Origin of the sequence: Mycobacterium sp. 1423905.2 (genome assembly GCF_001673155.1) — a bacterium.
GTDB lineage: Bacteria > Actinomycetota > Actinomycetes > Mycobacteriales > Mycobacteriaceae > Mycobacterium.
Genome location: NZ_LZLE01000105.1, coordinates 1 through 44,920, shown reverse-complemented (window position 1 = coordinate 44,920; position 44,920 = coordinate 1). Strand labels below are relative to the sequence as shown.

General features: G+C 67.5%; 40 protein-coding genes, 3 pseudogenes and 1 riboswitch. Of the genes and pseudogenes, 17 read left to right on the top strand and 26 right to left on the bottom strand.

Translation table 11 applies throughout. The annotated features are described in order from the left end of the window. From A9W95_RS28360 to A9W95_RS05815, 4 genes and pseudogenes are all read right to left on the bottom strand, one after another. Positions 1 to 105 (bottom strand): annotated as a pseudogene (locus A9W95_RS28360) (hypothetical protein); the annotation flags it as partial. Positions 106 to 150: 45 nt separating this feature from the next. Then, positions 151 to 885 carry a class I SAM-dependent methyltransferase gene (locus tag A9W95_RS05825; RefSeq protein ID WP_067409654.1) on the bottom strand — a complete coding sequence of 245 codons (735 nt, stop codon included), beginning with the start codon at positions 883 to 885 and terminating at the stop codon, positions 151 to 153. Then, complete coding sequence (locus A9W95_RS05820; protein WP_067409647.1) at positions 882 to 2,015, bottom strand: homoserine O-acetyltransferase; 1,134 nt, start codon at positions 2,013 to 2,015, stop codon at positions 882 to 884. The genes A9W95_RS05825 and A9W95_RS05820 overlap by 4 nt, the downstream gene beginning before the upstream one ends. An 11-nt stretch (positions 2,016 to 2,026) precedes the next feature. After that, a complete protein-coding gene (locus tag A9W95_RS05815) occupies positions 2,027 to 3,391 on the bottom strand; it encodes a bifunctional o-acetylhomoserine/o-acetylserine sulfhydrylase (RefSeq protein WP_067409646.1) in 1,365 nt (454 codons plus the stop codon). 40 nt (positions 3,392 to 3,431) lie between these two features. After that, a riboswitch (SAM riboswitch) is annotated at positions 3,432 to 3,551 on the bottom strand. Between the two features lie 102 nt (positions 3,552 to 3,653). Here A9W95_RS05815 and A9W95_RS05810 point away from each other — a divergent pair. Next, positions 3,654 to 4,886 (top strand): NADP-dependent isocitrate dehydrogenase, encoded by a 1,233-nt coding sequence (locus A9W95_RS05810; RefSeq protein ID WP_067409645.1) that lies wholly within the window; start codon positions 3,654 to 3,656, stop codon positions 4,884 to 4,886. Here the strand turns inward: A9W95_RS05810 and A9W95_RS05805 are convergent, their stop codons facing one another. Next, on the bottom strand, positions 4,887 to 5,687 hold the full coding sequence (locus A9W95_RS05805) for an alpha/beta fold hydrolase (RefSeq protein ID WP_067409653.1): 801 nt from the start codon (positions 5,685 to 5,687) through the stop codon (positions 4,887 to 4,889). It lies immediately after the preceding gene. A 148-nt stretch (positions 5,688 to 5,835) separates the two neighbouring features. Here A9W95_RS05805 and trpS point away from each other — a divergent pair, with 148 nt between their 5' ends. Next, a complete protein-coding gene (gene trpS / locus A9W95_RS05800; protein WP_067409644.1) occupies positions 5,836 to 6,879 on the top strand; it encodes a tryptophan--tRNA ligase in 1,044 nt (347 codons plus the stop codon). After that, on the top strand, positions 6,876 to 7,904 hold the full coding sequence (yhjD, locus tag A9W95_RS05795) for an inner membrane protein YhjD (RefSeq protein WP_067409643.1): 1,029 nt from the start codon (positions 6,876 to 6,878) through the stop codon (positions 7,902 to 7,904). Before trpS ends, yhjD begins: the two co-directional genes overlap by 4 nt. Here the strand turns inward: yhjD and nagA are convergent. From nagA to A9W95_RS05780, 3 genes are read right to left on the bottom strand one after another with little or no spacing between them, the layout of a single operon-like run. Beyond that, entirely contained in the window at positions 7,901 to 9,028 is a 1,128-nt protein-coding gene (gene nagA / locus A9W95_RS05790; RefSeq protein ID WP_067409642.1) for an N-acetylglucosamine-6-phosphate deacetylase, read from the bottom strand. The genes yhjD and nagA overlap by 4 nt on opposite strands. Further along, complete coding sequence (locus A9W95_RS05785) at positions 9,025 to 10,407, bottom strand: sugar porter family MFS transporter (protein WP_067409641.1); 1,383 nt, start codon at positions 10,405 to 10,407, stop codon at positions 9,025 to 9,027. Before A9W95_RS05785 ends, nagA begins: the two co-directional genes overlap by 4 nt. A 10-nt stretch (positions 10,408 to 10,417) precedes the next feature. Further along, a complete protein-coding gene (locus A9W95_RS05780) occupies positions 10,418 to 11,650 on the bottom strand; it encodes a D-alanyl-D-alanine carboxypeptidase family protein (protein WP_067409640.1) in 1,233 nt (410 codons plus the stop codon). Between the two features lie 188 nt (positions 11,651 to 11,838). Between A9W95_RS05780 and A9W95_RS05775 the strand changes: the two genes are divergently transcribed. Together A9W95_RS05775 and A9W95_RS05770 are read left to right on the top strand one after the other, a co-directional pair. Then, entirely contained in the window at positions 11,839 to 12,390 is a 552-nt protein-coding gene (locus tag A9W95_RS05775; protein ID WP_067409639.1) for a MerR family transcriptional regulator, read from the top strand. Next, entirely contained in the window at positions 12,380 to 14,614 is a 2,235-nt protein-coding gene (locus A9W95_RS05770; RefSeq protein ID WP_067409638.1) for a VIT domain-containing protein, read from the top strand. The genes A9W95_RS05775 and A9W95_RS05770 overlap by 11 nt, the downstream gene beginning before the upstream one ends. Before the next feature lie 4 nt (positions 14,615 to 14,618). Here the strand turns inward: A9W95_RS05770 and A9W95_RS05765 are convergent, their stop codons facing one another. Beyond that, complete coding sequence (locus tag A9W95_RS05765; protein ID WP_067409637.1) at positions 14,619 to 15,944, bottom strand: aspartate aminotransferase family protein; 1,326 nt, start codon at positions 15,942 to 15,944, stop codon at positions 14,619 to 14,621. 66 nt (positions 15,945 to 16,010) lie between these two features. Here A9W95_RS05765 and A9W95_RS05760 point away from each other — a divergent pair, with 66 nt between their 5' ends. Continuing rightward, entirely contained in the window at positions 16,011 to 16,922 is a 912-nt protein-coding gene (locus tag A9W95_RS05760; RefSeq protein WP_067409636.1) for a sigma-70 family RNA polymerase sigma factor, read from the top strand. Here A9W95_RS05760 and A9W95_RS05755 read toward each other — a convergent pair. Both A9W95_RS05755 and A9W95_RS05750 read right to left on the bottom strand, forming a co-directional pair. After that, positions 16,906 to 18,315, bottom strand: a complete 1,410-nt coding sequence (locus A9W95_RS05755) for a PE family protein (RefSeq protein ID WP_067409635.1) — start codon at positions 18,313 to 18,315, stop codon at positions 16,906 to 16,908. The two genes, A9W95_RS05760 and A9W95_RS05755, sit on opposite strands and share 17 nt — an antisense overlap. Before the next feature lie 93 nt (positions 18,316 to 18,408). Next, a pseudogene (locus tag A9W95_RS05750) lies at positions 18,409 to 19,038 on the bottom strand (carboxymuconolactone decarboxylase family protein); the annotation flags it as partial. A 63-nt stretch (positions 19,039 to 19,101) separates the two neighbouring features. Between A9W95_RS05750 and A9W95_RS05745 the strand changes: the two are divergent. Continuing rightward, a complete protein-coding gene (locus A9W95_RS05745; RefSeq protein WP_067409633.1) occupies positions 19,102 to 19,572 on the top strand; it encodes a hypothetical protein in 471 nt (156 codons plus the stop codon). Here A9W95_RS05745 and A9W95_RS05740 read toward each other — a convergent pair. The 5 genes from A9W95_RS05740 to sdhC are packed head-to-tail and all read right to left on the bottom strand — an operon-like array spanning position 19,531 to position 23,814. Then, a complete protein-coding gene (locus A9W95_RS05740) occupies positions 19,531 to 20,391 on the bottom strand; it encodes a hypothetical protein (RefSeq protein WP_067409632.1) in 861 nt (286 codons plus the stop codon). The two genes, A9W95_RS05745 and A9W95_RS05740, sit on opposite strands and share 42 nt — an antisense overlap. A 52-nt stretch (positions 20,392 to 20,443) precedes the next feature. Then, positions 20,444 to 21,238, bottom strand: a complete 795-nt coding sequence (locus tag A9W95_RS05735; RefSeq protein WP_067409631.1) for a succinate dehydrogenase iron-sulfur subunit — start codon at positions 21,236 to 21,238, stop codon at positions 20,444 to 20,446. Next, positions 21,238 to 22,992: a succinate dehydrogenase flavoprotein subunit gene (gene sdhA / locus A9W95_RS05730; RefSeq protein WP_067409630.1), complete on the bottom strand. Its 1,755-nt coding sequence runs from the start codon at positions 22,990 to 22,992 to the stop codon at positions 21,238 to 21,240. Before sdhA ends, A9W95_RS05735 begins: the two co-directional genes overlap by 1 nt. A 19-nt stretch (positions 22,993 to 23,011) precedes the next feature. Further along, positions 23,012 to 23,479: a succinate dehydrogenase hydrophobic membrane anchor subunit gene (locus tag A9W95_RS05725; protein WP_067409629.1), complete on the bottom strand. Its 468-nt coding sequence runs from the start codon at positions 23,477 to 23,479 to the stop codon at positions 23,012 to 23,014. Next, on the bottom strand, positions 23,479 to 23,814 hold the full coding sequence (sdhC, locus tag A9W95_RS05720) for a succinate dehydrogenase, cytochrome b556 subunit (protein ID WP_067409652.1): 336 nt from the start codon (positions 23,812 to 23,814) through the stop codon (positions 23,479 to 23,481). The genes A9W95_RS05725 and sdhC overlap by 1 nt, the downstream gene beginning before the upstream one ends. Positions 23,815 to 24,085: 271 nt before the next feature. Here sdhC and A9W95_RS05715 point away from each other — a divergent pair, with 271 nt between their 5' ends. The 3 genes from A9W95_RS05715 to A9W95_RS05705 are packed head-to-tail and all read left to right on the top strand — an operon-like array spanning position 24,086 to position 26,852. Continuing rightward, the gene (locus A9W95_RS05715) at positions 24,086 to 24,484 is read left to right on the top strand and encodes a cytidine deaminase (protein ID WP_067409651.1); all 399 of its coding nucleotides are present in this window, start codon (positions 24,086 to 24,088) and stop codon (positions 24,482 to 24,484) included. After that, the gene (locus A9W95_RS05710) at positions 24,481 to 25,767 is read left to right on the top strand and encodes a thymidine phosphorylase (RefSeq protein WP_067409628.1); all 1,287 of its coding nucleotides are present in this window, start codon (positions 24,481 to 24,483) and stop codon (positions 25,765 to 25,767) included. Before A9W95_RS05715 ends, A9W95_RS05710 begins: the two co-directional genes overlap by 4 nt. Next, positions 25,764 to 26,852 carry an adenosine deaminase gene (locus tag A9W95_RS05705; RefSeq protein WP_067409627.1) on the top strand — a complete coding sequence of 363 codons (1,089 nt, stop codon included), beginning with the start codon at positions 25,764 to 25,766 and terminating at the stop codon, positions 26,850 to 26,852. The genes A9W95_RS05710 and A9W95_RS05705 overlap by 4 nt, the downstream gene beginning before the upstream one ends. On the opposite strand, the gene A9W95_RS05700 is transcribed toward A9W95_RS05705, so the two are convergent. After that, positions 26,821 to 27,333, bottom strand: coding sequence for an anthrone oxygenase family protein (locus A9W95_RS05700; protein ID WP_067409626.1), 513 nt, complete (start codon positions 27,331 to 27,333; stop codon positions 26,821 to 26,823). The two genes, A9W95_RS05705 and A9W95_RS05700, sit on opposite strands and share 32 nt — an antisense overlap. 34 nt (positions 27,334 to 27,367) lie before the next feature. Then, positions 27,368 to 28,090: an NAD(P)-dependent oxidoreductase gene (locus tag A9W95_RS05695; protein ID WP_067409625.1), complete on the bottom strand. Its 723-nt coding sequence runs from the start codon at positions 28,088 to 28,090 to the stop codon at positions 27,368 to 27,370. Positions 28,091 to 28,164: 74 nt separating this feature from the next. Between A9W95_RS05695 and A9W95_RS05690 the strand changes: the two genes are divergently transcribed. Then, the gene (locus tag A9W95_RS05690) at positions 28,165 to 28,653 is read left to right on the top strand and encodes a MarR family winged helix-turn-helix transcriptional regulator (RefSeq protein WP_067409624.1); all 489 of its coding nucleotides are present in this window, start codon (positions 28,165 to 28,167) and stop codon (positions 28,651 to 28,653) included. 17 nt (positions 28,654 to 28,670) lie between these two features. Here the strand turns inward: A9W95_RS05690 and A9W95_RS05685 are convergent, their stop codons facing one another. Further along, the gene (locus A9W95_RS05685; protein WP_067409623.1) at positions 28,671 to 29,606 is read right to left on the bottom strand and encodes an alpha/beta hydrolase; all 936 of its coding nucleotides are present in this window, start codon (positions 29,604 to 29,606) and stop codon (positions 28,671 to 28,673) included. Between the two features lies 1 nt (position 29,607). Next, positions 29,608 to 30,228, bottom strand: a complete 621-nt coding sequence (locus A9W95_RS05680) for a TetR/AcrR family transcriptional regulator (RefSeq protein WP_067409622.1) — start codon at positions 30,226 to 30,228, stop codon at positions 29,608 to 29,610. 67 nt (positions 30,229 to 30,295) lie between these two features. Between A9W95_RS05680 and A9W95_RS05675 the strand changes: the two genes are divergently transcribed. Both A9W95_RS05675 and A9W95_RS05670 read left to right on the top strand, forming a co-directional pair. Beyond that, positions 30,296 to 30,994: an HXXEE domain-containing protein gene (locus tag A9W95_RS05675; RefSeq protein WP_082982923.1), complete on the top strand. Its 699-nt coding sequence runs from the start codon at positions 30,296 to 30,298 to the stop codon at positions 30,992 to 30,994. Positions 30,995 to 31,167: 173 nt separating this feature from the next. Continuing rightward, positions 31,168 to 34,431, top strand: a complete 3,264-nt coding sequence (locus tag A9W95_RS05670) for a LuxR C-terminal-related transcriptional regulator (protein ID WP_067409649.1) — start codon at positions 31,168 to 31,170, stop codon at positions 34,429 to 34,431. Positions 34,432 to 34,435: 4 nt separating this feature from the next. Here the strand turns inward: A9W95_RS05670 and A9W95_RS05665 are convergent, their stop codons facing one another. Both A9W95_RS05665 and A9W95_RS05660 read right to left on the bottom strand, forming a co-directional pair. Then, positions 34,436 to 35,758: a primosomal protein gene (locus tag A9W95_RS05665; protein ID WP_067409621.1), complete on the bottom strand. Its 1,323-nt coding sequence runs from the start codon at positions 35,756 to 35,758 to the stop codon at positions 34,436 to 34,438. A 33-nt stretch (positions 35,759 to 35,791) separates the two neighbouring features. Further along, positions 35,792 to 36,679, bottom strand: coding sequence for an alkaline phosphatase family protein (locus A9W95_RS05660; protein ID WP_172826569.1), 888 nt, complete (start codon positions 36,677 to 36,679; stop codon positions 35,792 to 35,794). An 83-nt stretch (positions 36,680 to 36,762) separates the two neighbouring features. On the opposite strand from A9W95_RS05660, the gene upp reads away from it, so the two are divergent. Continuing rightward, on the top strand, positions 36,763 to 37,386 hold the full coding sequence (upp, locus tag A9W95_RS05655; protein ID WP_067409620.1) for a uracil phosphoribosyltransferase: 624 nt from the start codon (positions 36,763 to 36,765) through the stop codon (positions 37,384 to 37,386). Here upp and A9W95_RS05650 read toward each other — a convergent pair. Beyond that, the gene (locus A9W95_RS05650; protein ID WP_067409619.1) at positions 37,368 to 38,951 is read right to left on the bottom strand and encodes a phospho-sugar mutase; all 1,584 of its coding nucleotides are present in this window, start codon (positions 38,949 to 38,951) and stop codon (positions 37,368 to 37,370) included. The two genes, upp and A9W95_RS05650, sit on opposite strands and share 19 nt — an antisense overlap. A gap of 3 nt (positions 38,952 to 38,954) precedes the next feature. Beyond that, entirely contained in the window at positions 38,955 to 39,749 is a 795-nt protein-coding gene (locus A9W95_RS05645) for a purine-nucleoside phosphorylase (protein WP_067409618.1), read from the bottom strand. 59 nt (positions 39,750 to 39,808) lie between these two features. On the opposite strand from A9W95_RS05645, the gene A9W95_RS05640 reads away from it, so the two are divergent. Beyond that, on the top strand, positions 39,809 to 41,002 hold the full coding sequence (locus A9W95_RS05640; protein ID WP_067409617.1) for a M20 family metallopeptidase: 1,194 nt from the start codon (positions 39,809 to 39,811) through the stop codon (positions 41,000 to 41,002). Beyond that, positions 40,999 to 42,168, top strand: a complete 1,170-nt coding sequence (locus A9W95_RS05635) for an amidohydrolase (protein ID WP_067409616.1) — start codon at positions 40,999 to 41,001, stop codon at positions 42,166 to 42,168. The genes A9W95_RS05640 and A9W95_RS05635 overlap by 4 nt, the downstream gene beginning before the upstream one ends. 180 nt (positions 42,169 to 42,348) lie before the next feature. Here A9W95_RS05635 and A9W95_RS05630 read toward each other — a convergent pair whose 3' ends face one another. After that, on the bottom strand, positions 42,349 to 42,828 hold the full coding sequence (locus A9W95_RS05630; protein ID WP_067409615.1) for a gamma-glutamylcyclotransferase: 480 nt from the start codon (positions 42,826 to 42,828) through the stop codon (positions 42,349 to 42,351). Between the two features lie 192 nt (positions 42,829 to 43,020). On the opposite strand from A9W95_RS05630, the gene A9W95_RS05625 reads away from it, so the two are divergent. Then, positions 43,021 to 44,436, top strand: coding sequence for an NAD(P)H-quinone dehydrogenase (locus tag A9W95_RS05625; RefSeq protein ID WP_067409614.1), 1,416 nt, complete (start codon positions 43,021 to 43,023; stop codon positions 44,434 to 44,436). A gap of 198 nt (positions 44,437 to 44,634) precedes the next feature. On the opposite strand, the pseudogene A9W95_RS25980 reads toward A9W95_RS05625, so the two are convergent. Next, positions 44,635 to 44,920 (bottom strand): annotated as a pseudogene (locus A9W95_RS25980) (FAD-dependent oxidoreductase); the annotation flags it as partial.

Genomic DNA, 44,920 nt, shown 5'->3' with positions numbered 1-44,920 from the left:
GGTCACCAACCGCTGATCGACGACCGCCTCGGACCCCACCACGCCGAGCAACCCCATCACGGCGTCGCCGACGGCCAACCCCGCACCAACACCTACCACCACCCCGAAAAACTGCTGGCACCCGAGGACGACGAACCGGAGTAGCGCGTCCTACTTGGTCAGAGTCGCACGCACGCAGACCGTAACGTACGGCATCGCAAGGCCATTGGCGTTCACCAGCGCCGGATGCGTGGCGAGCAACTCGCGCACCTTGTCCAAGGTCTTGGTGCGGACCTCGTCCGGTGAGGTGATGCAGTAACTGCGCGAGGCCACCAGGTCGATCAGCGCCTGCGGCGTCACGTAATTCGTCCACTCGACCTGATGGCGGGACACCTCGGTGAACGGCTCGGGCAGAGTCACTTTGTCTCGCACCGGATCACCGTCGCGCCCGATGATTTCCCCCAATTCGCGCACCCAGCCCAGTCGTTCGTCGCGGGTGTTCCACACAAGTCCCAACCGGCCACCCGGCCGCAGTACCCGCGCCACTTCCGGCACCGCACGCGCCGGGTCCACCCAGTGCCACGCCTGAGCGACCAGCACGGCGTCAACGCTGTTGTCCGCCAACGGAATCTCTTCCGCGGTCCCGAGCAGCGCGCGCGTCTGCGGCAGCGACCCGCGCAGCACTTCCAGCATCTCCGGGACCGGGTCGACCGCCACCACGTCCAAACCGCGTTCGACCAGCCGAGTGGTCAGCTTGCCCGTCCCCGCACCCAGATCCAGCACATCACGGGCACCGGACGGCAACAGCCAGTCGATCGCCTCGGGCGGATACGACGGGCGGCCCCGCTCGTAGGCGGCCGCAGCCGAGCCGAAAGACAGGGAGCGGTCACGCCGGGAACGCGTCACCGCTGACACGCGCCTTCGGCCAACTGCAGGGTCTGCCGGATCAATTCGCCGACCGCCTCGGTCTCCACCAGGAAACCGTCGTGACCGCAGATCGAGTCGACGACCGCCAATTCGCCGCAGCCAGGCAATAACTCAGCCAGCTCTTCCTGCAACCGCAGCGGGTACAACCGGTCGGAGTCGATGCCACCGACCACCGCCGGAACCGGGCAGCCACTCAGCGCCGCCCGCACACCGCCGCGGCCGCGGCCGACATCGTGACTGTTGAGCGACTCGGTCAAGATGACGTAGCTGCCGGCGTCGAACCGGGACAACAGCTTGTCGCCCTGGTGCTCGAGGTAGCTCTGCACCGCGTAACGGCCGCCGGCTGTCGGATCCTCACCGTGCTGACTCTTGTTCGCGAACCGGGTGTCGAGTTCCAGCTCCCCGCGATAGGTCAGATGCGCGATGCGGCGGGCGATTCGAAGGCCGTCATCCGGGGACCGCCCGGTGTCGTAATAGTCGCCGCCCTGCCAATTCGGGTCGGCCTTGATGGCGGCGATCTGCGTGGTCTGCGTGCCGATCTGGTCGCCGGTGGCGCGCGCGCCGACCGCGAGCAGCAAGCCGGCCCGCACCCGATCCGGGTGGCCGACCATCCATTCCAGCGCCCGGGCGCCGCCCATCGACCCGCCGACCACCGCGGCCACCTCGGTAATGCCCATGGCGGCCAGCGCGGCGACGTCCGCCGCCACTTGGTCGCGCACCGACACCAGCGGAAACCGTGAGCCCCAAGGCTTTCCGTCGCGTGCCAGCGAACTGGGCCCGGTGGATCCCCGGCAGCCGCCCAGCACGTTGGTCGCCACCGCGCACCAGCGGTCGGTGTCGATGGGCGCACCAGGTCCGGCCACTCCGTCCCACCAGCCGGGGGTGGGATGTCCGGGTCCGGCCGGTCCGGTGATATGCGAATCACCGGTCAGCGCATGCAGCACCATCACCACGTTGTCCCGCGCGGGCGACAACTCGCCCCAGCGCTGCACGGCGATGTGGACGTCGTCGATCACCGCGCCGCTCTCGGTGCGCAGCGAACCGATGTCGATCACGCCGACTTCCCCTTCGGCGGGCAGGGTTTGAGTGGGCACGTCGGAAATTGTCATCGCTGGGTTCCTCAGAAGGCCGCCACGGCCTGCGCGTCCCCGGTGGCCGACGGGTCGGCCCCGTACTTGCGTGCCGCGGCGAAGCCCAGCTCCAGGTCGGCCAGGATGTCGTCGATGCCCTCGAGTCCGACGGCCAACCGCACCAGCCCCGGGCTGACGCCGCTGGCCAGTTGCTCGGCGGGGCTCAACTGGGCGTGGGTGGTCGAGGCTGGGTGGATCACCAGGGAGCGCACGTCACCGATGTTGGCGACGTGGCTGTGCAGCTGCAGCGCATTGACGAAGGCCTTGCCGGCCTCCACACCGCCGGCCAATTCGAACGCCAATACCGCGCCAGTACCTTTGGGCGCCAACTTCTTTCCCCGCTCGTACCACGGCGAGCTGGGCAGCCCGGCGTAGTTGACCGACAGCACGTCGTCGCGCCCGGCCAAGAACTCCGCGACCCGCTGCGCGTTGGCCACATGCCGCTCCACCCGCAGGCTCAGCGTCTCCAAACCTTGAGCCACCAGGAACGCGTTGAACGGCGACGCCGCGGAGCCCAGATCACGCAGCAGTTGCACTCGCGCTTTCAACGCGTAGGCGGGCGGCCCCAACTCGGCGTAGACCACGCCGTGATAGCTGGGGTCGGGCGTGGTGAAACCCGGGAAACGGCCTTGCGTCCAGTCGAACGTGCCGCCGTCCACGATGACTCCGGCGATGGCGGCGCCGTGCCCGCCCAGGTACTTGGTGGCCGAATGCACCACGACGTCGGCGCCTTGGGCCAGCGGCTGGATCAGGTACGGCGTGGCGATGGTGTTGTCGACGATCAACGGCACGCCGTTGCGGTGTGCTACCTCGGAAACCGCCGGAGTGTCCAGCACGTCGATCTGTGGGTTGGAGATCGTCTCGGCGAAGAACGCCTTGGTGTTCGGCCGAGTCGCCGCCTGCCAGGACTCGACGTCGTCGGGATCGGCGACGAAGCTGACTTCGATGCCGAGCTTGGCCAGCGAATAGTGGAACAGGTTATAAGTTCCGCCGTACAGCCGTGGGCTGGACACGATGTGATCGCCGGCGCCGGCCACGTTCAAGATGGCGAACGTCTCGGCGGCCTGCCCGGAGGACAGGAACAGCGCGGCGACGCCGCCTTCCAGCGCGGCGATCCGCTGCTCGACCACATCGGTGGTCGGGTTGCCGATCCGGGTGTAGATGTTGCCGGGTACTTCCAGACCGAACAGCGCGGCCGCATGGGCGGTGTCGTTGAACGTGTAGGACGTGGTCTGGTAGATCGGTAGCGCCCGCGCGTTGGTGGCGGTATCGGCGTGCTGGCCGGCGTGAATCTGCTTGGTCTCGAACGACCAATGTGCGGTCGGATCGGTGTCGGTGGTGCCGTCAGTGCTCATGGATGTATTCCCCTGTCTGGCTCAGGGGCCCGTCATGGCGGACCCGCGCTTGCCGCGTAGCCGGTGGCGACTACTCAACCTGGTCATCACCCGGGGCACCCCACCGCGGTTGGAGGGTTGCCGGCCAGCAAGCCGGGGCTTCGCGCTGGCACTCATGACCGATTCGCAGCCTAGCGTATGGCCGCGCCTCGCCGCCAATACACGCGTTCAACGGCGTCGGCGCGCAACCCGGGCCTGCGCGGACCGCTAGTAGGCTGGCGAAGTGTCCAGCGAACCCAAGATCAGGGTCAAGGGCCCGGTCGTAGAGCTCGACGGCGACGAGATGACCCGCGTCATCTGGAAGCTCATCAAAGAGATGCTCATCCTGCCCCACCTGGACATCTCCCTCGACTACTACGACCTGGGTATCGAGCACCGCGACCGCACCAACGACCAGGTGACCATCGACGCCGCCTACGCGATCAAGAAGCACGGAGTGGGCATCAAATGCGCGACGATCACGCCCGACGAGGCGAGGGTGCAGGAGTTCAACCTGAAGAAGATGTGGCTGTCACCCAACGGCACCATCCGAAACATACTCGGCGGCACCATATTTCGCGAGCCCATCGTCATTTCCAATGTGCCACGGCTGGTTCCGGGCTGGACGAAGCCGATCGTCATCGGCCGCCACGCTTTTGGTGACCAGTACCGCGCTACCAATTTCAAGGTGGACAAGCCCGGAACCGTCACCCTCACCTTCACCCCGGCCGACGGCAGCGAGCCGATGGTGCACGAGGTGGTGAACATCCCTGCCGACGGCGGTGTGGTGATGGGCATGTACAACTTCAAGGACTCCATCCGCGACTTCGCCCGCGCATCATTCGCCTACGGGCTCAACGCCAAATGGCCGGTGTACCTGTCCACCAAGAACACCATCCTCAAGGCCTACGACGGCATGTTCAAAGACGAGTTCCAGCGCGTCTACGACGAGGAATTCAAGGACAAGTTCGAAGCCGAGGGCCTGACCTACGAGCATCGCCTCATCGACGACATGGTGGCCGCCTGCCTCAAGTGGGAAGGCGGCTACGTGTGGGCGTGCAAGAACTACGACGGCGACGTGCAGTCGGACACCGTCGCGCAAGGTTACGGCTCTCTAGGGCTGATGACGTCGGTGCTGATGACCGCGGACGGCAAGACGGTCGAGGCCGAAGCGGCGCACGGCACCGTCACCCGGCACTTCCGTCAGTACCAGGCCGGCAAACCCACCTCCACCAACCCGATCGCGTCGATCTTCGCCTGGACGCGCGGGTTGCAGCACCGCGGCAAGTTGGACAACACACCCGAGGTCAGCGAGTTCGCTCAGCGGCTCGAGCGGGTGGTGGTCGGCACCGTCGAAAGCGGCAAGATGACCAAGGACCTGGCCCTGCTGATCGGTCCGGAGCAGGAGTGGTTGAACTCCGAAGAGTTCCTCGAGGCGATCGCGGAGAACCTGAACAAGGAACTCGCGAACAGCTGATCAGCTCGCCGGGGGATCGGCCGCCCGAGCCTGCGGCGGTACGCACTCCTCGAGGAACTCGGTGATCACCTCGGTGACTCGCCCGGGCGCCTCGAACATGGGCACGTGCCCGACGCCGTCGAGGCGGGTGACTTTGGTGTTCTTGGGCAGAAAGTCGGTGAAATGGCGGCCGAACCGGTTCGGCGGCACCACTCGGTCCTTCTCGCACAGCACCACATGCGCAGGGACGGCGGTCTCGGCCAGCTGGAGAAGCCCGGGTTGCAGCAGCGCCTTAATCAGTAGCTGAAAGTAGGCCGGGCAATGGGCGGCGTCGTCGACGATCCCGGACAGGTCCTTCTCGCCGACTCCATCGGGCGACGCGCTCAACGGCAGGGTGGCCAGCCGGCGACTGAACGGCAGGCGCATGGCGCGTTGGCCCAGCAGCCGGGCCAACAACAGCACCGGCATCCCCGCCACGAACTTGGCGATGACCTCGAATTTCACCGGGCTCCAGCGGGTCCAGCCGCCGGCCGCGGCGATGCCGGTCACGCTGCGGGCCCGCCCGCGCCGTTCCAGTTCGAAGGCGACCCAGCCACCGAGCGAATTACCCACGATGTGGGCGGTTTCCCAGCCCAGCTCGTCCATCTGCCGCTCGACGTGGTCGGCCAGCACCGCCGAGCTCAGCAGCCAAGTGCCCGCGTACGGTCCGCCGTTGTGCCCGGCCATGGTCGGCGCGAACACCTCGTAGCGGCCGGTGTCGGCCAGTTGCTGGGCCACGACGTCCCACACGGTCTGCGACATCAGGAATGGGTGCAGGAGCAAGACCGGCTCGCGGCCCTCTCCGGCGCCAAGGTGAATCGGCGAACGAGTCGTCATGCAGCTGAGATTACAAGGTGTTACCGGCGGTACCGCAAGCAATGCTGACCGGTGGTCCGAACCGAGGGGTCCGCCATGAAAAGATCGGGACATCATGAGCACCGCTACCCGGTCCGGCCGGATCTTCTCCGGCGTGCAGCCAACCTCTGATTCTTTGCATCTGGGCAACGCGCTGGGTGCGGTTGCCCAGTGGGTGACCCTGCAAGAGGACTGGCAGGACGACTGGGACGCGTTCTTCTGTGTGGTCGACCTGCACGCGATCACGGTCCCGCAGGATCCGAAGGCGTTGCGCCGCCGCACTCTGATCACCGCTGCGCAGTACCTGGCGCTGGGCATCGACCCCAATCGCAGCACCGTATTCGTGCAAAGCCACGTGCCGGCGCACGCCGAGTTGGCGTGGGTGCTGGGCTGCTTCACCGGCTTCGGTCAGGCCGCGCGGATGACGCAGTTCAAGGACAAGTCGAGCCGGCAAGGCGCCGATTCCACCACCGTGGGGCTGTTCACCTACCCGGTGCTTCAGGCCGCCGACGTGCTGGCCTACGACACTCACCTGGTGCCGGTCGGGGAGGACCAACGGCAGCACTTGGAGTTGGCGCGCGACATCGCCCAGCGGTTCAACAGCCGCTTCCCGGACACCTTCGTGGTGCCCGACGTGCTCATCCCCAAGGTCACCGCCAAGATCTACGACCTGCAGGACCCGACGTCGAAGATGAGCAAATCAGCCAGCACCGACGCCGGGTTGATCAACCTGCTCGACGACCCGTCGTTGTCGGCCAAGAAGATTCGTTCCGCGGTGACCGACAGCGAGCGAGAGATCCGCTACGACGTCGAGGGCAAGCCGGGCGTATCGAATTTGCTCAGCATCCAGTCGGCGGTCAGCGGGGTCGACATCGACACGTTGGTCGATGGTTATGCCGGCCGCGGCTACGGCGACCTGAAGAAGGACACCGCCGAAGCCGTCGTCTCCTACCTCACCCCGATCAAGGCCCGGGTCGAGGAATTGACCCGCGACGTCGCGGAATTGGAGGCGATCCTGGCGGCGGGGGCGCAACGCGCCAACGAGGTCGCCAGCAAGACCGTTCAGCGGGTCTACGACAAACTCGGCTTCCTCCCGCAACCGGGCAGACCGTCGCCATGAGCGCGCCGGCCCGGCCGGGGATCGTCGATCGACTACGGGCCCGGTACGGGTGGTTGGACCACGTGTGGCGCGCCTATCAGCGCTTCAGCGACCGGCAGGGTGGTTTTTTCGCGGCGGGCATCACCTACTACACGATCTTCGCGTTGTTCCCGTTGCTGATGGTCACTTTCGCGGTGGTCGGGTTCACCCTGTCGCGCCGGCCGCAGGCGGTGAGCATGATCAACGACCGGATCAGGGTTGCGGTGACCGGCGAATTGGGTAACGACCTGGTCGAGTTGATGAACTCCGCGATCGACGCGCGGGCGTCGGTGGGGCTGGTCGGTTTGGCCACTGCGGCCTGGGCGGGCCTGGGGTGGATGTCGCATCTGCGGTCGGCGTTGAGCGAGATGTGGGACCAGCCGAAGGACTCGCCGGGTTATGTGCGGACCAAGTTCTCCGATCTGATCGCGATGGTCAGTTCGTTTGTGGTGATCATGGCCAGCGTTGCGCTCAGCGCGCTCAGCCACACCCGGCCGATGGCGGTGTTGCTCAGATGGCTTGGCATACCGGAGTTTTCGGTGTTCGACGTGCTGTTTCGCGTCATATCGATCGTGGTGTCGGTGCTGGTGTCGTGGTTGTTGTTCACCTGGATGATCGCCCGGTTGCCCCGGGACCCGTCCAGCATCGTCACGTCGATTCGGGCCGGGTTGCTGGTCGCGGTCGGGTACGAGTTGTTCAAGCAGGTGGGGTCGATCTACTTGGCGGTGGTGCTGCGCAGCCCGGCGGGGGCCACCTTCGGGCCGGTGTTGGGTCTGATGGTGTTCGCCTATGTCACCTCCTACCTCGTGCTGTTCGCCGCCGCGTGGGCGGCCACCGCCGGCGACGAGGATCCGCGCGACCGGCACGTCGACCCGCCCGCTCCGGCGATCATCAGTCCGCGGGTGCAGGTCGTCGATGGCATCAGTGTGCGGCAGACCTTGGCCGCTGTGGCGGCCGGAGCACTTGGCGCGCTGACGTTTTCGCGGCTCACCCGGTGGCGGCGCTAGGGCGCCAGTGACCAGTCGCCGTCGCTCATGACCGCGGCGATCCGCAGATGCTCGTCGAGCACAACAAGATCGGCGTCGAAGCCGGGCGACAGGTCGCCGACTGCGGCCAGCCCGAGGGCCCGCGCCGGCGTCGTCGACGTCATCTGCACGGCGGCGAGCAATCCGGCGTCGTCACCGCCGGCGGCGGCGGTGCGAAACAGCGCGTCCATGGTGGCGGTGCTGCCCGCGATGGTGGTCGTGCCCTGCACCCGCGCCACCCTGGATTGCACCTCGATGGGTACCGCGCCCAACCGGTAGCGGCCGTCGCCGTATCCGGCGGCCGCGATCGCGTCGGTGACCAGTGCCACCCGGCCGGGGCCGACGCCGGTGGTCACCGCGCGCACCACCTCGGGATGCACGTGCACGCCGTCGGCGATGAGTTCGACGGTGACCCGCGGATCACGCAGCAGCGCCAGCACCGGTCCGGGGTTGCGGTGGTGTAGAGGCGGCATGGCGTTGAACAGGTGGGTGCCGACGGTCGCGCCCGCGGCGATCGCGTGCGCTGTCTGCTCGTAGGTGGCGTCGGTATGGCCAACGGCCACAACAACGTTGGCGTCGCGCAGTTGGTGGATGGCGGCGTCGGCGCCGGGCAATTCCGGCGCCAGTGTCACCATCCGGACACTGCCCTGGGCGGCGGTCAGCACGGCGTCGATCTCAGACGGGTCAGGGTCGCGCATGCGCGCCGGGTCGTGCGCGCCGCAGCGAGCCCGGCTCAGCCACGGACCCTCGAGGTGGATGCCCGCGACGATCCCGGCGCACGTGGCCTCGGCGAGAAGGCGTACCACGGTGAGCAATTCGTCGCTGCTGGCGGTGATCAGACTGGCCAGCATGGTGGTGGTGCCGTGCCGGCGGTGAAAAGCGGCGACGTCGGTGGCCGCGCCGTCGGTGAAGGACGCGCCGCCGCCCCCGTGCACGTGCATATCGACAAAGCCTGGCACCACAACACTATTCGGCGCGTCGAGGTCGGGTGCCGCGGGCGGCTTGCCGGGGCCGCAAACCCGGATGCGTCGGCCCTCGGTGTGCACCCAGCCGGGGCGGTGCACCCGTCCGCCTGCCACGACGGCGCCCGCGCTGATCAGCGTCATGGCGTTTTGCTGAGCTTTTCGGGCCAGCGCCCACCGTTTTCCCAGAAGTGCCGAATGTCTTCGAGCTGGCGGCCTTTGGTCTCGGGCGCAAAGCGGTGCACGACGACGAAGGCGACCACGGCCAGCGCTCCGAACGCCGCGAAGATACCCGCACCACCGAGTAGATGCAGCAGCGTGAGGAAGAAGCCGGCGATCAAGGCGTTGGCGGTCAAATTCGACGTCAGCATCACACTCGACCCCACCGACCGCAGCCGGGCGGGAAAGCTTTCGCCGGCGTACACCCACACCAGCGAGCCGAAGCCGAAACCGAAGCCGACGATGAACAGCAGCACGCCACCGAATCCGAAGATCAAGCCGTGCGCGCCAGTGGAATTCTTAGCGAAGACGGTGACCAGCACGGCGTCGGCCACGACCATCATGGCGATGCCGGTCAACAGGATTGGGCGCCGGCCCAACCGGTCGACTGACAGCATTGACACGAACACCGCTGCCAGCCCGGCCAGTTGAACCAGGGCCGGTAGCGCCAGCAGGGCAAAATTTCCTTCGAATCCCATGGCCGCGAACAGCCGTGGGCTGTAGTAGATGATCGCGTTGATCCCGGTGATCTGGATGAGGAAGCCGAGTGCCACTACGAACAGCGTGGCCCGCAGATACGGGCGGCGCAGCATCTCGGCGACGACACCGGGACCGCTGCCCTCTTCGGTTGCCGCGTCGGCGATTTCGGCAAGTTCGGCGTCGACCGTGGCCTCCGATTCGATGCGTAACAGGGCAGCGCGGGCGTCGTCGACGCGGCCCTTGAGCAGATACCACCGAGCGGTGTCCGGCATCCGGAGCAACAGCGGCAGCAGCAGGGTGTCCGGTACCGCGGCCAGCCCCAGCAGCAACCGCCAACTCTGCGAGCCGGCCAGTAGGTAACCGGTGAGGTAGCCCAGGATGATGCCGCTGACGGTGGCCACCTGGTAAGCGGTGAGCAGGGAGCCCCGGATGGCGGCGGGTGCGGACTCGGCGACGTACACCGGCACGACGACCACCGACACCCCGATCGTCACGCCCAGCAGAAGGCGGGCGACCAGCAGCATGGGCACCGACACCGAGATGGCGCCCAGCACCGCGAACACCGCGTAGCCCAACGTGATCAGCACCATCGACTTCTTACGGCCGATCGCGTTGGCCAGCGCTCCCGCGCCCAGCGCCCCGCCGATCTGCCCGATCACCACCATGGTGGTGATGAGTTCCTGCTGGCGGGTGGTGAGGTCGAAGTCCCTGCTGATGAACAGCAGCGCGCCGGCGATGCTGGACAGGTCGTAACCGTAGATGACGCCGACGCTGGCGGCGGTCAGCCCGACCAGCAGGCCACGCTGCGCAGACCGGGCAGTCATCGGCACGAGTCTAGTGTTGCGGCCGCCGATTCAGGGACCGGGCGACCAGCATCAACCCGAAGACGACCGCCGCGCCGATGACGGCTACGCCCACGCGCACCGGCATGGCGTCGGCCGAGGAGATCGGTCCGGCGGCCTGCGGTCCGGCTTGGCGCTCGGCGGGATTGCCCTTGGCGACCAGTGAAGGGTCGGGCTCGATCAGCGAACCGACCTGGGTGCCTTGGGCGGTGCTGAACCCGTAGTCGAGCAGGTGTGCCGCCTGTTCCCACGGCGCGATCGGCACCCGGGTGCCGTGCAGCAGCACCGCCATCAGCCGGCGACCATTGCGGTTGGCCGCGCCCACGAAGGTCTGCCCGGCGTCGTCGGTGTACCCGGTCTTGCCGCCCAGCGCGCCCGCGTAGTTGTAGAGCAGTTTGTTGTCGTTCTCCAGCTGATAGCCGGGGTGGTCGCCGTGGCCGGGGAAGTCGAACGTCTTGGTCGCGACAATGTCGGCGAAAACCGGGTTCTGCCAGGCGTACCGGTAGAACAGGCCCATGTCGTAGGCCGAGGTGCTCATGCCGGGCCCGTCCAGCCCCGACGGCGTCGCGACGCGGGTGTCGCGGCCGCCCAGCTTCGCGGCCAGCACGTTGATCTTGTCCAGCGCGGCCTGCATCCCGCCGAGCTGCATGGCCAGCGCATGCGCCGCGTCGTTGCCCGAGTGCATCAACAACCCGTGCAGCAGTTGGTTGATGGTGTAGACGCCGCCGTCGTCGACGCCCACCTTGGTGCCTTCGGCGGCGGCGTCGTCGGCGGTGCCGGGAACCGTCTTGTTCTGGTTGAACGCGTTGATCGATGCCATGGCCACCAGCACCTTGACGATGCTCGCGGGCCGGTGCCGGCCGTGCGGGTCCCGGGCGGCGATGACCGCGCCGCTGTCCAGGTCCGCAACCAGCCACGCCTCCGCCGAGACGTCACCCGGTACCGGCGGGGTGTCGGGTGCTGCGATGATGCCGCAGCCGCTGAGCGCGTTGCCGCCCACGGGGGTCGGCGGTACCGCCAGCGGTTGCGGGGCCTCGCCGGCGGCAGGCACCTCCGAGGAGTCGACCGCCGGTGGCGTGGTCACTCGGTAGGGGCAGTTCGCGGCGCCGGCGTTGGCCTCGGCATTGGGCTCGGCCAAGGCGGCCGGGACGGCCGGGCCGGCGACCAGAAAAGCCGCCGCGGCCAGGCAAGACGCGGCGCGTGCCGAGGACCGTGGAAAGTGCATCGTCTGTGCAGATTAGGGGATCGGGTTTTCAATCGCAGGTCGGCACGCTGTGCAAACGGAGCGGGAAAGTATTTGACAGTGTCATTCGGGAGTATGACACTGTCAGTATGTTGCGTCGAGTGTGGGCCCTAGGGCGGGAAATCCGGCTCGGCGCATCCATAGGCCCCACACTCGGCGGGGGCTGACTGATGCAGGCGCTGCTTTCCCTCGCTGAGTTCGCTGCCCTGGCCGCCAAGGCCGTGGAGGCGTCCGGCGCTGCGCCGGGAAACCGCCAGGCCAAAGCCGTTCCGGCCGAGCGGATGATCCGCTACTACACCGCGCGGGGTTTGCTGCCACGCCCGGGCAATCGGGGGCGGGCGCTGACCTACGGCCGCACCCACGTGTTGCGCCTGGTGGCCATCAAGCGGCTGCAAGGCCAAGGCCTTTCGCTCGACGAGATTGCCGACCGGTTGGACGCCATGGCAGCCGACGAGGTGGAGTCGCTGGCCGCCATACCGCCGGGGGTGCTGCCGGAGGACTTGGGCGACGTGCCCGGTGATCCCGCGCCGGCACGGTCCTCCGGACGTTTCTGGCGGACTGCGCCCGCAGCGCCGGTGGCCCCGCCCGTGCAGGCCGTCCGGTTGTCCGACACCGTCACGTTGCTGGTCGACGGGGGCCCGCTTCCAGAGGTGGCGGCCCTGCGCCGCGCCGCCGCGCCGCTGCTGGACTTGCTCAACGAGAGGACCGCCCATGAGCGCTGACGTATTGCCTTTGATCGGCGATGACACCACCGATACCGGAAGCCGCTCGACGTGCGGTGAACTGACCGGCGCCGACGGGCGACGATTGCCGCTGCGCGCACTCAGCGTCGAGACCGCGATCGTGGGGCTGACCGCCACCGCCACGGTGCGGCAGCGGTTCGTCAACAGCGGCGATACCAGCATCGAAGCCACCTACGTGTTCCCGTTGCCGCCGCGCGCCGGCGTGACCGACTTCGTCGCGACGCTGGGCGGGCGACGGGTCGTGGGTGTGCTCAAGGAGCGAGGTCAGGCGCGCGCGGATTACGAGGAGGCGCTGGCGGCGGGTCAGCGCGCGGCGATTGTCGAGGAAGACCGTTCCGACGTGTTCTCGGTGCGGGTGGGGAACCTGGGCCGGGGTGAAGAAGCGACCATCGAGATGCGGCTGACCGGACCGCTGGCCTTCGAAGACGGCGAGGCCACCTTCCGGTTCCCGCTTGTGGTCGCCCCGCGCTACACCACCGGAGCGCCGCTGCCCGGGGACCAGACCGGCGGAGGCGTCGCGGCCGACACCGACGCTGTGCCCGACGCATCAAGGGTGACCCCGCCTCGGCTGGATGACGGCGACGAGCGGCCGGACCTGCACATTGCGGTGACCGTCGACGGGGCCGGGCTCGGGGTGTCCGATCTGCGGGCCTCGCTGCCTACCGCCGTCCTGGAGCGGACCGGCGAGCGGACCGGCGAGCGGACCTTGTTGCGGGTGGCGGCGGGCGCCCGGGCCGACCGCGACTTCCTGTTGCGGTTCCGCGTCGCCGATGCAGGCGTGGCAGCGTCGGCGCTGCTGGTTCCCGAACCCGACACAGACACCGGCACCTGGTCGGTGACGCTGGTGCCGCCAAACGAAACGTCAAGTGCGCCAAGAGATGTTGTGGTGGTGCTGGATCGGTCCGGGTCGATGCGCGGCTGGAAGATGGTCGCCGCGCGCCGCGCCGCGGGCCGGATCGTGGACATGCTCGACAACGGCGACCGGTTCTGCGTGCTGGCCTTCGACGACCGAACCGACATGCCCTCGACGCTGCCCGGCGGTCTGGTCGACGGCTCGGACCGCAACCGGTTCTCGGCGGCGTCCTGGCTGGGTGCGCTGACCAGCCGCGGCGGCACCGCCATGGCCGAACCGTTGCGCCAGGCGATCGAGCTGCTCGCCGCGTCCGGTGCGCAGCGGCAGGCCAGCGTGGTGCTGGTGACCGATGGTCAGATCACCGGCGAGGACCACCTACTGCAGACGCTGGGGCCACTGATCGGACAAACCCGGATCTACTGCGTGGGCATCGACCAAGCCGTCAACGCCGGCTTCCTCGACCGGTTGGCGCGACTGGGCCGAGGGCGCGCAGAGCTGGTCGAGTCCGAAGAACGCCTGGACGACGTGATGGGCCGGTTGGCGCGGACCATCGGGCGGCCGGCGCTGACGGCGCCGCGGGTACACGTCGATGGCGTCGAAATCCTCGACGGTACAACCACTCCGGCAAGGTTGCCCGACGCATTCGCCGGGGTGCCGTGGGTGGTCAGCGGGCGCTACCGAGGCCGCGCCGAGGACGCGTCGTTCCAGGTGCAGGCGGACACCTTCAGCGCCGCGCTGCCGGCTCGGGTAGCTCCCGAAGCTGTTGCGGTGCAGACAATTTGGGCGCGGTCGGTGGTGCGTGACCTGGAGGACGAGTACGCGTCCGGCGTGCCGGATGAGGAGTTGGCCGCCCGGCTGGTCGCGCATTCCATCCGCTTCGGTGTGCTGTCGCGCTTCACGGCGTTCGTCGCGGTCGATCCGGAGCAGACCGACGCGGGTCCGCTCACCGAGATCGTCCAGCCCGTCGAGCAACCCGCCGGTTGGGCGGTGCCGGTCGGCTTCATGCCCGCCCCGACGGGCCACGCGGTCTACAGCCTGGCCAGCGTGCCCGCCGCTCCCGCCCCAACCCGGACCGCGGCGCCTACGCGGTCGCTGACGCAGTTGCTCAAGCGGGTAGAGAAGCAGCTCGGCCGCGACGAGTCCGGACTCGACGCGGTGTGCGCCGAACTCATCGGTCACCGCGACCACGCATCGGATGCCGCTTTGGTGGCCGCACTCAGCGCGCTGTGCGACGCGCTGACCCGGTACCTGTGCAGCCCGACGGAGGCGGGACAGGAGAAGGTGCGCGCGGCACTAGCGGAGGTGAAACGAACCGTGAAATCGTCGGGGCGGCGGCGGTTCTGGACGTAGCTCCTCAGTATTTGATGTCGCCGAGCACGCCGCGCAGGATGGACTCGATGGCGTCGAATTCCTTCTGGCCGCTGATCAAGGGCGGCGCCAGCTGGATGACGGAATCACCGCGGTCGTCGGTACGGCAATACAGTCCGGCGTCGAACAGCTTCGCCGATACCTCGCCCAACAGCGACGCGCGTTCGTCGTCGGTGAACGTTTGCTTGGTGGCCTGATCCTTTACCAGTTCCACGCCGAAGAAGAAGCCCTCGCCACGGACATCGCCGACGATCGGCAGGTCGTAGAGCTTTTCCAAGGTGGCGCGCAAGGCGGGGGAGTGCTGTTTGACGTGGTCGGTGATGCTTTCGCGCTCGAAAATGTGAAGGTTGGCTAGCGCGACGGCCGCCGACACCGGGTGGCCGCCGAAGGTGTAGCCGTGCCGGAACGCTGTTTTGCCGTCGTTGAACGGTTCGAAGACGCGGTCGCTGGCGATCATCGCGCCCAGCGGTGAGTAGCCCGACGTCATGCCTTTGGCGCAGGTGATCATGTCGGGCACGTAGCCGAAGTCGTCGCAGGCGAATATCGAGCCGATCCGGCCGAACGCGCAGATGACCTCGTCGGAAACCAGCAGTACGTCGTACTCGTCGCATATCTCCCGGACGCGCTCGAAGTAGCCGGGCGGTGGCGGGATGGAGCCGCCGGCGTTTTGCACCGGCTCCAAGAACACCGCCGCGACGGTGTCGGGTCCTTCGAATTCGATGGCTTCGGCGATGCGATTGGCCGCCCACTGCCCGAACGCCTTGGCGTCGGATTCGTAGGGTTCGGGCGCGCGGTAGAAGTTTGTGTTCGGCACCCGGAAGCCGCCGGGCGCCACCGGCTCGAACGCCGCCTTGTAAGCCGGCAGGCCGGTGATGGCCAGCGCGCCTTGGGTGGTGCCGTGGTAGGCGATCGCGCGCGAGATCACCTTGTATTTGTTGGGTTTGCCGGTCAGCTTGAAGTACTGCTTGGCCACTTTCCACGCGGTTTCGACGGCTTCGGTGCCGCCGTTGGTGAAGAACACCCGATTCAGGTCGGCGGGCGCGTAGTGCGCCAACCGTTCGGCCAGTTCGATGGCCGGCGGGGTGGTGTTGCCCCACAGCGGGAAGAACGCCAGCGTCTCGGCCTGCCGGGCGGCGGCCTCGGCGAGTTCTTTTCTGCCATAGCCGACTTGGACGACGAACAACCCGGACAGCGCGTCGAGATAGCTTTTGCCCTTGTCGTCGAAGATGGTCACGCCGTCGCCGCGGGTGATGACCGGCGGGGTGATCCCGTCGCCGTGCGTTGCGAAATGCAGCCAAAGATTTTTGGACATCGTAATCGCAGCGTAGCGCGGTGCCTGAATACTCCGGCTTCTTGCTCGCCGGGATAGGCTCACGGCATGGCCGTCGCGCAACAGGTCTCAGAGTTCGAGGCGCTGCGACCTCATCTGATGTCCGTCGCCTACCGGCTGACCGGGACCGTGGCCGACGCCGAGGACATCGTCCAGGAAGCCTGGCTGCGGTGGAGCACCCAGGACGGCGTGATCAACGACCTGCGCGCCTGGTTGACCACGGTGGTCAGCCGGCTGGGCCTGGACAAGTTGCGGTCGGCGGCGCGTCGGCGCGAGACGTACACCGGCAATTGGTTGCCCGAACCGGTCGTCACCGGTTTCGATCCCTCCGACCCGTTGTCCGCTGTGGTGGCCGGCGAGGATGCCCGCTTCGCCGCCATGGTGGTGCTCGAGCGGCTCAGTCCCGACCAGCGGGTGGCCTTCGTGCTGCACGACGGGTTCTCGGTGCCGTTCCCCGAAGTGGCGCAGGTGCTGGGCATTAACGAAGCGTCCGCGCGGCAACTGGCGTCCAGAGCCCGCAAGGCGGTGGCGGCCGCGCCGCCGCCCGAGCCGGATCCGGCGCACGCCGAGGTGGTCGGCAAGCTGATGGCCGCCATGGCCGCCGGTGATCTAGACACCGTGGTGTCCTTGCTGCATCCCGACGTGACCTTCACCGGTGACTCGAATGGCAAGGCGCCCACTGCCGTTCAGGTTATTCACGGAGCCGACAAGGTGGTCCGCTTCATGATGGGTCTGGCGCGGCGCTACGGCGATGCGTTCTACACCGCCAACCACCTGGCGCTGGTGAACGGGGAGCTGGGTGCGTACACGACGGGTTTCCCCGCCGCCGACGGGTACCGGGAGATGGCGCCCCGCGTCACCGCCATGACCGTGCGCGACGGAAAGGTCGTCGCCGTCTGGGACATCGCCAACCCGGACAAGTTCACCGGGTCACCGCTGCGAGTCAGGCCGGCAGAATGATCGCGGCCGTCGGGCCCAGGAAGATCAGCTGACCGCCAGGAGGCACGTAGTCGCCGGTGGGCCCGTAGATGCCGTAGTGGAACGGGCTGGTCGGGCCATACCCGGCTCGCAGGTCATTGATCCAGCCGGCGGACAGCGTGTACACCGCCGAGGTGGCGCCGGGTGGGGAGAACCCGGTGACCAGCTGCAGGATGAGATCGGTGACGGGGTTCAGTCCCAGCATCGAGTCGACGTGCGACCCGCCGACGATCTCAGCCCCGACGAACGCATGCGGGTACAAGCTGACCAGTTGATTCGTGGTGGCGCCGAAGGCATTCCAAGGCTGGGGCGACGCGGCCACCGTATAGACGGGGACATTCGCCGTCTGTAAATGGGCGATCGCGCCGGCGAAGGCCGCGGAATTGCCGGCCACCCCGTCAAACATCACCACACCCTGCAGGTGGTTGGTGGCCGCACCGAGCGCCGCGAGGTAATTGCCGGCGGCGATCGTGGCGAGGCCACCGCCGGCCGAGTGCCCGGACAGTACGAAATCCTGCGGCAGCGTGCCCTGGAAACCGGCATGGTTCGCGCTGATGTTCAAGTTGGTCTGAGGGCCCAGGAACAGCGACGCCACGCCCTGCTGCATCTCGGGGCTGTTCAACCACAGGCCCAATGGCAACGGTATCGACGGGATGGTGGGAGTGACGACCACGCTGTTGGTCTGCTGCGCCAGTTGCAAAGCCAACGGCTGGTAGAGCAAACCGAATGCGCCGAAGCCGTGCTGCAGATAGACGGTGCCGGTGGCGTTCACGGTCCCGCTGGCCTGCGTCGGGAAGTACCAGAAGGCGGGAGCGGGGTAGCTGAACTGAGGAATCGGTAAGCCCAACAACGAGGTTGGGCCGATCGGGATCTGCAGAAACGAGAACCCGATCCTGACCCCGGTCACGCCATTGGTGGCCGGGGCCGACAGCGCCACCGTGGCGGGGAAGTTAATGACTCCACCAAGGCCCACCGCGTTGGTGACCGAGTTGAGCACCGCGCCCAGCGTTGCTAGACCGGGGCCGCCGAACGACAGACCAACGGGCGGCAACAACCCCAGGCGCGCGACCTGCTGCCCCACTGTCTGCGCGTTCGCGGCTTCGGCGGCCGCATAGGCTTGCGCGGCCGCGTCTAAAGCCCGCACGAACTCCGCGTGCAATCGCGCAGTCTGGGCGGTCAGCGTCTGGAACTCCTCGGCGTAGCCGCCGAAGAGCTTCGCGATTGCCGTCGACACCTCGTCGGCAGCCGCCGCGACAATCCCCGTCGTCGGATGCACCGCGGCGGCGGCGGCATCGGTGATTGCTTCCCGGATCGCGGTGAGGTCACCTGACGCCATGGTGAGCGCGTTGGGTGCTGCGATCAGGTACGACGACATCGGCGGCTCCCAACCCCGGCTGCTCCGACAACCTCGGGACAGTTACCGGATGCTACCGAGATGAAGCCGCCGACGGTCGCGATTCCCGCTGATCTACGACGTGGCCTCGGCCTGATCGGCCCACGGCACCCGGCAGGCGTCCCCGGAGTTGAAGCCCTGCTCGGTGATACCCAGCGCCGAGTACATCCGGGCCCGCATGTTCTCCACACCGATCTGGTAGGTCAACTCGATCACCCCGGCGTCGCCGAAGCGCGCCCGCAGGTCAGCCACCTGCTCGTCGGTCACCGTGTGCGGGTCGGTGGTCATCGCATCGGCGTAGGCGATGGCCGCCCGTTCGTCGTCGGAGAAGGCCGGCGAGGTTGCGTAGTTGTCGATGTCGCGCAGGCGGTCCATGTCCAGGCCGTCCAAGCGTTGCAGCATCGCACCGAAGTCCACGCACCACGAGCAGCCGATGGTGCGGGCGGTCCAGAACACGGCCAGTTCGCGCACGCTGACCGGCAGGGTGCGCGACGCCCGCTCCAGCAGGGTTTCGTGCACGGCGTTGGCGACCAGCAGGCGGGAGTGATTGGCGGCGACGGTGAAGGGTTCGGGTACCTCGCCGAAACGTCGCTTGGCGACGCGGTACATGGTGCGGACCAGCAGGCCGGCGCGCTTGGGGGGCAGGGGCTCAATGCGTGTTTTCTGTGTCATACCCGTCAGACGGGGCAGCGCACCGGAGTGTGACAGCGGGTCGCCAAGGATTTTCCAAGAATTCCGGCAGGTTCTCCGGCCAGGGTCGGGGTCGTGATGTGCCAACTATCGACCTATTCGCTGTTTACCGAGTTCCCCCGCCCGCAAGACATCGAGAAGTGGACGCACACCGAGGTGCTCGTCGCTGATCCGCGACTGGACCAGGGCGGCGTCCGCACCGCGATCGACGCGGTCTTCGCCGCGCATCCCGCACTCGGCGCGGTTTTCGAACCCACCTGCGACCGGTGGATGTCACGCCCCGGCGGCGGCTGGACGTGGGCGGTGGAACCGCCCGGCGTCACCGTGCCCGAGGCCATCGCGCGGCAGCGTGCCGGCTATGACATGCGCACCGGCCGGCTGTTCGCGGCGACGCTGTTGCCCGGTGCACCGGATCGGCTGGTGCTCACCGCCAGCCATCTGTGTGTGGACGGCCCGGCGTGGCACGGTGTGGTCGACCACCTGATCGCCGCCTACACCGCCGGCGGTCTAGAAGTCGCGGCGGATGGTCATCGGTGTGACGGCGGGTAGGTCGCCGGCACCGAGCACGGTGCGTGCGGTGCCGGTCAGCGCCTGCATCAGCTCGTCCAGTTCGTCGTCGTCCAGACCGTCGAAGGCGTGCAGGGCCAGCAAGTCGGTGCCGCTCTCGATGTGGTCCTTCAGTTCGCGCCCGGCCGCCGTCAGTGAACCGTCGCCGTCGAGCAGGCCGCGTTCGGCCAGCCTCTGCTCGCAGGCGCGCCACTCGGCGTCGTCGTAGTGGCGGGTCTGCTTCATGTAGTCCGCCGGCACCGCTCCTGATGCGGCGTGGAACACATTCGATTCCCTTCCGGACACATCGGCGGCCGACAACACGGCCGTGTGAGCGTCACCGCGATGCTCCCGCAGCAGCGTGGTCGCATGCCACAGCGTGGCCACCGGCTCCGACGGCACGGGCAGGGCGAGGTTGGCGGCGAACAAGGGCCGGGCGGCCACAGAGGTGCGCTGCGCGGCGCGCATCGCGAGTTGCCCTGCGCGATGGACGGTTTCGTCGTCGCTGAGACCACAGCGGCGCAGCGCCGCCACCGCCGAGTCTTGCCGGGCGGCGAGCGCGCGTTCTGGGCCCGCGACCTCCCAAGCTGCGGGCAACGCTTTGGCGACGCGAGCGGGGGAGAAGTTGTAGAAGATGGCGGTCACGACCTCGGGCGAGACCTGGCCCAGCGGCGCGGACCGGGCGGCGAAGTAGCCCATCCAGAAGCCGCGATAGCCCAGATTGTCCAGGGCGGCGCGGGCTTCCGGGGCGAAGTAGGTGACGGCATGGATCGGCTCGAAGCGGTCGTAGAACTGCCGGGCCAGCTCGGGTGTGCGTTGCATGTCATGCAGCTAAACACGGCGGCAGTTGTCGCTGCGAGGTGGGCACACCCGCTCAGCGGGTGAACATCAACGCGCGCTTGACTTCCTGGATCGCCTTGGTCACCTGGATGCCGCGCGGGCAGGTCTCGGTGCAGTTGAACGTGGTCCGGCACCGCCACACCCCGTCGACCTCATTGAGGATCTCCAGGCGCTCGGCGGCGGCCTCGTCACGGCTGTCGAAGATGAAGCGGTGCGCGTTGACGATCGCGGCGGGGCCGAAGTAGGACCCTTCACTCCAGAACACCGGGCAGCTCGTGGTGCAGCAGGCACACAGGATGCACTTAGTGGTGTCGTCGTAGCGGGCCCGGTCGGTCTGGCTCTGAATCCGCTCGCGGGTGGGCGGATTGCCGGTGGTGATCAGATACGGCTTGACCGCGCGGTAGGCGTCGAAGAACGGCTCCATGTCGACGACGAGGTCTTTCTCCACCGGCAGGCCGCGGATCGGTTCGACGGTCAGTGTCAGCGACTTGCCCGGTTTCTTCGGCAGCAAATCGCGCATCAGCACCTTGCAGGCCAACCGGTTCATGCCGTTGATCCGCATCGCATCCGACCCGCACACGCCGTGCGCGCAAGAGCGGCGGAAGGTCAGCGTTCCGTCCAGGTAACTCTTGATGTAGATCAGCAGATTGAGCAGCCGGTCGCTGGGCAGGCAGGGCACCCGGAAGCTTTGCCAGCCGCCGGTGTCCGAAAACGCTTCGGGCTGTTCGGGATTGAACCGGGCGATCTTCACCGTGACCATCACCGCGCCCTCCGGGATGGGCGGCAAGGGCGCTTCGGCGTCCGGCGCGATCGCATCGCCTGCGGTCATCAGTACTTCCGTTCCTTGGGTTCATAACGGGTTTGCACCACCGGCTTGAAGTCCAGCGCGATGTCGCTGAGCAGGTCGGTGCCTTGCTTGTAGGCCATGGTGTGGCGCATGTAGTTGACGTCGTCGCGGTTCGGGTAGTCCTCGCGAGCATGCCCGCCGCGAGATTCCTTGCGGTTCAACGCTCCCACCACGGTCACCTCGGCCAGCTCCAAGAGAAAACCGAGCTCGATGGCTTCGAGCAGGTCGCTGTTGAAGCGTTTTCCCTTGTCGTGCACCGTGATTCGGGAATACCGCTCCTTGAGCGCGTGAATGTCGGTCAGCGCCTGCTTCAATGTCTCCTCGGTGCGAAACACCGCGGCGTTGTTGTCCATCGACTGCTGCAGCGCGTTGCGGATGTCGGCGACCCGTTCGTTGCCGTGCTCGGACAGGATGTCGCGGACCCAGCCCACCACCATCTGCGCCGGGTCCGGCGGCATGTCGGCGAAGTCGTGGCTTTCGGCGTAGCCGGCCGCGGCGATGCCGGCGCGGCGGCCGAACACGTTGATGTCCAACAGCGAGTTGGTGCCCAGCCGGTTGGCGCCGTGCACCGAGACGCAGGCACATTCACCGGCCGCATAGAGTCCGGGGACCGGGTTGGTGTTGTCGCGCAGCACCTGCCCGCTGACGGTGGTCGGGATGCCGCCCATCACGTAGTGACACGTCGGGTAGACGGGCACAAGTTCGTGCACCGGGTCCACCCCGAGGTAGGTGCGGGCGAACTCGGTGATGTCGGGAAGCTTGGCTTCCAGCACGTCTTCGCCCAAGTGGCGGACGTCGATGTAGACGTAGTCCTTGTGCGGGCCGGCGCCGCGGCCCTCTAAAACCTCCAGCACCATGGAGCGCGCGACGATGTCGCGGGGGGCCAGGTCGACGATCGTGGGCGCGTAGCGCTCCATGAATCGCTCGCCCTCGCCGTTGAGCAGCCGACCGCCCTCACCGCGCACCGCTTCGGAGATCAAGATGCCCAGACCGGCCAGGCCGGTCGGGTGGAACTGGTGAAACTCCATGTCCTCCAACGGAAGTCCCTTGCGGAACACGATGCCGATGCCGTCTCCGGTCAGCGTGTGCGCGTTGGAGGTCGTTTTGTACATCCGGCCCGAGCCGCCGGTGGCGATCACCACAGCCTTGGCGTGGAAGACGTGAATCTCACCGGTGGCCAGTTCGTAGGCCACCACGCCGGTGGCCACCGGACCGGTCGGCGTTTCGGTCAGTACCAGGTCCAGCGCGTAGAACTCGTTGAAGAACTGCACGTCGTGTTTGACGCAGTTTTGATACAGGGTCTGCAAGATCATGTGACCGGTCCGGTCCGCGGCGTAGCAGGCGCGGCGAACCGGAGCCTTGCCGTGGTCGCGGGTGTGCCCGCCGAAGCGGCGCTGGTCGATGCGGCCCTCGGGGGTGCGGTTGAACGGCATCCCCATCTTCTCGAGGTCGAGCACCGCGTCGATCGCTTCCTTGCACATGATCTCCACGGCGTCCTGGTCGGCGAGGTAGTCGCCGCCCTTGACGGTGTCGAAGGTGTGCCATTCCCAGTTGTCGTCCTCGACGTTGGCCAGCGCGGCGCACATGCCGCCCTGGGCGGCGCCGGTGTGGCTGCGGGTGGGATAGAGCTTGGTCAGCACGGCGGTGCGCACGCGCGGACCGGCCTCGACCGCGGCGCGCATGCCGGCGCCGCCGGCACCGACGATCACCACGTCGTATCGATGTTGCTGGATCACATCTCGCCTTTCCGGACTCTCAGGAGATGTTCGGGTTGAAGGTCACGATCACGTAGGTGCCCAACACCACGGTGAAGCCCATGGACAGCAGCAAGATGCTGTTGAGCCAGAAGCGGGTGACGTCTTTTCGGCTGTAGTCGTCGATGATCACGCGCAGGCCGTTACCGCCGTGCAATTGCGCCAGCCACAACAGCGCCAGGTCCCAGAACTGCCAGAACGGCGAGGCCCAGCGCTGGGCCACGAAATTGAAGTCGATGCGGTAGACGCCGCGGTCCCACATCAGCGTGATGAACAGGTGCCCGACGGCCAGAAAGACCAACGCGACCCCGGAGAAGCGCATGAACAGCCACGCGAACTTCTCGAAGTTCGGGATGCCGGCGCGACGCCGCGGCGAGCGCGGATTGTCCAGGCTGGCCGGACGGTCGTGGCTGCGCTGGCGCACCGGAGCGGTTTGGCCGCGGCCGAGTTGCAGGTCCGGTGAGCTCATCAGAGGTGCTCCACCAGGTGAATGCCCAGAACCACGCCGGAGGGCACCAGGAAGAGCAGGAACACGATGCCGACGATCCACAGCATCAGTCGCTGATACCGGGTCCCCTCCGACCAGAAGTCGATGAGGATGATCCGGATGCCGTTGAGCGCGTGGAACAACACCGCGGCCACCAGGCCGACTTCCATCAGACCGACCACCGGCGTCTGATAGTCGCGAATCACCGCGTTGTAAGCCTGCGGACCCACTCGCAGCATCGCCTGCCCCAGGACGTGGGCGAAGAGGAAGAAGAAGATCGTCGCGCCGCTGATGCGATGCAGCACCCAGGCCCACATGCCCGGGTCGCCCCGGTACAGGGTCCGCGGTGGCCGCCGCTTGCGGGCTGTCGGCGATCGGTTGAAGGTCGCCGGATCCGCGGTTGTCGCCTGCGAACTCATTACGTTTCACCTCATCACAAAACCGCTAATCAGCTGCTCTAGCTGGTGTCCGAGCTTATCTTGGCCAGGTTGCCGGATGGTACCGGTCAAACCAGCCAAACTACGGTGTTGTTCCCGATTAGGGTGGCTTTAACCGAGTCAATTCGTGGGTGCACGAAAGGTTCTCCGATTGCCGGATATTGAATGGAACACGCTGCGCGACAACGCAATCGGCGCATCGGCCGGGGCATATGCGCCGTATTCGCGGTTTCCGGTGGGGGCGGCGGCGCTGGTCGACGACGGTCGCGTGGTCACCGGGTGCAATGTGGAGAATGTCTCATATGGCCTTGGTCTCTGCGCCGAATGCGGGGTGGTGTCGGCCCTGCATGCGACCGGCGGCGGACGTTTGGTCGCCCTGGTGTGCGTCGATGGCAGCGGTGCGCTGCTGATGCCTTGCGGACGGTGTCGCCAGGTGTTGTTCGAACATGGCGGGGCCGAGCTGCTCATCGCTCATCCGGCCGGCCCGCGCCGGCTCGGGGACCTGTTGCCGGACGCCTTCGATGCCGGTCATTTGCGGGAACGGCCGTGAACCAGTTCACTTTTGACGCGCCGACGGTCATCCGCACCAAGCGCGATGGCGGCCGGCTGTCCGACGCCGCCATCGATTGGGTGATAGAGGCCTACACCGACGGCCGCATCGCCGACGAACAGATCGCGGCGCTGCTGATGGCGGTCTTCTTCCGCGGCATGGACGGCGGCGAGCTGGCCCGGTGGACGGCGGCCATGCTGGCATCGGGAGAGGTACTGGACTTCAGCGACCTGCCCCTGCCCACCGTGGGCAAGCACTCCACCGGCGGGGTCGGCGACAAGACCACGCTGGTTCTGGTTCCGATCGTCGCCGCCTGCGGTGCGGCGGTGCCCAAGGCGTCCGGGCGCGGGCTCGGTCATACCGGTGGCACGCTGGACAAGCTGGACTCCATTGCCGGCTGCCGGACGGACCTGCCCATAGGCCGGGTACGCGAGCAACTCCGTGACGTCGGCGCCGCGATCTTCGCCGCCGGCCAATTGGCACCGGCCGACAAGAAGCTCTACGCCCTGCGCGACATCACCGCGACGGTCGAGTCGCTGCCGCTGATCGCCAGCTCGATCATGAGCAAGAAGCTCGCCGAGGGGGCGCAGTCTTTGGTGCTGGACGTCAAGGTCGGGTCTGGGGCGCTGATGAACTCCGAGGCGCAATGCCGCGACCTGGCGCACACCATGGTCGAGCTGGGAGAGGTGCACGGGATGCCCACCCGGGCGCTGCTGACCGACATGGCCTACCCGCTGGGCGCGGCCATCGGCAACGCGCTCGAGGTGGCCGAGTCGCTGGAGGTGCTGGCCGGTGGCGGACCGCCCGACGTGGTGGAGCTGACGGTGCGGTTGGCCGAGGAGATGCTCGAGCTGGCCGGGGTGGACGACCGCGATCCCGGGCAGACGCTGCAGGACGGCACCGCCATGGACCGCTTCCGCCGCCTGGTCACCGCCCAGGGCGGGGACTTGTCGGTTCCGTTGCGATTCGGTGCACATACCGAGACCGTGACCGCGGACCGGAGCGGCACAATGGGCGATATCGACGCGATGGCAGTGGGGCTGACGGCATGGCGGCTCGGCGCGGGCAGGTCCCGGCCGGGCGACCGAATCCAGGCCGGTGCCGGTGTCCGCATCCACCGCCGACCCGGTGACCCGGTGATCGCCGGCGAGCCACTGTTCACCCTCTTCACCGACACCCCGGAGCGCTTCACGGTCGCGATGGCCGAGCTACAGGGCGCCTGGAGTGTCGCCGACACACCACCGAAGTTGCGCCCGTTGCTCATCGATCGGATCCTCTCGTGACCACACCTTTGACTGCCGAGACGCTCAGGCAAGCTCCCAAAGCCCTGCTGCACGACCACCTCGACGGTGGCTTGCGCCCGGCCACGGTGCTCGACATCGCCGGTCAGGTCGGCTATGACGAGCTGCCGGCCACCGACGTCGAGTCCCTGGCGAATTGGTTTCGCACCCGGTCGCACAGCGGATCGCTGGAGCGATACCTGGAGCCGTTCTCGCACACCGTGGCGGTGATGCAAACCCCGGATGCGTTGTACCGCGTCGCTTTTGAGGCGGTAGAAGATCTGGCCGCCGACTCGGTGGTGTATGCCGAAGTCCGCTTCGCACCCGAGTTGCACATCAACCGCGGACTGTCTTTCGACGAAGTGGTCGACGCCGTGCTGGAGGGTTTCGCCGCCGGAGAAAAGGCGTGCGCCGCCGACGGCCGCCCCATCAAGGTGCGGTGTCTGGTCACCGCCATGCGGCACGCCGCCATGTCCCGCGAGATCGCCGAGCTGGCAATCCGGTTCCGGGACAAGGGCGTCGTAGGGTTCGACATCGCCGGCGCGGAGGCCGGCTACCCGCCGACCCGTCATCTGGACGCATTCGAATACATGCGAGACAACAACGCGCGCTTCACCATTCACGCCGGTGAGGCGTTCGGTCTGCCGTCCATCCACGAAGCGATCGCGTTCTGCGGAGCCGACCGGTTGGGTCACGGCGTGCGCATCGCCGACGACATCGAGGTGGGACCCGACGGCGGTGTCCGATTGGGCAGGTTGGCATCGATCTTGCGGGACAAGCGAATTCCGCTGGAGCTGTGCCCGAGCTCGAACGTGCAGACCGGCGCCGCGAAGAGCATCGCCGAGCACCCGTTCGACCTGCTGGCCCGGGCGCGTTTCCGGGTCACCGTCAACACCGACAACCGGCTGATGAGCGATACCACGATGAGCCTCGAAATGCACCGCCTGGCAGAGGCTTTCGGCTACGGCTGGAGTGACCTGGAACGCTTCACCATCAACGCGATGAAGTCGGCGTTCATCCCGTTCGACGAACGCTTGGAGATTATCGACGACGTGATCAAGCCGCGGTTCGCGGTGTTGATCGGGTAGCGAGCAGCGCGAACGCGGTAACCGCTGCGGTGGTCCGCACGGCGTGAGCGAGTTGCCAGCGGTCCCGGACGGCCGCCCAGTCGGCGGGTGGGGTCAGTGTCGACCAGCTGTGCTGGACCGTGTTGATCGGCACACTGATCGTGACGCTGATCAGCAAAGTCGCCACCAACAAGAGCAGGGCTGCCCCCGCGAGCCAGCGGCGGCTACCGCGTTGTCGTAGGTTCATGCCCGTCACTGTTGCGGCGGCGAGGATCCCCGGCAACAACAACCCGGTGGCCAAGTCGTCAAGGTGCTGCAGTTCGATGAGCCGCACCTGGGCGTAGACCTCGGCTCCGAAGCCGCGCAGGCTGGCCTCGAAAACCAGGACGGTGACGACGAATCCGGCGAACAGCCCGGTGAAGAGCACCGCCGCAAAGTTGGACGTGTTCCGCAGTAGGCCGGAAGCCAATGAAACGGGAGCGAGCGTAGGTGACGACGTCATCTCGTGTCTCCTTGGTCGGCAGCCGGAAATCGAATCACGAGGTGGCGGCAGTCGTCGCTTTGGCACCACCGCCAGAGCCGGCTTCGCGACGGATCATCTGCCAGAAGCTAGGGGTGGACGAGGTGGTCGAGACGATGACGGTTCGGCGGGCCATTGTCGAGTCGGCGGCCAGCGACACCAGGTAGTCGGCGAGGTCGATGCGCGCGGTGAACGCGCCGACCGGATCGACCTCTCCGCTGACATAGGCGGTGGGCGCGGGCAGGTCGAACAACCCCGACGGTCGCACGACGGTCCAAGCCAAGCCGCTGTCCCGCACCACGGTTTCCATTCGCCGGATGTCGTCATAGACGGTCTTGCCGATCGTCTTGGTGATGACCGGCTCCACCAACCGGAGCATGAGTGGTGCGTGGGTACGTCGCGTTGGGTACGCCGCGGTCGAGCTGACCACGATCAATCGCCGGGTCCGCGCTGCGCGCATACCGGCCACAATGTTGGCCGTCCCCAGCGAATACGTGTCGACCAGTTCGCGGGTGAAGGTGACACCGAGGGCAGATATCACCGCATCGACCTCGGCGACCAGCGGGGCAACCGCGGCCGCGTCTCGCACGTCGGCCTCGGCGACGAGCAGGCGGGGATCGGCGAGTGGGAACTCGCTCGGCCGGCGGGTCACCGCCGTCACCTGGTGCCCGGCCTCGAGGGCGAGCGAAGTCGCCAATCGGCCGGTCTGACCGTTCGCCCCGAATATCGCTAGCTGCATCGCATCTCCTTAAAAGTCACTATACGGTGATTATCACTCTAAGTGATTATCAGCTCGAGTGCTAGTCTGCGCTTATGGTGGAAGAGCCGACCGGAATCGCCACCCTCGACGAGCGCATCCCGTTTCTGCTGTCTCAGCTCGGGGCGCACTATGCCGATGAGTTCCAACGCATGGTCAACAGCGTGGGGGTGCAGCCCCGCGCCTACGCGGTGCTGATGGCGCTGGCGGCCGAGGACGGTCAGTCACAGCGCGCGCTATCTGCTCGGTTGGGCATCCACCGCAACACGATGGTGACCTTGGTCGACGCGTTGGAAGCCGACGGGCTAGTCAAGCGGATGGCCCATCCCGAGGACCGTCGGGCATTCGCGATAACGCTCACCGATCGAGCCCGCGCCCTGCTTCCTGAGCTCGACGCAGTCGGTTCTGCACTCGAGGAGTCGGTCGCAGCGCCCCTGTCGAGCGCTGAACGGGACACGTTGCGTGTGCTGCTGCAACGGGTCGCCACCGCCGCGGGGCTGGTACCGGGTGTCCATCCCGGACTCACCGGTGGCGCCGACTCCTGATCACCCGAGGTGATCGATCACGGCCCCGACGCGGAGGATGCGGCGTGCGAGACGTCGAGCAGATGCTTGCCGAGGAACGCCAGCAAAGCGTCGACCGTCTGCTCGTGAGCGTCCAGGTAGGCCGCGTAGTGGCCGCCGGGAAGGCGCACGACTTCACCGCGAGGAACCCGCGACGCCGCGCGGACGGTGGGCCCCGGGGGCGCCACGCCGTCGTCGTCGTAGGCGATAACGAGGAAGGGGATTGTGATGCGTGACGCGTGCCGGCCCGGCCGGTAGAACGCGGCGCGCATGGCCGAACTCGCCGCCACCTCCTGTTGCCACTGCGGGTACGCATTGCCGGGATTGAGCGCGCCGGCACCGTTCTGCGCGTCGGGTGTGGTCAGTGACGTCAGCGCCCCCGGCGGACCGGCGAGCGGCACCAGTTTCGGCTTGCGCCCGAGGCGCAAACCCACGGCGTCGACCAATGCCAGAGCCGCGAAGCGTAGCGAGGCGCTCTGCGTCTGGTGGCGCATCGCGTTGGGCACCACGGCGAGTCCGTCGACCAGTGGTGAGTGGGCGATGGCCGCACCGAGCGTCGGGTTGTGTGCCGCCAAGCGGAAGGCGTGCCCGCCGGACAGTGAATATCCCCAGATCGCGACCTTGTGCGGGTCGACTCCGGACACGCTGCGCGCGAAGTCGATTGCGGCGTGCCAGTCGGCGAGTTGCTCACCATAGCGCGTGATCTGCCGCGGCCGGCCACCGCTCTCGCCGAAGCGTCGGTGATCGAAGGCGAGGACCGTATATCCGGCATCGTGAAGGCGGCGGGCGAAACGATCCGTGGCGGGTTCTTTGGTCACCGCCAGGCCACCGGACATCACGACGCACGCGCCGTTCGTTCCGCGATACAGCCAGGCGGCGCACTTGGTGCCGTCGCTGACGAAGTGCACCTTGTCGCGTTCGCCGTTGCGGGTCATCTCAGCTCTCCTTCGGGTCCGTGTCTGATTCGCCAAGTGCGGTGTAAATGCCCTGAAATGACCGCAACAGCGCTCGCGCCGGGACGGCGCGGGGGATTTCCGGCCGGTCCAGCCACCACAGCGCGATGGCGCACAGACTGGCTCGCATCATCGTTGCGAGTGCGTCGATTTCGACGTCGTCGAGCTCGGGAGCGAACTCGCGCAACAGAGCGGCTTGGGTAGCCGTTTGACGCGCGAACAGCTCGCTTTGCACCCGCTCGACCGCCGGATCGCCGGTGATGGGGGTGAACAGCAGGCGTGCCGAGTGCGGGTGCCGCTCAACATGCTCGAGCCAGGCATCCACCATTGCCGGCACCTGCGACTGCGGCTCGGCCATCCCCGGCTGGAATCGGGCCAGCGGCGCCTCGATCAGTTCCGCGCGGGCGCGGGTCATCAATGAGACGCCGAGCTCCTGCTTGGACTCGAAGTGCCGGTAGAGCATGGGCTTGGTCAGTCCGGTGGTCTGCGCGATGTCGTCGACCGTCGTCGCCGCAAAGCCTTTCTCGGCGAACAATCGGGTGGCGGCCTCTTCGATCAGTTCAAGACGCTGCGCTCGGGTCGGCCGGGCGGTGGAAGGGGGCATGACAGCACCGTACCAGATGGTGTACTAATCAGTACACTAATGAGTTACTCCTTCGGAGGAGGCATTGATGCCACTGCAACCGCATCCACCCGTCGCCCGGATCGACCACCCTGAAGCCGCCGCGGTCGGTAACCGCACCCTGACCAAGCGCGACGCCGTCTTGGGCACGCTCATCGCGTTCACCATGGCCGTCAGTTTCTGGTTGGTCAGTCACGGAACAAGCTTGAAAGTCACCTTCGTTCCCGGCGTCATCGCCACCTGGTTGCTCTTTCTTTGGTGCTTCGGACGGCGACTGCAGCTGCCCACGGTCAACCGATTCCTTCCTGCGTTCTGTTGTGTCCTTGCAGTGCAATTCGTTCATTTCGCCGAGGAGTTCGCCACGAACTTCCGCAGCGACTTCGCCGAGCTCTACGGCGGGACGCCCTACTCGAATGACGCGTTCGTTTCGGTCAACATGGGCTCCTACGCGGTGATGACCGTCGCCTGCGTGGTCGCGTTGATGACGCGGTTGCGCTTCGTTGTGGTACCCGCGATGTTCTTCATCGTCTACGGCGCGATCGGAAACGCGATTGCCCATACCTGGTGGAGCATCATGCTCGGCGCTTACTTCCCCGGTCTGATCACGGCCCAGCTGTACTGGATCGGCGGGCCGTACCTGCTCTATAAGTTGGTCGGCTCCCGGCGACTCACCGCCCTAGCCGTCGTCGGATTCGCAGCAGTGCTCATCCCGCTTCTAGCCTTGCTGGCCGACGTCTCCGCTGTCTGAATCCCGTTGCCGCAGCAGCCAACGCGTCGGCACTGTCGCCGGGGGCTCAATCGGCCCGGCAATCTACGCATAAATGCCGATGTTCGCCGGGTCCTGATGATCCGATCCTGGTTACCATGACCGAACGCGCGGAGGCGCCGCCACTGGACAGCAGCGACTGGAGCGAATTGGGCGTGGGCGTCTTGTTGCCAACCGGAACGGTCACCTTGCTGTTGGCCGACGTCGAAGGTTCTACCCGGCTGTGGGAGAGCCAGCCGGATGCGATGACGGCCGCGGTCGCGCGGCTGGACCGGACTTTGGCCGACGTTGTCGCCGCACACCACGGTGTGCGGCCTGTCGAGCAAGGCGAAGGCGACAGCTTCGTAATCGCATTCGCCAGGGCCAGTGACGCGGTTGCGTGCGCTCTGGCTTTGCAGCGCGCACCACTGGCCCCGATTCGACTGCGCATCGGGCTGCACAGTGGAGAAGTACAGCTGCGCGACGAAGGCAATTACATCGGCCCGACCATCAATCGCACCGCCCGCATCCGCGATCTCGCCCATGGTGGCCAGACCGTACTGTCCGGTGCCACCGAGGCTCTGGTCGACGACCGGCTGCCGGCGGACTCCTGGCTGGTCGATCTGGGCAGATACCCGCTTCGCGGGGTGTCCCGACCCGAACGTGTTCTGCAGCTCTGCCATCCGGAAACGCACAACGAGTTCCCGCCGTTGCGCACCGCGAATACCGTTGGCACACATGGTCTTCCGCTACAACTCACCAGCTTCATCGGACGTACCGCACAGATCGATGAGGTGTGCCGGATCCTCACCGGTGACCGGTTCGTCACGTTGACCGGTGCGGGAGGCGCCGGCAAAACGCGTCTCGCCATCCAGATCGCAGCCCACGTGGCAGACGAGTCCGGCGATGGCGTCTGGTACGTCGACCTGGCACCGATCGCCGATCCGGAACTGGTGCCCGTTTCGGCCGCGCGCGCCCTTGGCCTCCCCGACCAGCCGGGTCGGTCCATGACGGACACCCTGGTCGGCTTCATCCGCGACCGCCGAATGCTCGTCGTGCTCGACAATTGTGAACATCTCCTCGACGCGACCGCCGAGCTGGCGATTATCTTGCTCGGCGCATGTCCGCAACTGACCTTCCTGGCCACCAGCCGAGAGCCGATTGGCATTGACGGTGAGGTCATTTGGCGGGTGCCCTCGCTGTCGCTGGCCGACGAGGCGATCGCGCTGTTCACCGATCGGGCTCGGCGCGCCAGCCCCGCTTTCCGGATCACCGAAGACGACGCAGACACCGTCGAACGGATATGCCGCCGCCTGGACGGCATGCCGCTGGCGATCGAATTGGCCGCAGCGCAAGTGCGGGCCTTGTCCCTGGACGAGATCGTCGGTGGCCTGCACGACCGTTTCCGGCTGCTCACCGGCGGCGCCCGGCGCGCAGTGCGACGCCAACAGACCCTGCACGCGTCGGTCGATTGGTCACACACGCTGCTCACCGCACCCGAACGCATGTTGTTTCGCCGACTGTCGGTATTCATGGTTGGCTTTGATCTTGCCGCCGCACAGGCCGTAGCCGCCGACGCTGACATCCACACGTATCAGGTTCTGGATCAGCTCACGCTGCTGGTGGACAAGTCCCTCGTCGTCGCCGAGAACACAACCAACACAACGAGATACCGCCTGTTGGAAATGGTGCGACAGTACGCGCTGGAGAAATTGGCGGAATCCGGGGAAGCCGACGCGGTGCGCACTCGACATTGCGATCACTACACGGCGCTGGCTGCGACTTTGGACCATCCCGCACGAGACAGTCACGCGCACATGCTGGCGAAGGTCGAGACCGAAATCGATAATCTGCGTGCCGCTTTCGCCTGGAGCCAGGAGAACGGCGACGTCGAACACGCGTTGTCGCTGGCCTCTTCGCTCACTCCGCTGTGGCTGGCGCGCGGACGGATCGTGGAAGGAGTGAGCTGGTTCGCCAGCGTCCTGCGCGATGGCGCCGCGGGTGCTGCTGAGATCGACCGTCGGGTCCGCGCGCGGGCGCTGGCCGACAGCGCACTCCTTCACGCGTGGGGCATTGCGTTGGACAGTCTGGACCAAGCCGAAGACGCGGTGGCCATCGCCCGGGAACTCAACGACCCCGCCCTGTTGGCCCGGGCGCTGACAGCGTGCGTCGGCATCGCCGCCTATGACGCCGAAGTGGCGCGACCGTACTTCGCCGAGGCCACCGAGCTCGCCCGCGCGCTGGACGACCGCTGGCGATTGAGTCATATCTTGGGTTGGCGAACTTACGCCGCCGTCATGGCGGGTGACCCCGCTGCGGCCCGCGCCACCGGTGAGGAAGGCCGTGAATTGGCCGATTCGATCAACGACCACTTCATCTCCCGCTTCTGCCGCAACTGGGTAGGTATGGCTCGCTACTTGCAGGGCGAGATTGCCTGGGAATCGGAACGGTCCCGCGCGATGATCTCGGAGGCCGACGACGCAGGGGACCTGTTCAATCGCTTTCTGGGCTTGCAGAACCTCACGCTCGCGTCGGCGTTTGCGGGCGCGATAGCACTGGCGGAGGAGACCGTGGGCGCGCTCATCGAGACGGGTGCCGCGCTCAGCGTGGTGCACAAAGGCGTGTCGCAGATGACCTCGGGCGTGGTCGCCCTCGCCAGGGGTGACGTTGCGACGGCAACAGAAGCTCATGAGGTGGCCTGGCAGCACATCGGCCTCTATCCGCAGGTGTCTTCCATCTTCCTGTGGCACCGGGCGCAGGCGGCTCTGGCGGCTGGGGACGCCGCCGCCGCGCGACGGTGGGCCGACGACGGCGTCTCGTCGACGACTGGTTGGTACCGGATGATGAGCTTGGCGCAGCGGGCCCACCTGGCGCTCAGGTCAGGCGAGCTGCCGCGCGCGGAACGGGACCTGCACGAAGCGCTGACGATCAGCGGCGAAACCGGAGCCCGGATCGGCGTCGCAGAAGTCTTCGAGTGCCTTGCGGCAGCCGCTGGCCACAACGATCGTCATCAGGAAGCCGCCCGCCTCTTCGGGGCGGCGCACGCCATCCGCCAACGCATCGGCGCTGTGCGCTTCCAGAGCTACGGCGATGAGTACCAGACATGGCTCGCCGCAGCCCGAGACTCGTTGAGCGACAACGACTTCCAGAACTGCTGGGCGGAGGGCGCGGGCCTGTCGACCAAAGAAGCGATCGCCTACGCCCAGCGCGGCCGCGGTGAACGCAAACGCCCGTCGAAAGGCTGGGCCTCGTTGACGCCGACCGAGCTCGACACCGTCCGGTTGGTCAGCGAAGGTCTGGGAAACAACGACATCGCCACCCGGCTGTTCGTCTCACCTCGGACCGTGCAAACCCATCTCACCCACATCTACAACAAGCTCGACGTGAAGTCCCGCGTGCAGCTCGCGCAGGAGGCGGCTCGGCAGGTGGAGGCCGGCTAGCGACCTACTCGCGCCGCAGCCGCGAATCGACGAACGCCTCGAGCTTCTCCCACTCGCGTACGGCGTTGGCGTATGGAGCGGCGGGTTTGCTCTTCGAGTCCGGTTCGAGCACGTAGGTCACCAGCTTGCCCAGCGGCTTGCCCGGGTCCAGCGCCTTGTCGACCGTGCTCTCCTCGGAGTAGTCGCCGACGTCGCGCAGGAATTCCACGGCCAGGTCGAGCTGTTCGCGGTCCACCGCGTCGGGCCCGTCGGCGAAGTCGTCGGCCAGCCCGCTGAGCACATAAACGTTTTCGTCGGTGATGTCGACGTTCAGCGAGCCGTCGGTGGCGGCGGTGCGGATGTCGTCGTAGGTGCTCAGGTCGGACAGGTCGTGGTCGTGCTCGTCGGCGAGGTAGCGGGCCAGCGCCCGCTCGGAGGTGAACACGCTGATGCGGCCGTTGCGGCCCAGGAAGATCGGCCGGTCGTCGAGGTAGCAGCGCAGCGTGTAGAAGGTGCCTGAACCCGTCATGATCTGAATCGGGTCGATGCCGACCTGCGCCCAGAAGTCGTCGTCGCTGCCCAGCACCACCGTGTCACCCGGGGCGCGGTCTTCTTCGTCTTCGTCAGCATCGTCGGCGGTCTCTTCGTCGTCGGCGTCATCGGCGGCCTGGGCCGCGTCGGTTTCCTCGGCATCCTCGGTCTCTGCCGTCGCGTCGTCGTCGGCGGCTTCGAGTTCTTCGGGCTCTTCGGGCTCCTCTTCCAGCTCCTCGGCGGCCTTGGCGGACAATTTCTCCTCCACGTCGGGCGTGCTGACGATGCCGTCGATGGACTTCAGCACGTCGTCCCAGCTGCGCCCGATCACCTCGGCGATGGCGTTCCAACGCTTCTGGCCGGCCTTGCCGGAGAAGTTGTCGATCCCGCCGGAGACCGTGCCCAGAGACGGGTTGCCGTTGAAGAACTTCGACACCGCGGGCAGCTCGCACACCGATCCGATGGACGACACGATGGCCAGCACGCCGGCTAACGCGTTCACCGACTCTTCGGTCGGCTTCTCGGCGACCAATTCCTCCACGGCGACCAGATCGAACTGCTTGTCCGGCGCCGGATCCAGGTCACGGGCGTGGGCCTCAGTGACTTTTTTCCAGCCCGGGTGGTCGGCCAAGTCGTTGTCGGAGTCGGTACGCACGAACGCGACCAGGTCAGGTACCGACTCGAAGGCATACAGGTCCTCGTCTTTGCCGAGGAACGCCTCCCACTCGTCGCCGGCATCGCGCCACCGAGGTGCCCACAGGGTGTAGCGGTCGCCGTCGGTCAAGCTCAGGCGGATCGGCACGAGGTCAGCAGCCATGCGGCACAGAATAGCGACCCGGCCCGCTAGGGCTTATCCGCCCCAAATATCGGTGATCGGGGCGGCGTTGGCCGCGTAACCCGTTTTGGGCAGCCCATACATCTGCTCCAACGTCGAAAGCACGTTGTAGTGATTGATCTGCTCGTTGTAGGTTCCGGGCTGCACGTGGGCGCCGTAGAACACCGTCGGGATCTGGTTGTGCGGGCCGCCGTCGTCCTCGTCCCAGGTCAGGATGAGCAGGCTGTTGTTGGTCCGGGCCCAGTTGGCGTAGGCCGACAGTTGCCGGTTCAACCAGGCGTCGCCCTGCGCGATCGACCCGTCGTGCATGTTGTTGTCGTTGTTGGGGATGACGAACGCCAGTGTCGGCAGAGCTGCATAGTTGCCGGGCTGCGGGAACGAGGAGAACGGCAGCGACAACGACGGCGGCACGTTGGTGAAGTTGGCCCACGGGACGTGCTTGCGCGCGTATTTGCCGGCACTGCACACCGGTGAGCCGACGGCCGGAAGGTCTTCGGCATAACCGACGAAAGTGCCTCCCGCGGCGAGGATCTCGGATGCCACGTTGGGTTGGGCGCCGGCGTTCACCGGGCAACTGTCCTTGGTCACCCCGAGCGTGTTACCGGCGAACAGCGCCAAATAGTTCGGTTCACTGGGGTGGGTCTCGGCGAACGACTGATTCATCATCGCTCCGCCGGCCGCCAGCGCGTTGATCCACGGCGCCGCCTTGTTGCCGATGATGTTGGCTTGCGAGCGGTTCTCCTCGATCACGATCACGATGTGGGAGAAGCTGGGCAGCGCCGCAGCGGCCAGGCCCGGGCGCGGTGTGCCGGTGATGCCCTGGACCCACAGCGATACGGCCACCATCCCGACCACCGCCAAGGTACGATACGCCCTGGTCAGGTGTAGTTTCAGCGCCCGCATGCCGGGAGTATATGGGCGGATTCGGTCCGCCCAGGAGATGGAGCGAGCGTGTCAACGAGCCTGAATCCGATTGTTATCTAGCCGTGGACGTCCATCTGGTCGACCATCCACTGGCCGCCGCCCGACTCACCGCGCTGCGCGACCACCGCAGTGACAACGCCGTCTTCCGGGCCGCGTTGCGTGAGTTGACGCTGATGCTGGTCTACGAGGCGACGCGCGAAGCGCCGACCGAGCCCGTCACGATCGACACTCCGCTGGCGCAGACGACGGGCGTGCGATTGGCCAAGCCGCCACTGCTGGTGCCGGTGCTGCGGGCCGGGCTGGGAATGGTCTACGAGGCGCATGCGGTGCTGCCAGAGGCGCACGTGGGGTTCGTCGGCATCGCGCGCGACGAGGAGACCCACCAGCCGGTGCCGTATCTCGAGTCGTTGCCCGACGACCTGGCGCAACTGCCGATCATGGTGCTCGACCCGATGCTGGCCACCGGCGGTTCGATGACACACACGGTGGGCCTGCTGCTGTCGCGGGGCGCGACGGACATCACCATGCTGTGCGTGGTGGCCGCCCCGGAAGGGATCGCGGCGCTGGACGAAGTGGTGCCCAACGCCCGGTTGTTCACCGCGGCCATCGACGACGGGCTCAACGAGGCGGCCTTCATCGTCCCGGGTCTCGGCGATGCCGGCGACCGTCAATTCGGGCCGCGCTGAATCGGCAGCTCCTCGGTGAGCCGGGCGCTCAACGCCTGGGCCCGCTGCCGGGCGGCGGCCAAGTCGCCATCGACGATTGCTCGAACTTCGGTGTAGCACTTGATTTTCGGCTCAGTGCCGGACGGCCGCACCACCAGCCGCACCGACGTTCCGGCGTCGCCTCCAGCGAAGATGAGCGCATCGGTGATGTCGGTGACGGTGAGCCGGAATCCGGCCAGCCGGTCCGGCGGATCCGAGCGCAGCCGCCGCATCAGGTCGGCGGCTTCGCCGGGGCCGGCGACGCGGCGGGACACGGGCGCGACCACGTGCACGCCGTGGCGCCGGGCCAGTTCGTCGAGCCGGTCGGACACCGAGCGGTCCTGCCGGCGCAGCGTGGCCACCAGGTCACAGGCCAGAACCGCCGCACTGATGCCGTCCTTGTCGCGCACCGCGGCGGGGTCCACGCAATGGCCGATCGCTTCCTCGTAGGCGTAGAGCAGACTGCCGGAGGTGTCGGAGTCGGCGCGGGCCAGCCACTTGAAGCCGGTGCGAGTTTCCGCGTGGGCGGCGCCGTAGTGGGCGGCGATGGCCGCGAGCATCCGCGAGGACACCACGGTGCTGGCGACCACGCTGGCCGCCGGGTCGTCGACCCGGGAGAGCAGATAATCGCCCAGCAGCCAACCGGTTTCGTCACCGGAGAGCATTCGCCAGCCCAATGCGGTGGGGATGCCGACGGCGCATCGGTCGGCGTCGGGGTCGAGCGCGATCGCGATATCGGCGTCGACGTCGGCGGCCAGCGTCAGCAGCGCATCGGTGGCCCCTGGCTCTTCGGGATTGGGGAACGCCACGGTGGGGAAGTCCGGGTCCGGCGCGAACTGCACGGCCACGGAGTGCACGTCGGCGAAACCGGCGCGCCGCAGGGTCTCGACGGCCACCGCGCCGCCCACCCCATGCAGCGCCGTCAGCGCCACCCGCACCGAACCGGCGCCGCGCCGGACGGCGGCCGCGCGCTCGATGTAGCGGTCGACGAAAGCGGTGTCGGCGGGTGCGACGGGTGTTCTGCGGATCTGGTCGGCCGGGGGAGCGGCCGTCATGGCGGCTTCGATCTGGCGGTCGGTGGGGGAGATGATCTGGATGCCGCCGTCGAGGTACACCTTGTAGCCGTTGTCGGTCGGCGGGTTGTGCGAGGCAGTGATCTGAATTCCCGCGGCGGCGCCGGTGTGCCGGACCGCGAACGCCACCACCGGTGTGGGCGTCGGGTCTGGGAGGCGTAGCACTGAAAATCCCTGCGCGGCAAACACTTCGGCGGCTGCTGCGGCGAACGCCGCCGATCCGTGCCGCGCGTCGCGCCCAACGATCACCAGGTGCGGGCCCGGTCCCAACACTTGGGCCACCGCCCAGGTGGCGCGAAGCACCACCGCGAGGTTCATCGCGTCCGGTCCGGCTCGCAGCGGTCCGCGTAGCCCGGCGGTGCCGAACGTCAGCGGGCGGGCGAACCGTGCCGCCAATTCGTCGGGACTGCAGGCGGCCAGCTCGGCGGCCGTCTGGGGGTCCGGGTCGTGGGCGATCCACTCCTCGGGTGTCACCGCTTACATCCGGGCGATGACGTCGGCCAGCAACGCGCCCATCCGCGCCGCCGACGCGGCGCCCGCGGCGAGCACCTCGGCGTGGCTCAGCGGAGCACCGGTGATACCGGCCGCGAGGTTGGTAACCAGCGATATGCCGAGCACTTCGGCGCCGGCCGCCCGGGCGGCGATGGTCTCGTGAATGGTGGACATGCCGACCAGGTCGGCGCCCAGCACCCGCAGCATCCGGACTTCGGCGGGCGTCTCGTAGTGCGGGCCCGGCAGGCCCGCATAGACGCCTTCGGCCAGCTGCGGATCGGATTCTCGCGCCAGCGCCCGCAACCGCGGGGCGTAGGCGTCGGTGAGGTCCACGAACTGGGCGCCCACCAGCGGTGAGCGTGCGGTGAGGTTCAGGTGGTCGCTGATCAGCACCGGCTGGCCGACTTCCAGGTCGTCGCGCAGGCCGCCGGCGGCGTTGGTGAGCACAACGGTCTGCACCCCGGCCGCGCAGGCCGCCCGGACGCCGTGCACGACGTGTTGCAGGTCGTAGCCCTCGTAGGCATGGATGCGCCCGGCCAGCACCAGCACGCGGTGCACGCCGATCGGCACCGACAGCAGTTCCCCGATGTGGCCGGCCGCCTGCGGCGGCGCGAACCCGGGCACGTCGGCCTGCGGCAGCACGGCCGTCGGGGAGCCCAGCGCGGCGATAGCCGGCGACCAGCCCGACCCGAGAACGACCGCAATGTCGTGCTGGTCGTGCCCGGTACGCTCGGCGATCACCTCCGCCGCCTGCTGGGCCAGGGCGCCGGGATGGGTCACAGTGGGAGCCTATCCGGGAGACGGCGTAAGTCCTCAGCCCGCGATGGGATACTGGCAGGATGTCCGCAGCCAACGCACTAGACAGTGTCGAGGAATTGGTGCGGCGCCACAGCGGTGATCTGGTGGAACTGTCGCACGCAATTCACGCCGAGCCGGAGTTGGCGTTCGCCGAGCACCGCAGCTGCGCCAAGGCGCAAGCCCTGGTCGCCGAGCGTGGCTTTGAGATGACCGCAGCGCCGGGCGGTCTGGACACCGCGTTCCGGGCCGACTTCGGCAGCGGACCGCTGGTCGTCGGGATTTGTGCCGAGTACGACGCGCTGCCCGATATCGGCCACGCCTGTGGGCACAACATCATCGCCGCCGCGGCGGTAGGTACGGCCCTGGCGCTCGCCGAAGTGGCCGATGACCTGGGCATCAGGGTGGCGTTGCTGGGCACGCCGGCCGAAGAATCTGGCGGCGGAAAAGCCTTGATGCTCGAGGCCGGCACATTCGACGATGTGGCCGTGGCTGTGATGGTGCATCCGGGGCCGACCGATATTGCCGGCGCTCGATCATTGGCGCTGTCCGAGGTCACCGTCGACTACCGCGGCAAAGAGTCGCACGCCGCCGTCGCGCCCTTCCTCGGGCTCAACGCCGCCGACGCGGTGACCGTCGCACAGGTCGCCATCGGGCTGCTGCGCCAGCAGTTGGCGCCCGGCCAGCTGGTGCACGGCATAGTCACCGACGGCGGGCAGGCCCCCAACGTCATCCCTGGACACGCCGCCCTGCAATACGCGATGCGGGCGCTGGAGCTCGATTCGCTGCGCGAGCTCGAAGGGCGGATCTATTCCTGCTTCGCCGCGGGCGCGCTGGCCGCCGGCTGCGAATACGAGATCAATACGCCGTCGCCGGCGTACGCCGAGCTCAACCCCGACCAGTGGATGGTCGAGGTGTTCCGCGACGAGATGCGCCGGCTGGACCGCGAGCCGCTGCCGGAGGCCATCGAGTCGGGCCTGCCCATGGGCAGTACCGATATGGGCAACGTGACGCAGGTGATCCCGGGAATTCATCCGATCGTCGGAGTCGACGCCGGGGGAGCGACGGTGCACCAGCGAGCGTTCGCCGCCGCTGCCGTCGGCGCCAGTGCCGATCGGGCGGTGGTCGACGGCGCAATCATGTTGGCGCGCACCGTGGTTGCGCTGGCCCAGCAGCCCGAGCAGCGGGATCGCGTGCTGGCCGCGCGGCAGCGCAGGAGCAGCGGGGCGCAGCAATGAGCCTGGTCGACAGCACCGAATCTTGGCTGGCCGCGCACTACGACGACCTCGTCGCGTGGCGCCGGCACATCCACCGCTACCCCGAGCTGGGCCGGCAGGAATACGCGACCACCCAGTTCGTCGCCGAGCGGCTGGCCGAGGTCGGCCTGAACCCGAAGGCGCTGCCGGGTGGAACCGGGCTGACCTGCGACCTCGGTCCCGAACACCACCCGAGGATCGCGTTGCGCGCCGACATGGACGCGCTGCCCATGGCCGAGCGGACCGGCGCGCCGTATGCCTCGACCATGCCCAACGTCTCGCACGCCTGCGGCCACGACGCGCACACCGCGATCTTGCTGGGCACCGCGCAGGCGTTGGCGTCGGCCCCCGAATTGCCGGTCGGGGTGCGGTTGATCTTCCAGGCGGCCGAGGAGCTGATGCCCGGCGGGGCGATCGATGCCATCGCCGCCGGTGCGCTGTCGGGCATTTCCCGGATCTTCGCTCTGCACTGCGACCCTCGGCTGGCGGTGGGCCGGATCGCCACCCGGCACGGCCCCATCACCTCGGCGGCCGACCGGATGGAGATCACGCTCTACTCCCCGGGCGGGCACACCTCGCGCCCGCACTTGACCGCCGACCTGGTCTACGGGCTGGGAACGTTGATCACCGGCGTGCCCGGGGTGTTGTCACGTCGTCTCGATCCGCGCAACAGCACGGTGCTGGTGTGGGGTGCGGTCAATGCCGGGGTGGCCGCCAACGCGATCCCGCAGACCGGTGTGCTGTCCGGGACGGTGCGCACCGCCAGCCGGCAGGCGTGGGTGGATCTAGAGGACATCATCCGCGAGACCGTCGAAGCGCTGCTGTCCCCGCTGGGCATCGAGCACACGTTGAGCTACCACCGCGGCGTGCCGCCCGTGGTCAACGAAGACGTCTCGACGCGGATCCTCATTCATGCGATCGAGGCGCTGGGTCCCGATGTGCTGGCCGATACCCGGCAGTCCGGCGGCGGCGAAGACTTCTCCTGGTATCTAGAGGAGATTCCGGGCGCCATGGCCCGGCTCGGGGTTTGGTCCGGCGAGGGGCCGCAGCTGGATCTGCACCAGCCGACGTTCGATTTGGACGAGCGGTCGTTGGGGATCGGGGTGCGGGTGCTGACCAACATCGTCGAGCAGGCGGCGCACTTCTAGGCGTTCCGGGTGTTGGCCGGGAGCGTTGCGCACCAATCGTCACACCAGCCTCTCGGATAGGTGACCCACTTTTTGCCCGCCTCACAGCGACAAATTCCCCTAGACCCTCGACGCGAGCGGCGCCCCGCTCAGTTGTCGCTATGAGGCGGGCAAATCTTCCGGGCCGTCGCGGAGAAGACCTCAGACCGACGTGCCGGGGCCGATGTTGCGGGCTGGGCGGGTGCGCAGATCGTGCACGTAATCCTCTGGCGCACCGGCGATTTCGGCGGCATCGGCCATGACTCCGAGGTAGCGCGCCGACGGCAACCCGCCCTCCCAGGCGTCGAGCACATACAGCCACGCCAGCACCGGATCGGTGGTCGTGTCGGACGACTCCCGCTCCACCCGGCACCGAATCTTCTTGTGCACCCCGAACTCCGAACCCTCCCACCGGTCGAGGTTGCTCTCGTCGGCCGGGGTCATGTCGTAGAGGACGACGAACACCTTCGACTCGGGGTCCTCGACGACCGTGGCCAGCGCCCCTTCCCAGCCGATGTCCTCGCCGCCGAAGGTCAGCCGCCACCCGTGTAACCAGCCCGTTCCGGCCATCGGGGAGTGGGGTGCCCGCTTGAGCATCTGCTCGGGATGCATGTTCGACCCGTAGGCGGCGTAGAGCGGCACGGGGAAAGCTTAGACGGCAGGTCCAGGTCTGGCGTCCATCCGAGCGGTCACATCGTCGCCAAGCTGTGCCTGATTGCTCGGCTCCTCCTCCCGCCGCGCTGCGGCGGTCATCGTCGCCAAGCTGTGCCTGATTGCTCGGCTCCTCCTCCCGCCGCGCTGCGGCGGTCATCGTCGCCAAGCTAGGTTGACACTGTGGTGACCCGCATCGTGATCATCGGTGGAGGCCCGGCCGGATATGAGGCCGCCCTGGTCGCCGCCACCTCCCACCCCGACACCACCGACATCACCGTCATCGACTCCGAAGGCATCGGCGGCGCAGCGGTGCTCGACGACTGCGTGCCGTCCAAGACGTTCATCGCCTCCACCGGCCTACGCACCGAGCTACGCCGGGCGCCTCGGTTGGGCTTCGACATCGACATCGACGACGCGAAGATCTCCCTGTCGCAAATCCACACGAGGGTCAAGTCGCTGGCGGCCGCGCAGTCCGCCGACATCACCACCTCGTTGCAAACCATGGGCGTCAACGTGGTGGCCGGTCGCGGCGAGCTGATCGACCCCACCCCGGGCCTGGCCCGCCACCGCGTCAAGGCCACCGCACCCGACGGCACCACCAGCGAACACGAAGCCGACGTCGTATTGATCGCCACCGGCGCCTGCCCCCGCATCCTGCCGTCGGCCCAACCCGACGGCGAACGCATCCTCACCTGGCGCCAGCTCTACGACCTTAAAGAACTGCCCGAGCACCTGGTCGTCGTCGGCTCCGGGGTCACCGGAGCCGAATTCGTCAACGCCTACACCGAACTCGGCGTACCGGTCACGGTGGCGGCCAGCCGCGACCGCGTTCTGCCCTACGAGGACGCCGACGCCGCGGCCGTGCTCGAAGAATCGTTCGCCGAGCGCGGCGTTCAGCTGTTCAAGAACGCCCGCGCCGAATCGGTGACCCGCACCGCCGACGGCGTGCTGGTCACCATGGCCGACGGGCGCACCGTCGAAGGCAGCCACGCCCTGATGACCATCGGATCGGTCCCTAACACCGCCGGCTTGGGCTTGGAACGCGTCGGCATCGAACTCGGCCGCAACAACTACCTCACCGTCGACCGGGTATCGCGCACCTCGGTCCCTGGCATCTACGCCGCCGGGGACTGCACCGGTCTGCTGCTGCTGGCCTCGGTCGCGGCCATGCAGGGCCGCATCGCGATGTACCACGCCCTGGGTGAGGGAGTCAGCCCCATCCGGCTGCGCACGGTCGCCGCGACGGTGTTCACCCGGCCCGAGATCGCCGCCGTCGGCGTGCCGCAATCCATGATCGACGACGGCTCCATCCCGGCCCGGGTCATCATGCTGCCGCTGCGCACCAACGCCCGGGCCAAGATGTCGGGACTGCAGCAGGGCTTTGTCAAGATGATCTGCCGACGCTCCACCGGAGTGGTGATCGGCGGGGTGGTGGTGGCGCCCATCGCCTCCGAACTCATCCTGCCCATCGCCGTGGCCGTGCAGAACCGCATCACCGTCAACGAGCTGGCCCAGACACTCGCCGTTTACCCGTCGTTATCGGGCTCGATCACCGAGGCCTCCCGGCGCCTGATGGCGCACGACGATCTGGACTGATGGCGCACTGAAGCTCGCCGGACGAACTAGCCTGGGTGCTGGCACACCGTTACCGACGAGTAACTGACAGGAGTCTGTGGTCGTGAGCAATCCGCTAGCGGAGATCCAGCCGCCGATGTCGGCCGCGGCCCTGAGCCCCGCGCAGCGGGCGGCAGCGTGGGAGCGACTCGGCGCCGAGCAATTCGACGTGGTGGTGATCGGCGCCAGCGTGGTCAGCGAGAGTTCGCGTTCGTAAAGCGCCTCACGCACCAAACCGAATTCGAGTTGCTCGAGGTAGCGCAGGCCGCCGTGGAACATTTTCGACGAGCGACTCGAGGTGCCGGAGGCGAAGTCGCGCGCCTCGACCAGCGCGACCTTGAGCCCTCGCGTCGCCGCATCCAGGGCGCATCCCGAACCGACCACGCCGCCGCCGATCACCACCACGTCGAATTGCTCGGCGCCGAGTCGCTCCCACGCTGCCGCCCGCTGCGCGGGGCTCAGGGCC

Coding starts and splice junctions, on each gene's coding strand:
- A9W95_RS05820 (WP_067409647.1), bottom strand. CDS start 2,015: ATGACAATTTCCGACGTGCCCACTCAAACCCTGCCCGCCGAAGGGGAA.
- A9W95_RS05815 (WP_067409646.1), bottom strand. CDS start 3,391: ATGAGCACTGACGGCACCACCGACACCGATCCGACCGCACATTGGTCG.
- trpS (WP_067409644.1), top strand. CDS start 5,836: ATGAGCACCGCTACCCGGTCCGGCCGGATCTTCTCCGGCGTGCAGCCA.
- yhjD (WP_067409643.1), top strand. CDS start 6,876: ATGAGCGCGCCGGCCCGGCCGGGGATCGTCGATCGACTACGGGCCCGG.
- nagA (WP_067409642.1), bottom strand. CDS start 9,028: ATGACGCTGATCAGCGCGGGCGCCGTCGTGGCAGGCGGACGGGTGCAC.
- A9W95_RS05785 (WP_067409641.1), bottom strand. CDS start 10,407: ATGACTGCCCGGTCTGCGCAGCGTGGCCTGCTGGTCGGGCTGACCGCC.
- A9W95_RS05780 (WP_067409640.1), bottom strand. CDS start 11,650: ATGCACTTTCCACGGTCCTCGGCACGCGCCGCGTCTTGCCTGGCCGCG.
- A9W95_RS05775 (WP_067409639.1), top strand. CDS start 11,839: ATGCAGGCGCTGCTTTCCCTCGCTGAGTTCGCTGCCCTGGCCGCCAAG.
- A9W95_RS05770 (WP_067409638.1), top strand. CDS start 12,380: ATGAGCGCTGACGTATTGCCTTTGATCGGCGATGACACCACCGATACC.
- A9W95_RS05765 (WP_067409637.1), bottom strand. CDS start 15,944: ATGTCCAAAAATCTTTGGCTGCATTTCGCAACGCACGGCGACGGGATC.
- A9W95_RS05760 (WP_067409636.1), top strand. CDS start 16,011: ATGGCCGTCGCGCAACAGGTCTCAGAGTTCGAGGCGCTGCGACCTCAT.
- A9W95_RS05755 (WP_067409635.1), bottom strand. CDS start 18,315: ATGTCGTCGTACCTGATCGCAGCACCCAACGCGCTCACCATGGCGTCA.
- A9W95_RS05745 (WP_067409633.1), top strand. CDS start 19,102: ATGTGCCAACTATCGACCTATTCGCTGTTTACCGAGTTCCCCCGCCCG.
- A9W95_RS05740 (WP_067409632.1), bottom strand. CDS start 20,391: ATGCAACGCACACCCGAGCTGGCCCGGCAGTTCTACGACCGCTTCGAG.
- A9W95_RS05735 (WP_067409631.1), bottom strand. CDS start 21,238: ATGACCGCAGGCGATGCGATCGCGCCGGACGCCGAAGCGCCCTTGCCG.
- A9W95_RS05725 (WP_067409629.1), bottom strand. CDS start 23,479: ATGAGCTCACCGGACCTGCAACTCGGCCGCGGCCAAACCGCTCCGGTG.
- sdhC (WP_067409652.1), bottom strand. CDS start 23,814: ATGTGGGCCTGGGTGCTGCATCGCATCAGCGGCGCGACGATCTTCTTC.
- A9W95_RS05700 (WP_067409626.1), bottom strand. CDS start 27,333: ATGACGTCGTCACCTACGCTCGCTCCCGTTTCATTGGCTTCCGGCCTA.
- A9W95_RS05695 (WP_067409625.1), bottom strand. CDS start 28,090: ATGCAGCTAGCGATATTCGGGGCGAACGGTCAGACCGGCCGATTGGCG.
- A9W95_RS05690 (WP_067409624.1), top strand. CDS start 28,165: ATGGTGGAAGAGCCGACCGGAATCGCCACCCTCGACGAGCGCATCCCG.
- A9W95_RS05685 (WP_067409623.1), bottom strand. CDS start 29,606: ATGACCCGCAACGGCGAACGCGACAAGGTGCACTTCGTCAGCGACGGC.
- A9W95_RS05680 (WP_067409622.1), bottom strand. CDS start 30,228: ATGCCCCCTTCCACCGCCCGGCCGACCCGAGCGCAGCGTCTTGAACTG.
- A9W95_RS05675 (WP_082982923.1), top strand. CDS start 30,296: ATGCCACTGCAACCGCATCCACCCGTCGCCCGGATCGACCACCCTGAA.
- A9W95_RS05665 (WP_067409621.1), bottom strand. CDS start 35,758: ATGGCTGCTGACCTCGTGCCGATCCGCCTGAGCTTGACCGACGGCGAC.
- A9W95_RS05660 (WP_172826569.1), bottom strand. CDS start 36,679: ATGCGGGCGCTGAAACTACACCTGACCAGGGCGTATCGTACCTTGGCG.
- A9W95_RS05640 (WP_067409617.1), top strand. CDS start 39,809: ATGTCCGCAGCCAACGCACTAGACAGTGTCGAGGAATTGGTGCGGCGC.
- A9W95_RS05635 (WP_067409616.1), top strand. CDS start 40,999: ATGAGCCTGGTCGACAGCACCGAATCTTGGCTGGCCGCGCACTACGAC.